The sequence below is a fragment of the Sporosarcina sp. NPDC096371 genome (genome assembly GCF_044762865.1).
In the GTDB taxonomy this organism is placed as follows: domain Bacteria; phylum Bacillota; class Bacilli; order Bacillales_A; family Planococcaceae; genus Sporosarcina.
Map to the genome: position 1 here is coordinate 1 of NZ_JBIWFE010000011.1, position 57,671 is coordinate 57,671.

Below are 57,671 nucleotides of genomic sequence, written 5' to 3' on the forward strand. Positions count from 1 at the left end.
GCTACAGGGATTCAAGGCGTTACAGGACCGACCGGAGCTACAGGGATTCAAGGCGTTACAGGACCGACTGGAGCTACAGGGATTCAAGGCGTTACTGGACCGACCGGAGCTACAGGGATTCAAGGCGTTACAGGACCGACTGGAGCTACAGGGATTCAAGGCATTACCGGGCCGACCGGAGATCAAGGTATCCAAGGCGTTACTGGACCGACCGGAGCTACAGGTATCCAAGGCGTTACTGGACCGACTGGAGCTACAGGGATTCAAGGCGTTACAGGACCGACCGGGGCTACAGGGATTCAAGGCGTTACAGGACCGACCGGAGATCAAGGTATCCAAGGCGTTACTGGACCGACCGGGGCTACAGGGATTCAAGGCATTACTGGACCGACTGGAGCTACAGGTATCCAAGGCATTACTGGACCTACTGGAGCTACAGGGATTCAAGGCGTTACAGGACCGACTGGAGCTACAGGGATTCAAGGCGTTACAGGACCGACCGGAGATCAAGGTATCCAAGGCGTCACCGGACCTACCGGGGCTACAGGTACTCAGGGCGTTACAGGACCGACTGGAGATCAAGGTATCCAAGGCGTCACCGGACCTACCGGGGCTACAGGTATTCAGGGCGTTACAGGACCGACTGGAGCTACAGGGATTCAAGGCGTTACAGGACCGACTGGAGCTACAGGGATTCAAGGTGTTACAGGACCGACCGGGGCTACAGGGATTCAGGGCGTTACAGGACCTACCGGGGATCAAGGAATTCAAGGACCTACGGGGCCTACGGGACCTACAGGTACAACCGGTATTCAAGGTATAACCGGACCGACTGGAGCTACAGGGATTCAAGGTGTTACAGGACCGACCGGAGATCAAGGTATCCAGGGCGTTACAGGACCTACCGGGGATCAAGGAATTCAAGGGCCTACGGGACCTACAGGTACAACCGGTATTCAAGGCATTACCGGTCCGACTGGAGCTACAGGGATTCAAGGCGTTACAGGACCGACTGGAGCTACAGGTATCCAAGGCGTTACAGGACCGACTGGAGCTACAGGAATTCAAGGGGTTACCGGACCGACTGGAGCTACAGGGATTCAAGGCAATACCGGGCCGACTGGAGCTACAGGGATTCAAGGCGTTACAGGACCGACCGGAGCTACAGGGATTCAAGGCGTTACCGGGCCGACTGGAGCTACAGGAATTCAAGGCGTTACGGGACCGACTGGACCGACAGGTATTCAAGGCATTACCGGTCCGACTGGAGCTACAGGGATTCAAGGCGTTACCGGGCCGACTGGAGCTACAGGTATCCAAGGCGTTACAGGACCGACTGGAGCTACAGGGATTCAAGGTATTACCGGGCCGACTGGAGCTACAGGAATTCAAGGCGTTACCGGACCGACTGGACCGACAGGTATTCAAGGGGTTACCGGACCGACCGGAGCTACAGGGATTCAAGGCAATACCGGGCCGACTGGAGCTACAGGGATTCAAGGCGTTACCGGACCGACTGGAGCTACAGGGATTCAAGGCGTTACCGGACCGACTGGAGCTACAGGGATTCAAGGCATTACCGGGCCAACTGGAGCTACAGGAATTCAAGGCGTTACAGGACCGACTGGTATCCAAGGCGTTACAGGACCTACTGGAGCTACAGGTATCCAAGGCGTTACAGGACCGACTGGAGCTACAGGAATTCAAGGCGTTACGGGACCTACTGGACCGACAGGGATTCAAGGCATTACCGGGCCGACTGGAGCTACAGGGATTCAAGGCGTTACCGGACCGACTGGAGCTACAGGGATTCAAGGCGTTACAGGACCGACCGGAGCTACAGGGATTCAAGGCGTTACAGGACCGACCGGAGCTACAGGGATTCAAGGCGTTACAGGACCGACTGGAGCTACAGGGATTCAAGGCATTACCGGGCCGACTGGAGCTACAGGGATTCAAGGCGTTACCGGACCGACTGGAGCTACAGGGATTCAAGGCGTTACCGGACCGACCGGAGCTACAGGGATTCAAGGCATTACCGGGCCGACTGGAGCTACAGGGATTCAAGGTATACCAGGTAACAACTCACTCATCCCATTTGCATCAGGAAACACAGCTATATCACTGACTGTACCACTCTTAGGTTTGCTTGGTACTACAGCTCTCATAGGGTTCGGTACTTCTATACCAGGTGTCGCAATTGCAGGTGGCTCATTTACACTTCCAGTACTTAGTAACTATGCCTTTGTCGTTCCCCGTACAGGAACACTTACAAATCTATCAGTGACCTTTATTAGTACAGTAGCATTAAGTCTTGGGGCAACAACAACGGTTCGTGCGGAAGTATTTCGCGCTGCAGTAAACAGTAATATCTTTAACTCAACCGGCGTTGCAGTAAATCTAGCATTCCCATCCCCAATTTCAATTGGTTCTATGCAAACTGGTACCATTAGTAATACTTCGGTTTCGGTAAACGTGGGAGAACGTTTAGTATTGGTGTTTGCAGCTAGCGCCCCAGGGCTTCTCACAATTAGTACCTTAGCTGGTGCTGCAAGCGGAGGTCTTACAATCAACTAATAAACAAAAATATACGTGTATTTTACAAAAACAACGCAAAAGCCCCCTTCAACAAGGGGGACTTTTTGCAGTTCAATTATGTTTGTGAATAACCTTACACCAACTGCTTCACACGACGTTCTTCATACTTCGCAATATGCTCTTCATATTGAAAAGTCAGCGAGATTTCATCCCAGCCATTTAGTAGCATCTGTTTATAGTATGGATCAATGTCAAATGAATACGTCTTGCCATCTTGCCCTGTCACCGTCTGCTTTTCTAAATTAACCTCTACAGAATAGGCTTCCTGTTGACCATTCGCCAACAACTCTTCTACTTCTGAAACGGTTAATTTAATAGGAAGTAATCCATTCTTCATACAGTTATTATAAAAAATATCAGCAAAACTCGGAGCAATGACGACATTGAATCCATAGTCCAAAATCGACCAGGGTGCATGCTCTCTAGAAGAGCCGCAACCAAAGTTTTCATGAGCAACAAGAATTTTCGATCCTTTGAATCTCTCATCATTGAGAACGAAGTCTTCTACCTCACTCCCATCCTCATGAAAGCGCCAATGATAGAACACGTACTTGCCGAATCCTGTTCGCTCAATCCGTTTAAGGAATTCTTTCGAAATAATTTGGTCTGTATCTACGTTTTTACGGTCGAGTGGCGTTACGACACTGACCACTTCATTAATCGGCTCCATCTGCTTATCTCCCTTCGTTATGCATTAGCGAGTTGTAATTCCCTGACATCGACGAAATGGCCTGCAATCGCAGAAGCCGCAGCCATCGCTGGACTCATCAGATGTGTACGAGCCCCAGCACCTTGACGCCCTTCAAAGTTACGGTTCGACGTCGAAGCACAACGTTCGCCCGCTGGAACGACATCGTCATTCATAGCCAGACACATACTGCAACCGGACTCTCGCCATTCGAACCCTGCTTCAAGGAAAATAGCATCAAGTCCCTCATCTTCGGCCTGTTTTTTAACCGTACGTGATCCAGGCACGACAATCGCCGTAACAGAAGAATGGACTTTCTTCCCTTCAATCACTTTTGCAGCAGCCCGCAAATCGCTTAGCCTCGCATTTGTGCATGAACCGATGAAAACGTGTTGGATGTCGATAGAAGTCAACGGAGCCCCTTCTTCTAGCCCCATATAAGCAAGTGCCTGTTTCAATGCATCTTTATCTGACTCTGATTCAAAATCGTTGGCAGATGGAACATGCGCTGTAATGCCAGATCCCATCGCAGGATTTGTCCCCCATGTCACGAATGGTTCGATCTCTTCTGCTTCAATTTCAACGATGGTATCATAGCTCGCTCCTTCATCTGATGCCAATGACAACCAAGTTGCCGCCGTTTCATCAAATGCTTCTCCTTCTGGAACATATCGACGATTTTTCAAATAAGCAACTGTCGTTTCGTCAGGGCTGATCAAACCAGCTTTCGCTCCCGCTTCAATCGACATATTACAAACCGTCATTCGTTCTTCCATCGTTAGATTGCGAATCGCTTCCCCTGTAAATTCAGCAATATGACCCGTACCCATATCGATACCAAATTTCGCGATAATCGCCAAAATAATGTCCTTGGCTGTCACACCAAAACCAAGTTGTCCATTCACACGAATTTCCATTGTTTTCGGTTTGGCTTGCCATAGTGTTTGCGTCGACAAGACGTGTTCCACTTCACTCGTTCCTATACCGAACGCAATGGCTCCAAATGCTCCGTGCGTCGACGTATGGCTATCTCCACAGACAATGGTTTTCCCTGGTTGAGTCAGCCCAAGTTCTGGTCCAATAATATGAACAATTCCTTGGTCTGGGTGATCCATATTCGCAAGTTCGATACCGAATTCGTCACAGTTGGATTGCAACGTGTTAATTTGCTTGCGTGCAATCGGATCCTTAATGGCATCTCTGTTACGCGTTGGCACGTTATGGTCCATTGTTGCAAAACACAAATCAGATCGTCGTACAGTCCGGTTAGCCAGTCTTAACCCTTCAAATGCTTGCGGAGAAGTTACTTCATGCAATAAATGAAGGTCAATATAAAGCAAATCCGGCTTCCCCTGTTCTTCGTATACGACATGCTGGTCCCAAATTTTCTCAATTATATTTTTCGCCATTGTACTTCTCCTTTCTATTATAAGTTGAATATATGAATAGTTGTGTAATTTGAGCGTAGGCGCCTTACAGGGGTAGCCGAAGCTATAAGACTGGCGGCGAAGCTGCCCGGCTTATGACGAAAGGCATCCCCGAGGAAGGATGTAGTTCAATCCTTCCCTATGCGCCGAAGCGGATTTGAAGACATTCGTTATTTTATAAAACTATTAGATAAAATACTAAGAGGAAAACAGGTATTATACCCGTTCCCTCTCTCATTATTAAACGTAGGAATACATAATACTATTCGAAACAAATTGCGTATCTAATTCATCTACCACTTTGTCCGTCCATTCTTTCGTCGATAAAACCCGTTGCCCTGGCGATGCAAGGTCTGCTGTGAAAAATCCTTCTTCGAATACCGTATTCACCGCTGCTTCAATCGCCGCCGCCTCCGTTTTCAGGCTAAATGAATACTTCAACATCATCGCAACCGATAGAATTGTTGCAGCCGGGTTTGCGATATCTTGACCGGCAATTTCAGGTGCAGATCCATGAACAGGCTCATACAAGCCAAAATTATCGCCATTAATGCTGGCAGATGGCAATACACCTAGAGAACCTGTAATGACAGACGCCTCATCACTTAAAATATCGCCAAACATATTCTCCGTCACAACAACGTCAAACGACGAAGGATTCGTAATCAGTTTCATCGCACAAGAGTCGACCAAAGCGTGCTCCACTTCGATATCTGGATATGCTTTTCTCATCTCTTCTACCACTTCACGCCATAATTTACTAGATTCTAGTACGTTAGCTTTATCGACAGATGTTACTTTTCCTCCGCGCAATCTAGCAAGCTCAAATGCTTTTTCTACAATACGTTCGATTTCCGCACGTGTATACACAAGCGAGTCAACCGCTGAATTCTCTGTCCGTCTGCTCGGCTGACCAAAGTAAATGCCGCCCGTTAATTCGCGAACTATCATCATATTGACGTCTTTTGCAACTTCTTCTTTTAGAGGAGATGCATGGAGCAAAGATGGCACAGCAGCCACAGGACGCAGATTGGCAAATAGATCAAAATGTTTTCGGATCGCTAGCAGTCCTTTTTCCGGCCGTAGCTCAGAAGGATTCTGATCCCATTTTGGTCCGCCTACTGCACCGAGGAGAACGGCATCACTCTCTTCGCAAAGCTTAATGGTTTCATCCGGAAGTGGATTGTTAAAGTGGTCAATCGCATTGCCGCCGATTGCCCCGTATTCAATATGAAAGGTATGATGAAAGCGTCTTCCAATCGTTTCTAGCACCTTTACCGCCGCCGCTGTCACTTCTGGACCTATTCCATCACCTGGTAATACCGCTACTCTCTTTTCCATAGGACTTCTCCTCCTTGTTTTAATTTACTTCTACTGCAACTGCCCTCACTGGCGCTGCTGTTTTGATCAAATGTCTGTTATATGCATTCAAATACGCTTTAGCTGATGCTTCCAATACGTCCTGCGCAACATCGCGTCCAATGGACACTTCGCCGTCGATACTTAAATTGACAACCGCTTCGCCAAGCGCATCGCGTCCTTTACCGATCGATGTCACTCGGTAATCGAGAATATGAACTTCTCCCGTGACCAGCTGTTCCAATGTATTGAAAATAGCTTCTACTGACCCGGCCCCCGTCGCTGCCACAGTGAGTGATTCGCCACTCGGTTCTACTGCCGATACAGTGGCTGTCGGAATATTAGCTGTCCCATACTGCACTTGGACATTCGTCAATTCATAGACAGGTGTATCTTTATATTTAATTTGTTGATCTGTGAATAAAATGAACAGATCATCTTCTGTGATTTCTTTTTTACGGTCCGCCAATTTTTTAAACTCTGCGAATGCTTTATTCAACTTCTCATCACTCAGGTCAAAGCCCATTGTAATCGCACGGTCTTTAAATGCATGCCTGCCAGAATGCTTACCAAGTGCAAGCGGTTCTGTTTTATCGCCAATAAGTTCAGGTGTAATAATTTCATACGTTTCACGGTTTTTCAGATAACCATCTTGATGGATTCCCGATTCATGCGCAAATGCGTTTTTACCAACAACCGCTTTGTTCGGCTGAATCACGACGCCCGTCAATTGGCTAACGAGCTGACTCGTACGCTTGATTTCCTGTAAGTTAATTCCTGTTTCGAAGCCATAGAAATCTTTTCGTATATGTAGCGCGACTGCGATTTCTTCAAGCGCTGCGTTTCCGGCACGTTCGCCAATCCCATTGATCGTTCCTTCGACTTGTTCCGCACCATTTTCAATAGCTGCGATTGAATTGGCTACCGCCATTCCCAGGTCATTGTGACAATGTGCAGAAAGCTTTACTTTATCGATACCTGTCACATTTTCTTTTAAGTATTTGAATAAAGCCCCGTACTCTTGCGGTGTTGCATAACCAACTGTATCTGGAATGTTGATCACTGATGCACCGGCTGCAATGACTTGATTGATAATACGGACTAGGAACTCTCGGTCTGAACGAAATGCATCTTCTGCTGACCACTGCACGCGCGGGAAAAACTTACGTGCATATTTAACAGCTTCTACTGCAATATCCACTACCTGATCAGGTGTTTTCTGCAACTTATATTCCATATGAATGGGTGATGTTGCTAAAAAGACGTGTAAATGAGGTTGTTCCGCACCACGAAGTGCTTCCCACGACGTTTCAATATCGCTTTTCATCGCCCGAGCAAGACCTGTCACTGTCGAATTTTTTACTGTATTCGCAATGCGTTGAACCGCTTCAAAATCACCCGGGGAAGAAGCAGGAAATCCTGCTTCAATGATTGTTGCCCCGAATTTTTCAAGTTGCTTTGCAATTTCTAACTTCTCAGCCGTATTTAGATTAATGCCAGCTGATTGTTCACCGTCCCGAAGAGTTGTATCAAATATGTCAATTCGTCGCACTACCCACCACTTCTTCCTCTTTTGTTTTTGCGCCTTCATTTACAAACGGCATCATCGCACGAAGTTTTTTACCGACTACTTCTATTTGGTGCTCTGCTTCTGCTTTTTCGATGGCATTGAAGTTTGGACGACCATTTTCGTTTTCTTCGATCCATTCTTTTGCAAATTTACCTGATTGAATATCTGTTAGGATGTCTTTCATACGCGCTTTTGTATCGGCATCGACAACGCGTGGACCTGATACAAAGTCGCCCCACTCAGCTGTATCGGAGATAGAATAACGCATGCCTGCCATTCCGCCTTCATACATCAAGTCAACAATCAGTTTTGTTTCATGCAATGTTTCGAAGTAAGCAAGCTCAGGCTGATAACCCGCTTCTACAAGCGTTTCAAATCCTGCTTTTACAAGTGCTGTCAAGCCACCACAAAGTACAGCTTGCTCTCCGAATAGATCCGTTTCTGTTTCTTCTTTGAATGAAGTTTCAAGAACTCCACCACGAGCAGAACCGATTGCTTTCGCGTATGCAAGTGCCACATCTTTCGCATTGCCTGATACGTCTTGATACACTGCGAATAGTGCAGGTACGCCAGCGCCAGCTTCGAATGTACGACGAACGAGATGACCAGGTCCTTTTGGTGCTACAAGGAATACGTCAACATCGGCAGGTGGTTCGATTTGATTGAAATGGACGTTGAATCCGTGTGCAAATACGAGTGACTTTCCTGCTGTGAGTGCTGGTGCGATTTCTGCATCATAGACTGCTTTCTGTCTTTCATCCGGAAGTAGGATCATGATCACATCCGCTTGTTCAGCTGCTTCGCGCACTGTTTTCACGTTCAAACCATCTTGTTCTGCTTGATCAAAAGATTTCCCTTCGCGTACACCGACAACTACGTTGAAGCCTGAATCGTTTAGGTTTTGTGCGTGTGCATGACCTTGTGAACCGTATCCGATAACTGCGATTGTTTTGCCCTGTAGAACTGCCTCGTTGATATCTTGGTTATAATACATTTTTGTCATAATAATTTCCTCCTAGTAGGTTATAAGTTTTTTAGTTTTATATGGGCTTGCTATGAATCACTTCGTTATTGCTTTAAAATAGACAGCTGTGGAGATTGGATTTTCTGCATATCACGCGTCATAGCTGTTGCACCCGTTCGCGTCAATTCCTTGATACCATAGGGCTTGAGCAACTCGATGAAGGCTTCAATTTTTTCAGGATGCCCCACCACTTGATAGGTCACAACGCTTTTACTAGAATCGAGAATTCTCGCCCGGAATGGCTCGATGATGCTGTTCATTTCACTTCTGACATGGGGCGGCGAAATGACTTTTACTAGTGCAAGCTCCCGCATGACGATGGAGTTATCCGTAATATCATTGACTTTGAGAACGTCAATCTGTTTGGACAGCTGTTTGACGAGCTGCTCAATTTTCTGTTCATCCTCCACATTGACGATGAACGTCATTTTCGATCGATCCGGCTGTTCTGTATGACCAACCGTAATACTTTCAATATTGAATTGCCTTTTCATCAGTAAGCCGGTCACCCGATTCAAAACACCGCTTTGATTAATAACCGTAACTGTAATGACTCTTCTCACTTCCGACTCACCCCAATCATTTCATGTACGCCTTTACCTGGCGCCACCATCGGATAGACGTTTTCCAACCGTTTTACACGGCAATCAATGAGGACCGGTTCATCCGATAAAAGAGCTTCTTCGAACATGGATTCAGCCTCCGCCAATGTGTGAATACGGTAGCCTTTGATATCATAGGCTTCCGCCAGTTTGACGAAATCTGGTTGAACGGGAATCAATGATTGTGAGTAGCGTTCTTCGTAAAACGTTTCTTGCCATTGACGAACCATCCCTAGTGCTTGGTTGTTCAAGATGACGACTTTGACAGGAATACGAAGTTCTTGTAGTAAGGACAATTCCTGTGCAGTCATTTGGAAGCCCGCATCCCCTACGATGGCCACAACACGTTTATCTGGCTTAGCCAGTTGTGCTCCGATTGCCGCTGGGAAGCCGAACCCCATTGTGCCAAGCCCTCCGGACGTTACCCAATGATCCGGATTGTTCAGTGGGTAGTATTGAGCCGCCCACATCTGGTGCTGCCCAACGTCTGTTGTGACAATCGCGTCTCCGTTTGTCACACGATGGATAATTTCGACTGCTTGCTGGGCAAGTAGCTCACTCTCATCACTGTTGTACCATAATGGATACTCTTGGCGTGATTCCTCCAAATACGTTAACCAGTCAGCCGTTTTCGTTACAGTGATGTCTTGGGCTAACAAGGCTTGCAATGCTTCTTTCGCATCCGCCACAATCGGGATGTCTGTGGGTACGTTTTTGCCAATTTCAGCAGGATCGATGTCGATATGAATGACTTTTGCGTTTGGTGCAAATTTGTCTAGATTACCCGTCAGTCTGTCATCGAAGCGTGCGCCGATGTTGATGAGCACGTCACATTTATAAAGGGCCATATTAGCTGTAACCGTTCCATGCATCCCCGCCATGCCAAGGAATAATTCATGATTACCGTGGATCCCACCCAACCCAAGAAGCGTGTTGGTCACTGGGATTTGGTGTTTTTCAACAAATTCTTTTAATTCGTCCATTGCTTGTGCATGGAGAATGCCGGCCCCCGCAAGGATTAATGGTTTTTCAGCCTGAGCAATCGCTTGAGCTGCTTTTTGGATTTGCAAAAAGTTTGGCGTTGTTGTGGGTTGATAGCCTGGTAAGTTGACTTCTACATCCGCTTCATCAACCGGTACAAACAACCCCGTCGCAATGTTTTTAGGGATATCGACGAGCACTGGGCCTTTGCGTCCTGTTGAAGCGATATGGAATGCTTCTTTGATAATCCGCGGAAAATCTGCTACGTCATTTACTTGGTAGTTATGCTTCGTAATCGGTTGCGTGATCCCAATAATATCCGCTTCCTGAAAGGCATCCGTTCCGATGACCGAACTGGCCACTTGACCTGTGAAGACAACGAGTGGCAGTGAATCCATCATTGCATCCGTAATCCCCGTCACAAGGTTCGTTGCTCCCGGACCAGACGTTGCAATGACAACACCCGGTTTTCCTGAAACGCGTGCATAGCCTTCTGCTGCATGAATGGCACCTTGCTCGTGCCTGGCAAGTACATGGGAAATCGGATTCTTATACAATGCATCGTAAATCGGAAGGACAGCCCCTCCAGGATAGCCGAAGACAACATCAACGCCTTGGTCTTTCAACGCTTGAATGAGAACAGCTGACCCATCTTTTGGTTGGTTCGTTTGTTGTTCTACCACTGTCTCCGGCACCATTTCCTTAGCGGGTTGCTTCACTTGAACTCCAGCATTCATTTACAAATTCCCCCTTACTTTTCTTATCGTTAATGGTTAGTAAAAGTTGCCGCTATTCGGCTTATTATTGATTGAATAATCAATCATTTGACTATATAAAAAAAGCTTTTTCACCCACGCAAAGAAATAGTATTCTTTACATAGGGATGAAAAAGCTTTTCATGGTACCACCCTTGTTCGTAGCAAAAATCGCTACCTTATGAATAGACAAGTCTATTCTTTGTTAACGAGCGCAGATTTCTCTACGCCCGAGATTGCCTACATTTTACTGCAGTTTCAGCAATCCACTCCGAGGGGATGTCGCGGTTGGTTGTATTGCCGGCTTCCAGCACGACCGGCTCTCTGGGAATACTAAATTCCAACCACTTTTACCTCATCAACGAGTTATTATATTCAATTGCGCCTTGGCGTAATTGCGTCCAGATTTTGAATTGCGCTTACGCAATTCACTCCCTTCAAAATCTGTGACATCCGCCGGAGGCTTTAACTTAATTCAGTTGGGGTTTGGCCCCCAACTGAATTAAGTTAAATTTTCATAACGCCACCAGTACTTGCAGATGTGACAAGTGCTGAATATCTAGCTAACCAACCTTTTTTGATTTTAGGTTCAAACGGTTTTAAGGTTGCTTGTCGTTTTTCAAGTTCTTCATTCGCCACTTCAAGGTCAATCGTTCGCTCTGTCAAATTAATGGTGATCATATCACCATTTTCAACGAGGGCAATTGGCCCACCATCAGCAGCTTCTGGAGAAATATGTCCGATTGAAATTCCGCGGGAAGCCCCGGAGAAACGTCCGTCCGTAATGAGGGCTACCTTCGTGCCTAAACCGCGTCCTTGAATCGCAGATGTCGGAGCAAGCATTTCCGGCATTCCAGGTCCACCTTTTGGTCCTTCGTAGCGAATAACGACTACATGACCTTCACGTACAGTGCCATTATCGATGTTCTCTTGTGCGTCATCTTGCGATTCAAACACAATCGCTTCTCCACGGAATGTTTTAATCGATGGATCTACAGCACCGACTTTAATGACACCACCATCCGGCGCAATGTTTCCGAATAATACGGATAAGCCACCGACCAAGCTATGTGGATTGTCTTTGGTACGAATCACTTTATCGTTGGTAATGTGATAGTCTGCTACGTCTTCACCAATCGTTTTGCCTGTTACCGTCAACCGATTTGGGTGAATAGCACCGGGGATTTTTGTTAGTTCATTGATAATCGAACTAACGCCACCCGCTTTAAAGATATCGTCCATCGAAACGTCTGAAGCTGGCATAATTTTCGCTAAATAAGGAACGCGCTCTGCCACTACATTAATATCTTGGACTTTATAATCAATTTCCGCTTCATGTGCAATGGCCAATGTGTGGAGTACTGTATTTGTCGAACCCCCCATTGCCATATCTAAAGCGAATGCATCGTCGATTGCTTCTTTTGTAATGATATCGCGAGGTTTAACGTCTTCTTTCACCATCCGCACCAATTGTTTGGCCGCTTCTTTAATGAGTCGATGACGTTCATTGGAAGTCGCTACAATCGTACCGTTTCCTGGTAGCGTAACGCCTAGCATTTCCATTAAGCAGTTCATGGAGTTCGCAGTGAACATTCCTGAACAAGAACCACATGTTGGACAAGCATTCGATTCAATGTCTAGCAGTTCTTCAGCTGACATCTTACCTGCCTTATAGGCGCCGACTCCTTCAAATACAGAAGTGAGTGACAGTGCCTTCCCTTCCGCAGATACGCCGGCTTCCATTGGACCACCTGACACAAAAATGGATGGTACATTGGTACGAACCGCCGCCATTAGCATACCTGGCGTAATTTTGTCACAGTTCGGTATGTAGAACACGCCGTCAAACCAGTGTGCATTGATAACCGTTTCTGCCGAATCGGCAATGAGTTCACGGCTTGGCAATGAATACCGCATTCCGATATGCCCCATCGCAATTCCATCGTCAACACCAATGGTATTGAACTCGAATGGAACCCCGCCTGCTTCCCAAATCGCCTCTTTAACAATTTCCGCAAATTTATTTAAGTGTTTATGTCCCGGGATAATATCAATATAGGAGTTACAGACGCCTATGAACGGCTTCTCTAAATCTTTCGTTTTAATGCCAGTCGCGTATAGTAAACTTCTGTGAGGTGCGCGATCCACACCTTTTTTGATCATGTCACTTCTCATAGCATTCTCTCCTACTCAATTCACTCACACATCAAGGAAGAATGTAGTTCAATTCTTCTCTATTCACTGATTCTGTCTGTTTACATGTTAGTAGTTTGTGAATTGAATCACGAACTAATATTGGATTGATGTCATCATATCTTGGAAATCTATCAGAGTCAACAGTCTTTTTTAAATTGTTTATCAATTACAAATAGTGAAATTAAATGAATGCGCTTACAAGTAGCGCCGTTATGCGATATATTGCATACGAACTTTTTGTTCACAATTTAAAAGTTTTTTTGGAATCTATTTTTGGAGGAGCTAGAGTTGAAGGACATTGTTTCGCGAAGGGCCTGCCTTTGCACAAAAAAAGACACCATCTCACAAAGTGAAATGATGCCACGCCTGTAGATTAACCAAAAACAACCAAACTCTAGGTACTCTGTGTCTCGTTCTTTTTGGACTGCTTTAGATGGAACGCTTTCTATACAGTGTTACATGATAAAAAATCAGTTAGGAAAACATTGTACAATGTACAAAAAGAGCCCGAAATTGTATCTTCGGGCTCTTCCATTCCTTATTGCAAGTCATCTTTTCTTTACTTTACCAGTAACAGTACTTTTCACTAACTCATTGTAGAAACGCGACAGGTAATAATTCACAAGAAGGGTATTGAGAAGAATAGCTAGGAATGACAGAGTCATTCCTAGCTATTCTTCCCTTCAATTCTTTTAACTATCGTGAATCACTTACCTAAAGCGGACCGCAAATGAACATGTGAAAAAGTAAATTATGATACTCTGCTTGATCATTCAAATGCCCACAGGAACGATATACATCCCCGCTTCTTCGTCTGTTTTAACTTTGACATCGACGCCATAAATCTCTTTAATCGTTTGCGCTGTCATGACTTCACTTGGTGCGCCTTTGACAATGATCTCCCCGTTTTTCATCGCTATAATGGTGTCGCTATAACGAATCGCCTGGTTAATATCGTGGAGCACCATAACGATGGACATGCCATGCTCACGATTTAAGCTCTTGATCAATTCCAATAACTCATACTGATAATAAATATCGAGATACGTCGTTGGTTCATCTAAAAACAGATAATGGGTTTTCTGGGCCAACGCCATTGCAATCCAGACGCGCTGCATTTGCCCGCCCGACAATTCGTCGATTGGTACTTTTCGCTTATCCGCCAAGTTCGTGCATTGTAACGCCCATTCAACAGCCTGCTCATCCTCTTCCGTCGTTGAAGAAAATAGCTTTTTATAAGGAATCCGCCCATAGCCCGTTAACTTTTCTACAGTCATGTCAGCAGGCGCGTTATTTTGCTGATGGACAACTGCTAATTTCTTCGCCAATTCCTTTGGCTTGAAATCAGCCAGTGCCTGGCCATCCAATAGAATTTGTCCACTCTTCGGCTGATGATTATTCGACATCACACCAAGTAATGTCGATTTCCCGCAGCCATTCGGCCCGATAATCGTTGTCACCTTTCCGCTATCAATCGTACTATTGACACCATGCAGCGTATTGACTTTTTTATCGTACGAAAAAGTAATATCCTTAATGTCCATAAATACGATCACTCTTTCTTAGTAGGAATATGAGGAATGGTCCCCCGATGACAGCCATGATGATAGAAGCCGGAATTTCATTTGGCGCAAGTATCGTTCTGCCGAGCGTGTCTGCCGTTAAAATCAACAACGCACCCGCCAACGCAGAAAATGGAATGAGCACTTTGTGATCTGTACCGACCAATGAGCGGCCAATATGCGGAACTAGCAAGCCCACAAATGCAAACAATCCCGCAACAGATGTGGCAACAGAAGCGAGTAAAACGGCGATTAGTGATATAACAAAGCGAGCTAGATTGACATTGACGCCTAAATTTTTCGCTGTCCGATCTTCTAACGCCAAATAATTACACCATGCATAGACACCGAACGATAACAGCAGGCCAATCGTTCCATATAACACGATGACATCTACATCGCTCCATTTTTTCATCGTTAACGTCGACGTCATCGTCTGGCTCATGGATTGCGTCAGTGCGCTACCACTAAACCCAATTCCCTGACTTAAGCCTGTGAACAAAGCATTAACCGCAATCCCTATTAATATCATGCGTAACGGATCCAGTCCCGATTTCCAGGATAATGAATACACAAGGAAAAACGCCAGTGCTCCGCCTACAAACGCAAACAACGGCACAAAAAAATACAACGTCGGGAATAATGATACAACCAGTATAGACATAAAACCAGCACCCGCCGAAACACCGATAATTCCTGGATCGGCTAATGGATTACGCATAACGGCCTGCAACAGAACACCCGCCACCGATAACGCTGCACCCGCAAACAAAGCAATCAGTATGCGTGGCAACCGCAAATCTTTAATAATAGCGACATCGTCATTCGTTCCCGTGAATAGCCCTTGAATCAGTTCAAATGGCGTGACTTTGATACTGCCGGTAATCGCGGACTGAATGATGACAACGATCAGCAATACGAGCACAACCACAAAACTAATTGTTTTTTTATGTTTAGCAAACATCCTTTTCCCTACCTTCACTTACGGATACAACATTTTTTGCAATTCATCCAACGCTTCGACAGCCGCTAGATTGCCCGTTGTTCCAAATAGAAGTTCGTCCAAATCATAGACGCGATCATTTTTCACCGCTTCAAAATGTTTCCACACATCATTCGTTTGGAATTCATCATCAAACATTTTGACAACCTCGTCAGGCATACCATGTGCCGCCCTTAAAATAATGTCCGGCTTTGCCTGCTGCAAATATTCCGTATTAGATGATAAAAATTCGACATCTTCCCCCGTAATGACATTTTTCCCACCACTACGCTTCACAAGGTCACCGATATAAGAATGTTCGGTTGCCACCAGATAACTTCCCGGAATCCCCAACAAAATCAGGACGGATGGCTGTTCCTTACCTTCTGACACCTGTTCAATCTCAACCACTTTCTCTTCGAACTGATCGACAATCGCTTGTGCTTGTGCCTGGCGATCATATTTTTCACCTAACTTCAAAATTTCGCTATGCATGGCGTCGATACTTTCCAAATTGACATAAGTCATTTCGATATCGCGCCCCTCAAACAACTCTTCTAAATCGTATTGTAATGTTGTAACGGAGAGTATTTCTGTCGGTTTCAAAGACAGCAACATTTCCATATCAGGACTCATCGGATTACCAACTTCTTTGGCATTTTCATACCGTTTCGGTAAATCCTTATAGCTAGATGGAATTCCGACCAAATCGATTTCAAGTGCATCCATTATTTCCGTCAAAGCAACCGTCGTCGCGACAATACGATCCTCCGATGGATCGATGGCCTCTTTAGTAGATGAAGGTCCTTCTTGCGATGAACAACCAGCCAACACGACCAGCATCACCATGCACAGTATATAAAGTGCTTTTCGCATATTGTATGAACAACTCCTAAAGATAGGACTTGCATGAGTAACAAGCCCCTGATCAAGTCTATACGTCTTCAATAGAGAACGTTATTTCTTCCGTCTTTTGTTCACGAAGAATAGAGCGCCACCAAGAAGGACAATCACAAGAATAATGATGACAATTGTGCGGCCAGTATTTGACGTTGCATCAGCTTCGACTTCTTCAACTGCCTGTTCTTCTGTTGCCTCTGGTGCTTCTTCAGGTTCTACTTCTTCTTTTACATTGTCTTCATCAGCTACAACTTCATCTTCCACTGGTTCAGTCGACTCTACAGTTTCAGTAGATACCGGTTCTTTTTCCACAACAGGTTCCTCTTCTTTCTCACTAACAACTACCTCTTTAGGCGGTACTGGCGTTTCCTCCACTTTCGCAACCGGTTCTGTCTTCTTCTCCACTTTCGTATCCGCAGGTTTCTCTGCAGGTGGAGTTGGCGTTTCAGTCGGTTTTACAACCGGTTTAGGATCCGGTTTTGGCGTTGGTTTTGGTGTAGGTGTAGGTGTAGGCGTTGGAGCCGGCTTTTCAGCGACAGGCACACGCGGAATGTTCGCACCATTAAATTTGAAACGAATATCGTATTTATTATCATAATCAAAACCAGGAATCCCCGTGACGATGATATGAATCTTCGCACTCACCATTTGGTCCAAGTCGCTTACTGCAAACTTCACAACGCGTTTATCATTCGCCTTATCTTCACTTACCACTTGAACATCAGCTGATTGCACTTTGAAATATTGCCACCAAGAGCTGTTATTCAGCGTCATAACAACATGCATCTTACCGTTTTGGACAATCAGCTTGGCAGGACTGACAACATATTCCGCTGTCGCTGAAGGTTCATTGCCCGTATCTTTTAACACGCTAAACGGCAACGTATACTCGCCATCCTGATAAGGCGTGGCAGCTAGTGCTTTGCCAGGTGCAAATAAAGGAAGCGTCATCCATACCATCAACAACATGGCGACAAGGCCAATCGTCTTTTTCTTCAACACGTTTTCTCTCCTTTAATCGGAACTGTAATCAGCTGTACGCACCACAACGCCGGCTGCCACTACAGAGAGTGACGCCGGCATTTTAGTTTATTATTAGTTGTACGAATAAAAACAGCGTAGGCGCCTTATAAGGGGCAGCCGAAGCCATAAGACAAAGGAGGGATGCAGTTCAATCCCTCCCTAGCAGCGAAGCATCTTGGCTTATGGCGGGAGGCATCCCCGAGCGCCGCAGCGGCTTCAATGTGATTCTTTATTTGATTACTTAAGTTTTTCTACCAACTGGTAAACCATCGTAGCGGCTTCTGCACGCGTCGCGTTTTTTGTAGGTTCAAATACTTTTTGACCATTCACTTCGCGTCCATTAATGATGCCAAGTCCAGCTGCCAAATCAATTACTTTTTGTGCATCTGCTTTTAGGTTTTTCGTATCTGTAAATGCAACTTTAGTTGTGACACCTTCTAATAAGCTTTCATCCTTGAATTCAATCGCTTGAATAATCATTGTCGCCATTTGTTGACGAGTAATTACTTCATTCGGAAGGAACTTCCCTTTGCCTGCACCGTTTACGATACCTGCGCGGTTTGCTGCTTCAATTTCATAGACTGCTGATTTCATGTTTGAAGATACGTCAGAGAACAGTCCTTCAAACTCTTTTTTCGGTAGATCAAGTACACGTGACAAGATCACTACAAATTGCGCTCTTGTGATTTGCTCATTTGGTGCAAATGTTGTAGCCGTTTTCCCTTTGACAATGTCTTTTGTAGCTAATGCCGCAATATATTGTTTCGCGAAAGATTTTTCGATGTCTGTAAATGGAGCTTCTGGTGTTTCAGTAGTAGCATCTGCTGCTTTAATGCTTGCTTTATCGAATGCAAGACGAACAACATGGTTACCTGTGTAGTTTTGCGCTGGCACAGATACTGTTACTTTTGTATTCATAATGACTGAGAGGTCTGCTACCTCAAATACAACAACTCTTGTGTTAGCTTTTTCATCTGTACTCACAACAGTTGCATCTACGAATTTATCGCCTTCTGCAACTTGGAATGCTGTAATTTGTTCGTTGTTTGTTAATGTAAGTGACACAAGATTTTTACCGTCTTTTACTGTAAGTGCTGCCGGTGTATCAATGTATCGAGCCATTGAAGAGGCTTTGTCTTCTTTTTCGTGTAGTGCTTTAAATGCAACTGTGTATGCGCCATCTTTCAATGCTTCAGGCTTCACTTCTGGTTTTTCCTCAGGTTTTACTTCTGGTGTTGTCGGTACTTTGCTTCCTTCAAACTTCAATCGTAGATCGTACGTGTGATCATATTTTCCGATTCCCGGTACACCCGTCACGATAATATGAGCTTTCACATTCAATACTTTCGTAGCATCTTGAATTTCAAATTTAACCACTTTCGTATCTGCTGTTGCATCTTCACTGACTACTTCTGCAGTTACGAAATTCGTATCTGTAAACGCACCCGGTTGTGTCGTTTGTACTTTTAGCGACTGCCAATACTTAGTTTGTAATAGTGTTACATACGCATAAGTCTTGTCACCTTCCACAACAACTTTCGCTGGACTCTTCATGAAATCGCCAGCTGTAGACTTCTCATCTTTATCCGCTTTTAGCACGTCAAACGTGACCTCAGCCTCTTGTTTCGTCACTTCTGCAGCTTGTGATTGAAGTGCAGGGAATACTGAAAATACAATAAGTAGTGCAGATAATAACATCATCATTTGCTTCTTCATTTGTTGATCTCCTTTGAGAATACGTTATTTTTTGGATGAATACATCTTACGAACAATAATAACAATAGCTGCTACAATCACAGCAATTAAAACATAAATAAGTGCTTTGTTACTCGTTGAATCTTCTTGCTCAGCAGGGTTTGCTGTCGACTTCTCATCAGTGGATTGCACGACAACCGCAGGCGCGTCTGTCTCTTGCATCGACTCCGTATCAAAGTCTAATCGAACAGAATACTTATGGTCATACGCCGGTTCCATCTCTTCAATCACGACATGCATTTGCATAATGACTGGCTCTGAAATATCCCCATCCACTTTAAATGCAATGACACGCTGATTATTTTCTAGATCTTCGCTGATCACTTCTACGTCATCAAACGAATCCCCATTTGATGCCTGTAGCGATTTCACCCATTCACTCCGGTTCACAGTGAATTGTACATAATGCCCGCCATCGTCAATCGTCAGCTTCGCTGGCTTTTCAAAATAATCATTCGCGATCGACACAGAATCATTGTCGGCCTGTAGCATCTCATACTCTACGAGATATGTACCATCCGCTAGAGTACTAGCGCTAACTTGCGGTAGTTGCGCAACAGCTATGACGTAAAAGAGTGTAGCAACGAAAAACGATAGGGTTAACAACTTTTTCACAAACGATACCTTCTCCTTTCCCAATAAAAGACCTTGATTCCAATATTAACTATATATTGAGAATGATTATCACTTCTTACTCTTCTATAATAACTGATAGAATACTATTGTCAAACTAGTAGATAAACCTTTCACAAACTGTTCACATTAACACGAATGAATCGTGACAGCAAGACGTCATTGCTATCAAAAGAATAACATTATCTATTCCAACAGAAAAATACACCATTCCATAATTGAAATGGTGTATTCCATGGGTAGCATCAATAATGACAGGGCTAAACTTGAACCATTAGCGAGTTTGGACTCTCACTAATTTCCTTCTGGCGAATCAAGTTAAATCTCAACTTGAATCCCGATCCCTAGATCTTTCGCTTTGCGGTACACACCTTTAGCGACTGCTAAATCGAAGTATGCGGCACCCACTGATTTGAAGAATGTGATTTCATTGTCATCCGTACGTGCTTCTACTTCTCCAACAATGACATCCATCAATTCGCCATGGATGTCATCGAATGACCAGTCCGGCTCACTAGCGGCGTGGATTAATTCTCCAGCCTCCTCTGTTACCCCTTCCAGATCGTCGACAACAATTTTACTTGCACGTTTGATAAATTCAACATCTACTTCTCGCATATGTGGTAAATACGATCCTACGCCATTCACATGCGTTCCAGGCAGCACATCGCTACCATTGAAAACGGGTTCAGTCGATCGCGTGCTACAACAAATAATATCTGCACGGCGCACCGCTACTGAAACATCTCTCACAACATCAATGCGAACTTCTTCGTTCACCCCAAATGCCCGGAGCTTTTCACCGAACTGTACGGCTTTTTCTTCAGTTGGATTGACGAGAAGTATTTCTTTAATATCACGAACTGCAAGAACACCAAGCACTTGTTCAAAGGCCATTCCGCCCGTCCCGATAACCGTCAATACAGTTGATTCCAACCGCGATAATTTCGCTGTTGCCAAACCACTTAAGGCACCCGTGCGCAATCTCGTTAAATACGATGCATTCATTAATGCAAGATGTTCACCATTCTGTGCGTCTGTGACAAGGATAACCCCTTGCGTTGTTGGTTTTCCAACGGCAGGATTGTCCGGAAAAATTGTAACCGTTTTCACAGTTGCTACTTCTTCAACTAGATCTGCACTAGGCATGTACAAAGATGATGCATGATGTTCCGGGAATTCCACAACCGTACGTGGCGGATTTTCAATCTTCCCTTCTACCTTGGAGCGCAACACTTTTTCAACGTCTTCCAATGCTTCAGTCATTCCATAGATTAATTGAATTTCTTTTTCATTCAATAAAAGCATGCTTACCCCACCTTTTTAAGTTCTTCATCTAACGCCTGACCTTTTCGATCTTTTACGGCCCAAATGGCTACTAATGACACGAGTGCAGTAAAGACAATATACAGAGCGACAGGGATATATGAGTTGTCGAATCGTAATAACAACGCAGTTGCAATCAATGGTGCAGTTCCCCCAGCTAAGGCAGCACCAATTTGATACCCGAGTGAAATTCCTGTATAGCGGACTTCAGCAGAGAATATCTCCGAGAACATTGTACCTAGCACTGCAGTAATCGGTGCCCAAATAATACCAAGGCCAATCACTGTCGCAATCACAAGAAGTACAACAGAACCTTGCTTAACCAACCAGAAATACGGGAATGCATAAAGAGCCATAGCGACTGTTCCGTAAACATACAGCGACTTTCTTCCAACACGGTCTGATAACGCACCCATCATTGGGATTAAAATCGCTGTCACAACTGTACCTACCATCACAGCATTCAGTGTTGCCGTTTTTGAAAACCCAAGATTTGTTGTTGCGTAAGATACAACAAATGTACTGAAGATATAAAATGGAGCTGTTTCAACAACTTTAGCACCAATCGCAATGAGTACTTCACGCCAATGCGTTTTCAGTGTTGTCACAAGCGGTATTTTAGGAATATCCCCTTTGGATTGTACTTCTTTAAACGATGGTGTTTCATCAATTCCCTTACGAATCCATAACCCAAATAGGACAAGTAAAGCACTCAAAATAAACGGCACACGCCATCCCCAAGTCATGAATGAATCTTCTGGAAGTAGTGTCATAATCGATAGTGCAATCGTTCCGAGTAGCATTCCAATTGGAATCCCCATTTGTGGCACACTACCATAAAATCCACGTTTTTCAGGAGGAGCATATTCAACAGCGAGCAGTAATGCTCCGCCCCATTCTCCACCAATTCCTATTCCTTGAATCAAGCGTAATGTAATCAAGAGAATAGGTGCCCAAATACCAATGGCTTGATATGTAGGTAAGAGTCCCATTCCAAATGTCGCAATCCCCATCAGGCTTAGTGTCAAAACTAATGTTTTCTTTCTTCCGATTCGGTCGCCAATATGACTGAAAACGATTCCACCGAACGGGCGGATGAAAAACGCCAGCGCAAACGATGCATACGCGAGCATCAATCCAATTGACGGGTCCTCTGTAACAAAAAATAATTGGTTAAAAGCAAGTGCTGCTACGGTCCCATATAAAAAGTAATCGAACCACTCTATGGAACTCCCAACGAGGCTCGCGATGAGTACGCGATTCATCTTTTTCTTATCCATTCGAAACTCCCCTTTGTTTGCGAATCAAATTGAAGTAGTACTTCAATTTGTATTATTCCAATCATATTGATAGTATAATATTCTGTCAACACATTTTTTTGAGGGGCGATGTAATGCAATTGAATAATTTGGGGATTAAAATAAAAGAAATACGAAAAAAACGACAAATGACACTGAAATGTCTTGCTGATCAGACAGCGTTCTCCATCAGTTTCCTATCTCAATTAGAACGTGGAAAATCGTCCGCTACACTTGAATCGCTCAAAAAAATCTCCATTGCGCTTGATGTAAATCCAAGCTATTTTTTCACCGATCCTGACGAAGAAAAACAAGCCGTCAATCGCAATATTTCAGTTTCAGAACGTATGAATGATCATAATATTTACTACAAAGACTTAAGCGGCGCCATGAGCCAACCTGCCTTCTCACCACTGCTCGTCGTATTAAAACCTGGTCAAAACGACGGTGATCTGATCACCCATGATGGGCAGGAATTCTTGTATGTGCTTGAAGGTCAATTAACTGTTCAAATCGGAGAAACCATCCATTTACTGGACGCATTCGACTCCATCATGTTTGACTCCAAAACTCTACATTATTGGTATAACTATACCGATCGTGATGTAAGATTTTTGTGTATATCATATGATGAGAAACCATTGTCTACTTTATAAAAAATAGAAGGCTGCCCAAAAACCCGGTCGAAACGGATGTTTAGGCAGCCTTCTATTTTGTCTATTTTCAAGGAATTAAATCAGTATGCTAACACTTGTATCAACCAACCAACAAATAACTTAATCAAACACCAGACGCTTCATGTATAGTTGCTTGCGGATTGCTTTGGATTGAATGACTTCTATACGATTACCGGGATATCTGGATGTGTAGGTACACGAAGTGCTGAAGCTTTTGGGGACGAAAGAATAGCTAGCTTCTTACCTGGAGAGAAGCCGCCAAAGATACAATTTTGGCGGCTGAAACTTTCTCTATAATTTTTTCTTCTTTCATATTAGAGAAGTGTCACCTTCTATAAGGCATCACATGAGGAGGAATTGAAGTGCATTCCTCCTTTGATTAGAAGCATAATCTTTGCTAAAAATAAGAAAGAGACGCATTGTACAACGTGCTGTAGTGCCCGAAATTGCATCTTCAGGCATTTACAATCCCTGTGAAAAGCCATCTATTCTTTTCTTCTAAAGCAACTGTATTTTTCACTTGAACGTTGTAGGGACGAGACAGGTGATTATTTACAAAAGGATAACCGAAAAAAGTGTGGCTAGAAATGACGGAGTCATTTCTAGCCACACCGCCCCTCGGTAAATCTGTTGTGATTAATTCGCCGAAAGCGGACCGAAAATGGTCCAGTGAAAGTAGAGTTTTTCAGCCCTTCTCACCAGTATTTTAAGCAAGAAAGTGGTTAATCAACAGACGTGGTATGCTCAACAATTATTACAACAACCCTACCATTTCCAATCCATGGGCAAGGCCATCCTCACTGACATCCTTCGTCACATATCTCGCTGCTTTTTTTACTGCGTCAGGCGCATTTCCCATTGCAACGCCATGCCCAACGTATTGCAGCATTTCGATATCATTTAGACCATCACCAAACGCATAAACCTGTTCTTTCGTAAAATCGGTTTTTTCTATGAACACCGCAATGCCATTCGCTTTGGAACCACCAAGAGGCAGGACGTCTACCGCATATTCATGCCAGCGAATAAAGTGTAGATTCGGGAACTTTTCACGATAGAGGGCTTCCTCATGCACTTTGCAATACAGCAAGGCTTGATAGATTTCTGTGTCATTATAATAATTGGCGTTCATTTCGATTGGCCCTATATTCGCCTGGAGAGTAGCAAGGGATTCTGCTATTTCGGAATGAAAGTCAATCGTAGATTTCATTAACTCCTCTCCCATAAATACAAGCGGATGCTCGTGGGGCATAGCAATATTCGCTAAATCTATCAGGAAATCTTTTTCGATTGGATTCCTGTAAATGACTTCATTGTCCTTTACAACGTACTGGCCATTGAAACAAATATAGGAGTCAATGCCCAACTCTTCCCTGATCTCTTGAATGAAGTACGGTGCGCGTCCTGTCGCAATGACCACTTCATGCCCTGCTTCTTTCAACGATTGTACAGCTTCTTTAGCTGATGCTGGCAACTTCTTATCATGATCCAACAGAGTACCATCTATATCAAACATTACTAATTTCCTCGTCATCTTCTCATCTCCACAATAGAATTTTTTCGATCAAATGCACGGTTACATGTATCACAAATCCAATAAAAGAAAGCATGAAGGCAATCTCCTAGAATCTTTGACCCGATTCTAGGATACTGCTTTTCCATGCTCACTTTTTATGATAGGTTACAAACCGCAACGAGCATTGACAGCTTGCGCTACTTCATCGGCAGTTGCCATCTGAAGCGCTTCATTTGCTAGCTCGACCATATCACTTTTCTTCAATTGTCGGATTTGACTGCGTGCTGGTAGAATCGAAGTGGCACTCATCGAGAACTCGTCCAGCCCTAGACCGATTAATAACGGTACAGCCACGTCATCTCCTGCCATTTCTCCACACATCCCAGCCCATTTACCTTCCTTATGCGCTGCGTCTATGACCATCTTCACTAAACGTAGAATAGCAGGGTTATAAGGTTGGTACAGGTACGCAACACGCTCATTCATACGGTCCGCCGCCATCGTGTACTGGATTAAATCGTTTGTGCCAATACTGAAGAAATCTACTTCTTTAGCAAATACGTCAGCTAGAACGGCAGTCGAAGGAATTTCCACCATAATACCGACTTCAATACGCTCTGCAATCGGCGTACCACTTGCAAGAAGCGCTTGTTTTTCTTCCTCCAAAATGGCTTTCGCCTGGCGGAATTCGTCAAGTGTTGCAATCATCGGGAACATAATTTTTAAATTACCGAATACACTTGCCCGTAATAATGCCCTTAATTGCGTGCGGAAAATATCTTGCTCCGTTAAACATAACCGAACGGCACGCAGACCCAAAAATGGATTCATCTCTTCAGGTAGCTGTAAATAAGGCAGCTCTTTGTCCCCACCAATATCCAGCGTACGCACAACAACCGGCTTGCCCGCCATTCCCTGAAGTACTTTTTGATAAGCTTCAAATTGCTCTTCTTCCGTTGGCAATTTGTCTTTGCCCATATATAAAAACTCAGTCCGGTAGAGTCCAACGCCTTCTCCACCATTCGCCGCAACGCCCTCCAAATCTTCTGGAGTACCAATGTTGGCAGCCAACTCCACAGCATGTCCATCTGCCGTGACTGTTTTTTCATTGACTAATTTAGCCCATTCTACTTTTTGTTGCTCAAACTTTTGCTGCTCACTTTCATATGTAGAAATCACTTCGGCACTAGGATTAATATGTATCTCTCCATTTAGTCCATCCACAATAATGAGATCTCCATCTTGAATCCGTTGGGTCGATTCTTTGGTTCCGACAACAGCCGGAATTTCCAAAGAACGAGCCATGATTGCAGAATGTGAGGTTCTTCCACCAATATTTGTAGTAAAGCCTTTGACAAATTGGCGATTTAACTGCGCTGTATCTGATGGCGTTAAATCCTCCGCAACAACAATGACTTCTTCAGAAATCAGGCTCGGATTGACAATTTTAACACCTAACAAATGCGACAACACTCGTTTGGTAACATCGCGAATGTCCGCCGCACGTTCTTGCATATATTCATTATCCATTTGCTCAAACATCGTGATAAATAGATCCGTCGTTTCTTTAAGCGCATGTTCGGCATTGACCAAATTCGTTTTAATGTTTTCTTCAATCGGTCCGATTAACTCCGGATCCGTTAAGACGAGGACATGCGCATTAAAGATTGCCGCCTCGTCTTGACCTAATTCTTTTTCAGCGATATCGCGAATCGACTCTAATTCACTTTTTGAAACGGCAAGTGCTGATTGGAAGCGCGCAACTTCTTCAGCACCATCTGTAATACTTTTTTGACTAAAAGATAAATCAGGCTCAACTAAACAGTATGCTTTTGCAATTGCAATTCCGCTCGATGCAGCGATTCCTTTTAGTAGGCTCATTATTCTGCAAGTCCTTCAGTTTTCAACGTGCTTGCCAATTCATTGATAGCTTCTTGAGCATCCGCGCCATTTGCATTCAATTTGAATGTTTCGCCATGACCAATTCCTAAAGACATAACGCCTAAAATCGATTTTAAGTTAACATTTTTCCCACTGTAATCTAAATTGACATCAGATACGAATTTGTTTGCTACACTCACTAACATCGCTGCTGGACGTGCATGAATACCCGCTTTATCAGTTACCGTAAATTGTTGTTCTACCATTTTCATCAAACTCCCTTATCTTATAATTAATTTCTCTATATTCACAATACTTTTTTAACTCTAAAAAAACAAACGTTATCACTTATCTTTTAGTCACCTTATTGATATAACCGTGCAATTCGCTTCTCAATTGTTGTTCATCGGTAATGACCGCATGTTTTTTCATGATACGAATCATCTCATCCGTATCGATTTCGGAAGGAATATAGCCGTGTAAATCAAATAAGACCCGTTTCCGTAGCCAATGTCTTTCCTCCTCTTCAAGGAACGACTTCGCTAGAAATAACTTTTTATCTGTTTCTAAAAAAAACGGTGAAAAAACAACATCCACATCTAGATCAGTATCATGGAATTCCCTCACCGATACCACATCAAGAAAAACAAATTCCGGGAACAATTCACGTAATTCATTGAACATAACCCGTGAAACCGACACATCTGTTGGACAAACCACGATGGCTTTGACCTTTTCTTGGAAGCTGTCTCCTTGTTTCCTTAACCAGCCACCTATTAACATCGTTAAATAGGCCATTTCACTGTCCGGGATATCACTGTCGATGAGCTCAGCAAGCGGCTTAGCCGATTGACTGACAAGATGATACAGCTCCTTGTATTCATTTTTCACAAGTGCATACCCGAGGTCATTGATTTCCGTCAGTTGATATTTAATGCGATAATAGGCCGGTTTTAGATGAAGGAGCATTTTATTCACTAATTGTTGGCGATCTTGCAAGTGGACAGCCGCACTTGTTTCAAACAGCCGCAACATGTCATCTAACGCCTGCGTTAAATTCGGAATGGGCTCTTCTGGCTGCACTTCAGCCCAATAGACATTTGTCGTGAGCAATCGCAAAGTGATGAACAAACGCTCCTGTACCGGAATATCTTCCACATCAAATAGCAGTTCTTCCGTTGCTTGATACTCTTTCGTATCCGATAATTCCTCATATCGAATGGAAAACGATGTTTCCATGCGATTCTCTTTCACCCTGCGTAAAACCAGTGACAGAGAGTAGGGCAATTTTTCAATTTCTGCATCTTCAAACTTCAAATTCAGTTTTCGTTCAATTTTTTCAAGCCGAACGGTTATCTCCGCCAACTCTGCTTCCGTTATATGCGCTAATTCTCGTAGGCGTTTCTGTCCATTGGGTATCTCGAGCATTTTATAAATCGTGTTGATCAACAGTCTTCGGATTGAAAACTCTTCACCTTCCAGCAAATAGCCCGCTACTCGTGAATAACGAATCACCAGGCCATATTCCTCGACCCATTTTCGTGCTTCTTTTAAATCACTTAACACGGTATTTTTACTGACATCTAATGCGCTTGTGAAATGGAAAAGGGACAGTTCCTCTTGCTTACTAAGCAGCATCAAAATAATCATTTGAACACGTTGTGATTCAGAGATAATATTCATTTCTGATGAAGGAACGGTTTTCCCATTGCCATAGTTGACAAAAAGAGAGCGGTCAATGATAAATTGCCCTTGCCGTGTTCGTTCAATCATCGAGAGGCCTTTTACTTGAAGCCATTCATTGATTTTATCGAAACTATACCCTAGCTGCCTTCGGGTTAAACCGTATTTATTTTCCAACCCTTTACTTGTGATGCTAGGATTCCTCATTAGTTCATCAAAAATCAACCGACTCCGATGATCGAGCTGCATCCTTACCCTCACCTCAATGATTATCATAACACAATTAATCCAATCATTGTACAAACTTGCATCACACTTTTCCGAGAATCCATTGTACAATACTACGCTCTAGATAATTAGCATTCAACGCCACAAGATCCTCCTGGGATGCAAGAGGATCTTGTGCGTTTATTTCAACATGATGTTTCCCATGACTGCGTCTCCAAAGATGGCTAAGCAAATGAAGCTGACAATGCCGACAACGACGACGTAGACCACTAAGCTATAGTATGGATCGATGATCGTTTTCTCTTGTGTCACCAGCTTTGTGAGTATGTATAGCGGTACGATGAAAAATGCCAATAGAAGTGCGGTTATGAGTAGTACGTTTCCGAAGGTAAATATTTTTAATAGAAGAAAGGCAAAGGCAATCAATACGAGGAATGCGGATGGGATAAGATGCGCTGCGTACATGCTAATAAGTTTTTTGATGGATTGTTCAGGTCCAAGAAACTTGGTGGTCAAATAGAGCGAACCAAGGACGATCGCCACACTACTGACGACATAGGCTGCTACGTTGCCAATCACGGAGAACGAATGCGTTTCAACCTCTTTCAGGATGGTGAACATCGATAATCCAACGAGAATCGCCAAAATACCAATGGTAACCACGCCGTTGATAAAGTCTTTTTCTTCCCGTTTAAACGCGTCCGCGGGATGCTTCAATAAATAATTCCAGTACAGATTGAGTTGCTTTTTCATCTTTTTCGTATAGTCATTCGGTTGTGACCGCGAACGAACCCCCACCATTTCTACCGGTTGCACCGTCCCATCTACAACTCCACCTAAAGCGTTCCCACAACCCGCACAAAACTTTCCTTCCCTTTGGTTATGTCCACAATGTATGCAATACAAAGTGTTCCTCCCTTCATTTTATCAACCAATTTATTGAAAAATGGATTGGTTTAGCTAGCGTTAAAGGCTTAATTTAATAGACTGTATATTGCACCTATTCCGTTAAATTAAAGGGCTGCAAGGCTTCTGCTAAAGCATTTCAAAAGAATCGTTCGACAAAATTCTCGCTTCACCACAGCTGTGGATAAGCTTACAAACATTGTACCCACCACTCTCCTTATATTTGTAGCCATTATAAACAACTTAACCACAAGTTATCCACTAGTAACTGTGGATAAAGGAACGGTTGTTCTAAAGGAATCTTTTTGGTAGATTAAGAGCATAGCAATATTACTTATCAGTATATGGGCACACATTTCATTTTATGACAGCATATATTACAAAATTGGAGGTGACATCTCGGATGAGCAAACTACCTGATGAATTACTTATTAAAACCTACGTAAAGGCGAAATCTTCAAATTTAAACCCGCACTTTATTAATTTGTTAGAAGCTGAAATTCGCAGACGTTCTTTATTGTCCCACATCCAGTGCTCTTCATGATGCATAATGTATATTTTGCAAAATGAAGCAGGCCCTCAACAAGTAGAGAACCTGCTTCCCTTATTTCACCGTTACATCTACATAAATTCCCTGTCTCATCAACTGGTGATTCGTCCCTCTCCAACGCGGATGAACAATTAGTACATAGTGTTCCCCTGACACTAATGCTTGCTGAGGTACCACCGTTACGCTTTGATCGTCTTTCACTTCGATCGCCACTTCGTTCTCTTTGCCACCTAATTGAATAAGTTGAACAGCGGATTTGTCAAAGGTGTCCCAACTCATGGTTGAATCCATTTTGACTGTAAAGGTCTTGGTGATTGGGACATGTTCCAGTTTCGGAAGTTGCCTGTAGCCCTTCAACTGACCTATCAGCTGAGCGCGATGGGATACTTCAAGCTCCGCCCCTTTCGCGGTGACGACATTCGGCTTAACACCAACTTTATCCACCGCCTGACCGCCCGGCGAATAAAATCGAGCAGTCGTCAATTTCAACACACTACCATCTTCGAACTCAAACATCGACTGCATCGTGCCTTTGCCATAGCTTGTTTGCCCATAAAGGGTAGCCAACTTCTGCTCTTTCACTGCCGCCGCAACCATTTCCGAAGCGCTCGCACTCGATGCATTAATCAACAAATGGCGAGGTCCAACAAGTTTAGTTGGTTGCGTGATGGCCTGGTAGTTCACCGGGTCACTATTCTTTTCCCTTAATTGAAAAGCACCGCCTGCGTTCGGCAAAAAGCCCATCACTTCCTGCGCGGCCGTCGTATAGCCCCCACCATTATTCCGTAAATCCACAATCCATCCCTTCGCACCTTTCAAGGAGCGAATCGCCTCATTCATTTCTTTTGCAGAATCGGTCGCAAAACTATTCAAGCCTATATACCCAATATTCCCGCCAAGCATGGTCGATTCAACACTCGCCATCGACATCAATTCCCGCGTCATTCGCATCACTAGTGACTTGGCTTGACCAGGTCGTTCAATCGTAACCTCTACCGTCGTATCGGCAGCCCCGCCAATCCAAGACGCCGCCGTCTCCATAGATTGCCCCGCCATACTCCGTTGATCTACATGCGTGATCACATCGCCTGGCTGAATACCCGCCCGCTCTGCCGGCCCTTTCGAAATGACGGATGTTACTCTTACCCCTTTCAAATCTTCTTCCAGCACAACACCGATTCCAACCACGCGTTGCTCCAGCCTGTTGATAAACCCCTGATAGTCCTTCGCACTCATATAGATGGAATGAGGATCCAGATAATCCATAATCCCATTCGCTGTAGATCTCTCTAATACCGCTTCCGGCACATCATCGATATAAAGGTCGCGGATGATTTGCCGAATATCATCCAGCGAGTCTGCCGAAGTCTCTTGCGCAAAAGGTAGTAAGACAAATAACATGGAGAATACTAATAAAATTGCTTTAACATTTCTTTTCAAAACGATAAATCCCCTCTCTTCTGCACAAACCTTTCCTATTATACTATTCCCTTTACTTCATTGAATAGTCTTGAAACATCGCAAATATATTGTTCCAGGTATCAGGAGATACAGGGAGCTATAAAGTGTCCAACCAAACTCACAAATCATCCAATGCAGACCACGGTATGTCCGACCAACCATAAAAAAACCCATATCCATTACTTCCGGATATGGGTTGAACCCCTACTTATTAATTCATAACTCTAGCAGCTGCGCCATACAACCCAGCTTCACCTTTATTCACACTAGCCTCAATACGCTGTTCTTTGCCTTGTAGCATCGGATGTTGAAGATAGCGTCCAACCTCTTTACGCACCGCCTCAACGAGTGCAGGGTGATGATTGAACACGCCGCCACCAAGGACGATGCAATGTGGATCAGACAAGATGAGAATATGATACACTTCTTTAGCCAATGACGTAACGGCTTCATTGACAATCGCTACGATTTGTTCGTTGCCAGCATAATAGTCTTCCATCATACTCTTTAATGTTAGCGTAGGATTCCCCACAACTTGTCGGCCTTTCGCCTCCAGTGCAGGACCTGAAACAAGCGATTCCAGCGTTGTATCCACTGTATCCGTCAAGCTAAATCCAATTTCGCCCGCCATTCCGGCACCACGTAAAAATGCACCTTGGTGGATTGAACAGCAAGATATGCCCGTGCTCAGTGTTACATAAGCAAACGATTCTTTGACAAATCCTCGAATCGCGTATTCTCCCCACGCCGCCATATACACATCATTGTCGATGACAATTTGCGATGCAGGAAACACGTTAGCCAGTCTTTCCACTAACGGGAACTCCCGCCACGGTAAGTTATTCTGAAAGATAGCAATTCCATTTCCTACATCTACAATTCCGGGTATCCCCACTGAAACCCCACTTATCTCACTCAGATTAACGTCAGCCTCTTCACAAAGCCTCTGAAAGGAATGAATTAGGGATTGAAACAGTTTTTCACCATCTGTCTTTTCACTCGGTATTTCGGTAGCTTTCATCACAGTTCCATCTGATTGAAACAGCGCTGTTGCAAGTTTCGTTCCCCCTACATCAGCCGCAAGTATGTATCCCATTACACTCACCCTCCAATTATGACCATTTCATAACATCTCGATAACAATTAAACAGATGAATACCTATTACACGTAATAGATTGAAAGGTATTCATTATTCCAAATTATATACCAATTACTTACTTTCCTCCACCTGAAACGTTCCATCCGACTCCCCTTTCAGTCGGAACACCTGTGAAGACATCCACGTCAAAAACAAGATCGTTACACTGACGCCGAAAAACGGGAGAAGCCCCGGTATATATAAGAAAATTCGATACAACACATACAGTCCCATCATAGACCCAATGGCCTGAACCGGGAATGATATGCTAAGTAAAAGCGAAGCCGAAAAATAACGGGAGAAAGGTAGATCATAGTGCGCAAACACTTGGAATATATTCATCACCATGACTGCATATAGAATTGATAACATGACCATCAGCGCCACCATCGCAAAGCCAGTGGTTCCTCCCATTGTCAATACAAGTCGTAAATTGAGAATAAGAAAATACCCAATAACCATGATCACCAAACCGATTTTATTGGAATTAACGAACTCCGCTTTATACGTCTTCCAATAGTCTGCCGTTAAGGAGCGCAAATCATCTTGCCCTTGCATTCTTTTGCGCATCACCACAAATAATCCGACCGTCGCCGGTGATATCCCCAATACAACCAGACCCATCAATGTTAGTCCAATCCACATTAGTTGTAGCACCGCAAGCATCGTGACAAATTCAACAAACCAATAGAGTTTTCCTTTCCAACCGTTTGCGCCCATTCTACTAACCTCCATAAAGGGTAAAACTCATACGAAGGAAACCCTTCATATGAGTCTTAGTTCACCTTATTTTTCTTTTTGCATACGCTCGTATGCACCTTGAGCTATTTCAAGATAATCAGGTAATCCCATCTTATCAAGTGTTTTCTTGTAGCTATCCCACTCGCTGAAGTCTTTTTTGCCTGTAACGAAAGCGGCAGTCATTTCATCAACGTATGTTTGAGCGTCAGTCATAATTGCACTGACTCGATCATTTTCTTCCAATGTGTAGTTCAGACCTGGAATAATGTCTGCATCATTGATACGGAAAGGTCTTGTTTGCGCAGCATTTTCAGCCGTCGCTTCTTTTCCTTCCGCTCCTTGGAAGTATTGCTGTCTAACAATCCCTGGGTAATAACCTCCAGGCCAAGTCAAGTATTCACTAATCGCTTGGTCCATATTGAGCCCATCTGGATTGTCTGTAATTTCAGGTAGATACTTGAATTTCCCTTCTGCATCTTCTTCAAATGTGACACCCTCAAAGCCCATGAAGAACATCTTATTGCCTTCTTCACCGTAGAAGTGGTCCATCCAGCGAACCATGGCTTCCGGATTCTTCGCTTTATCCGTCAGGACGAACATCCCAAGATTCCCAAGTCCAGTGGACACTGTGTTATACGAACGTTCACCTGTAGGACCTTCAAGAACTGGTACACCTACGTAGCCGTCAAGTTTTAGCAATTCTTTCGGGTCAACTTCACTTAGCATACCAAAGTTCCCTTTAGATGCTTCAGCAGCAAATACCTGTGGCTCCGTCGTGAACACATCTTGGTTGATTAAACCATCTTTATATAGCTTGTTCAAGTACGTCAGCAATTCCTTGTATTCATCCGTAGTTGGAACAAAGCGGAATTCTTCTGTACCTTCTTTAAAGTCTAGGTTCAAGTTCATAGATCCTTGTTTGTTCAAGCCAAAAGTTCCGCGTAAATAGGCGAGGTATTCATTAATACCATAGCCGCTTCCCCAGCCCATTTCATCCGCTTTGCCATTGCCATTCGGATCTTTCTCTTTGAAAGCCTTCAATACTTCATACAATTCATCCGTTGTTTCAGGTGCTTTTAAGCCTAATTTGTTAAGCCATTCTTCATTGATCCACGGTGTACCTGCACGTAAACCTTCGAATTCTGGGTCATAAATCGCAGGGAAACCATAAATGTTACCATCTGCCATTGTCACACCTTGTTTTACAGCAGGGTACTCATCAAGAAGCGCTTTGAAGTTCGGTGCATATTTATCGATATAGTCATTTAGCGGTACAAATACGCCTTGTTCACCGTATTTAATCAAGTCTGTTTTCGGTAAAGCGGAAGCAAAGTAAAACTCAGGATAATCACCAGCTGCAAGCGCCAAGTTGCGCTTCTCAGCTAATCCTTCTATTTGTACAGTCTTCCAATTGACTTCAACGTTAGACATTTTCTCATACTCTTCCCAAAGCATAAGGTTGTTCCAGTCTTGTGAAGAAAAGAACTTTGCCGCAAATCCATCGACCTGAATCTTTTCGTCCACAATTGGCATACCTGTTGCATTTACCTTATCAGCATTCGCACCTTTTTCAGCAGGCGCCTCATCCTTCGAACAAGCCCCCAAAAGTCCTGCTGTTAACAATAAAGTTACTGCAACGCTTGAAAAATATTTTCTCTTCAAACCATTCTCCCCCTTATTATCCCTTTAATGAACCAATCATAACGCCTTTTACAAAGTACCTTTGTAAAAACGGATAGAGCATAAGCATCGGTAAGTTCGCCACAATCAGTACGGCATATTTCAACCCTTCAACACTAAGTTGTTGTGCTAAAAAGCTTTCCGATGTCCCTTGAATCATATCGTCGGTCTGACCTTGAATAAGAATTTGTCTAAGAATTAATTGAAGTGGAAACTTTTCCTGATCTTGTAAATAAATCAATGCTTGGAAATACGAATTCCAGTGACCGACTGAATAGAACAACACCATGACGGCAATAACCGGAAACGATAATGGTAATACAATACTCCACAAGATTCTAAAGTTACCAGCCCCATCGATATTGGCTGACTCTTCCAACTCCTGTGGGATTGCCTGGAAGAATGTTCTCATAATAATGATGTTCCAAACCGCAACCGCATTCGGAATAATCATGACCCAAAACGTATTGAGCATGCCAAGATCACGAATCAGTAAGTACGTCGGGACAAGTCCCCCACTGAAAAAGATGGTAAAGACGATGAATGCCATAATGACTCCGCGCCCTTTTAAATCTCTACGTGACAAGGGATAAGCTGCTAAAATCGTCATAATGACGTTCAAAATCGTGCCGAATACCGTATACTTCAATGTGTTGATAAACCCATTAATAATATCCTGATTCTTGAAGACCTTTTCATAGGCATCTAGTGTAAATTCTTTAGGCCACAACCACATCTCACCCGATATGACATATTGTGGATTACTTAAAGAAGCACTGACCACAAAAATCAATGGATAGATGACAAGTAGGGCGACAATACTAAGAAACACATAGTTAAATATAGTAAACGTACGATCTGCTTTCGTTTCTCTCACTGCACCCACCTCCTACCATAGACTTGTCTCATTTACTTTTTTCGCAATCTGATTCACCATAATCAGCATGATGAAGTTAATAATGGAGTTGAACAATCCCACCGCTGCCGAGAAGCTATATTGCGCTTCCAATATCCCGCTTCGATAGACGAATGTCGAGATAACGTCAGATGACACCATATTCAACGTATTTTGCATAAGATACACTTTTTCAAATCCAACCGCCATGACAGACCCTGCATTCAAGATGAAGAGAATGACGATAGTCGGCATAATCGCCGGAATATTAATATGAATAATTCGTTGGAAACGCGAAGCTCCATCAATCATGGCTGCTTCATGTTGAGAAGGATCGACTGCCGCTAATGCCGCAATATAGATAATCGAACTCCATCCCATCGTTTGCCAAACATCAGACATGACATACAAGCTCTTAAACCAAGCTGGCTCCGTTATAAAATCAATCGGTGTGCCACCAAAAAGTTGAATTACTTGGTTGACTAACCCGTCCGTTTTCAAGAACAGAAGCATCATCCCTACAACAACAACTGTTGACAAGAAATGTGGTGCATAGATCACTGTCTGAACGAACTTTTTATAGCGTAAACTTTTTACTTCATTCAATAGCAACGCTAGAATAATCGGAACTGGGAACGATACTAACAAAGTGAAAATACCAATTCCAATTGTATTTTTAATGAGTCGCCAGAAATAGTAACTATCAAAGAATCGCTCAAAGTGCTTAAAACCTACCCACGGGCTCCCCGTAATCCCCTTTGTTGCGATGAAATCCTTAAATGCAATTTGCAACCCGTACAATGGGAAGTAGTGGAACACTAGAAAATAGATAACGACTGGTGTTAATAATGCATAAAGCTCCCAGTTTTTTCGTATTTCTTTTTTCCAATTCGTTCTTACTTTCTTTTTAGTCGTTGGACGTTTTTCCCCACTGACTTTAGCTTTTTTAACGGATCCTATGCCTTCACTCACATTCGTCACGGTCAGCCCCCCTTTCTTACGTTGACTTTTAGTTGTGTACGAGAGTAGATTCTTGTGAAATATTCACGACTTTTCCGCCTGAACGGATTGATTCTGTCGCTGCACAGCCAACTGCTACACTCATTCTTCCAGCAAACGGTGTTGTAAGTGGTTGTTTACCATGAAGAATTAACTCAATAAAGTCTTGCGCAATTTTCGGATCTGCCCCGCCATGACTTCCTTCTTCTGGTTTCAAATCGTAAGTCACATCACTTAGCTCTTTCCAAGTGTTTGTTTTACGCGTTTTCAAGTAGATCTTGTTATTGACATCATCGTTCTCGATGCGGCCTTCCGTACCGATGAACGTATAGTTACGGTTATAGTCTGGTGTGAAATGACATTGTAGATAAGAAGCCTTAATGCCGCCTTCAAGTTCCATAATAAGCATGTTGTTGTCTTCCACATCGACTTCTTCGCGGAATGCACATTCTGTAAATGTATGTGGCACGTACTCAGGGCACGTATCCTTCAAATCACAAGTTGGGCATGTTAGATCGTTAGGCTTATCCCCGCCATAGTAGTCAAGGCTACCGAATGCCGACACTTTAGTTGCATACTTCCCTGAAATCCAATGGATCACGTCAAGGTCATGTGAACCTTTCTGTAAAAGAAGGGATGTCGTATTCTCTGATTTCGCGTGCCAGTCGTGGTAGTAGAAGTAGCCACCAAAGCCAACAAAGTGACGCACCCAAATCGTTTTCAATTCACCAATCGCACCTGAGTCAATCAGTTCTTTCATCGTCTGGTACATGCTCATATAACGCATATTGAAACCTACCATCAAATGCTTACCTGATTTCTCCCACGCTTCAAGAATTCGGTCACAGCCTTCAACCGTAATCGCAAGAGGCTTTTCAGAATAGACGTGCTTACCTGCTTCAAGTGCTGCAATCACATGCTCTTCATGCAGATAATCCGGCGACAATACAGCAACCGCATCGATATCATCACGCTTCAATAATTCTTTGTAGTCATTTGTTTGGAATAACGGTTTGTCATATTTCTCTTGGAACTTCGCAATGCGCTCATCAGAAATATCTGCAATTGCAACGACTTCCGATTCACCTTCAGGCTTATGCCAGTAGTGTGCGAGTCCACCTCGTAGACCTGCTCCGATAACGCCCATTCTTACTTTCTTCATGTCTCCACCCCATCTTGTTCATTTTTTTATATTGGGTACTTTTTCCCGATGTCCGGAAAACGTTTTCCTTATAGATTGAATGAAAGAATTCCTTCGAATCCCCTTGGGTACTTCTTTCCATAAGTAAGGAAAACGTTTTCCTTGTGCTGAAAAATCGTCCGTCACGGTTAAGTTGATTGACGAACAATTAATGTAGAAGGCAATAATGTTTTCAAATCAATGGAAGGATGATCTTCGATTTGATTCATAAGCGTTTTCGCTGCCACTACACCCATTTCATACTGCGGAATGGATATCGTCGATAACGATGGATGAACGTATTGAGCCATCTCGTTATTATCAATCCCAATAAATGCAATATCTTCTGGTATCGTCAATCCCAGCTCATGTGCCGCCCGCATTGCCGCTATTGCTAGTAAGTCACCCGCACATAATAGGGCCGTTGGACGCTTGTCGATCGGTTGGTCTAGTAATTTCATGGTAGATTGATAGCTCGTATCCAAACACCAACGCGTATTCACAATCCAACTGTCTTCACATGCCAAACCGAACTCATTCATAGCCTTTTTAAACCCTTTGTAGCGTTTTTCACTTGTCAGTTCAGCACCAATTTCGCCACCCAAGAACCCGATGCGCTGATGCCCCTTTGACACAAGGTGGTCAACAGCTTTATACGCCGCCTCTTCCCGGTCATAATCCACAGTCGAAATCGCATGATCACTGTAATTAAAGTCAACACCTACAACAGGTAGTAGCTCTTTAATCTCCAGAAGAATATTTTCATCTACTGTATCAATCAGTAATACGCCTTCCACTTCTTTTTCCCGAATCATCTGATGGAAAAGTGCCTCATCTTCCAAATCCTCATTCGTCAACAGTAACAACGTATAACCAGCACGATTCAACGTGTCACTAATCCCCGAATAGATTTTAGAGAAGTACGGATTATCTTCCGCAAGACGTGGACTGGCAAGCCAGGCAATTCTTTTCGTACGCTTCTTTTGTGGCTGCGCAGATGCAACAAGATGACGCGCATACTCATTCGGCGTATAGCCTAACTCTTTAACCGCCTGCCACACTTTTTTCTTCGTTTCTGGATTCACATTTCGGCTAACATCATTTTTAATAACACGGGAAACTGTCGTCACCGACACTCCTATATGCTCTGCAATATCTTTTAATCTCACCATTTACCTTACCTCTTTCTCCTGCAACCATTTCCAAACAATCTTATTGTACTACAATCGCATGCTCGTTCGACATTTTTTACGCTGGTGGGTTGTAGGTACAGGTTAAGAGTAAAAAATAAAATCAACCACTTTCATCTATTCAGAACATTGTTATTACAAGTAATATATAGTTTAGTACCTAAACTGTCAATACAATTTTTAAAATTGTCTATTAATCACATCATGACCTGGGTCATAAAAAGCCCCATACTAAGCGACATAAACCGACAAAAAAAGGCAGCGGATTCTCAATGAGAACCTGCCGCCTTTCATACTACTTCACCATTTTAGCATGTCTGTTGATTAACCATTTTCGGTCCGCTTTCGGCGAATTTATCACAACAGATTTACCGAGGGGCGGTGTGGCTACAATGTTCAAGTGAAAAATGTAGCTGCTTTAGAAGAAAAGAATAAATGATTTTTCACAGAGATTATAAGTGCCCGAAGATGCAATTTCGGGCACTTTTGCACATTGTAGAATGTGTTTCTTAATTACTTTTTAGATAAGAGTATGGATCTAATCAAAAGAAGAATGCACTACAATTCCTCATCCTTTGATGCCTTATAGAAAGTGACGCTTCATTAATAAAACAAGAAAAAATCCATAGAGAAAGCAACAGCCGCCAAAATTGGATCTTTGGCGGCTTCTCTCCCGGTAAGAAGAATGCGATTCTTTCGTCCAAAAAAGCTTCAGCACTACGTGTATCAGCGCTTTTGGAGAGTGACGGATGAAGGAACACCATATGATTACCAGAAAGAATGTGTAGGGATGCGACAAAGTCGCATCCCTACACATCCAGACATATCGGTAATCCTATAGAAGTCATTCAATCCAAAGCGAACAGAAAGCAACTATACAGGTAGCACCCCATGTGTGAGGAAGTTGTTCACTGGTTTATTTAGCAAATCAATAGACGTGTCATTTTAGCTATTCCACTTTCTGTGATAAAAGAATATCGTTATTAACACAATGAGCTCCGATACTGGTATCGCAAGCCACACACCCGTCAATCCAAATAAGCGCGGCATAATTGCTAGTAAGATGAGCAAAATAACAATTTCCCTTGACGCTGTAATCCATGTCGCCATCCGAATTTGCCCGATGGACTGATAGTACGTCATCATGACGAAATTCGTACCCATAAAGAGGTAAGCAATGAAAAATAGCTTAATACCAGGAATCGCAAGGGCCATTACTTCCTCTGGGAAATCCCCGAACAGGCTAACAATTGGACCAGACGCGAAGAGCCCAATCAGCAGGAATAAGACACCTGCCCCAAAAGCTGTTCCAATCGCCATGCGTACCGTCTTTTTCATTCTTACTTCATCTTTGGCACCCTTATAATAACTGATCAGCGGTTGAATCGCTGAACCCATTCCTAAAAATAACAGCAGCATCACACTGTGGACATAATTTAAAATCGTGAATGCGGACACACCCGCAGTTCCCGCCATATATTCAAATGTAACATTATGCGAAACGGTAAAGACTGAGATCCCCACCTCCGCAAGAAAACTTGGAAATCCAATGATAATAATCAGCAAGAAAAGCTTGCGATTGAACGTGAAGCGGACAAAACGTAAGTTGCTTTTCTTACGGAAAAAATGGGTACTCAATATAACAAGCCCGACAAATGCACCGATAATCGTCGCCGCAGCAGCACCCGTTACCCCTAAATCAAGCACAAACAAGAAAATATAGTTCAAACCGATATTCACGATAGCCGAAGTGACCAATGCAATCATCGATAAATTGGGTCCTCCGTCATTTCTAACTAAGATACTCAATGTATTTTCAACCGTAAAAACGAATCCAAACAGAAGCAAAACGTTCATATATTCAGTAACGTATGGAAACGTGTCCGCATTTGCACCTAGTAAATAAGCAATATCCGTCCTGAAATAAAAGGCGGCAAGGCCAATCAGTGTTGTGAAGACAAATATCGCAATGATGGCATGCGAAAAGATGACGCGCGCTTCATCTGGTTTTTTAGCGCCCATGGCTGCCGAATAACGGGTCGCCGCACCAATCCCAATCCATAGTGACATCGCCACAAACAAGGTGTAAACAGGTCCTGCAATACCAACTCCAGCTAGGGCAGTAGGTCCTAACCGATTACCAACCATAATCCCATCGGCCACGATATTGATAGCCATCAGCAGCATTCCGACCATTGAAGGTATCAAATACCGCACAAATGATTTCCCTACCGTATCCGTATCTAAACGATTTAAAGTTTGTTCTTTTTGCATATCCATTTCAAATCCTCATCTTTTTATCGTTTTCAGAAAACATAAAAACGATTTTAGTTTTTATAGTTTTCATTCGTCAAAAAAATAGACTGGCAGCTAAAGTGCCAGTATGCCCATCTTTACTCTGTTTCTACCATCCCGGTCAACAAAACATCCACAATCGATTCGAATGCTTCCTGGACAGAAATACTATGTTCTAAGAAAAACTGACGATCGAGCGTTGCATTCGAAGCATCGATGATGACTTTCATGAGGACATCGATGTTGTAGTGTTTAATAACCCCGGTCCGCATTCCCTCTTCAAGAAGTCCCTTGAGTTCATCCCACTGATGCAACGAGCGATTCACACGCTCCCACTGCGCCGGATACGAGCGTTTCAATTGCTCTAAAATCCGTAGATCATAAAACTCATTATATTTCGGTAAGACAATGATTGCCTTACGAATCTTTTCCAACAATGTCAGTTCAGGATTATCCAAGATACGGCGGGTCTGCTCATCGAACTCAGCAAGCGTCACATCAATAATCGAATCCAAGATTTCGACCTTTGATGAAAAATGCTCGTACAATGTGCGCTTACTAATCCCCAGTCGCCTTGCCAAGTCATCCATCGTAAATTTAATACCATTACTTCGCGTCTCTTCGATAAACGCATTACTGATTCTCGTTTTCAACCACTGTCCCCCTTAAAACTAAAAATACGTTTATAGTTTTCTTAGTTCTATCCTACACAAAAAAAGAATGATTGTCTAGTCTAGCGACAATCATCCACTTTACTTTGCAGCATATGCGTATCGAAGTATACAGGGCGCCATGTTAGATGAATTAAAGAAAGAAAACCGAAATGGCCGGTATCAAAAAACGCAAAGAAAGGGCGTTGGTCAAATTAAGAAATTTATTCATCCTAGATCAGTTCCAGCTGTTTACATGAAAGCAGACAAAAGGTAATTAGTAAAGAATAACAAGTCTATAGAAAAGCGACTGTCATTCATTTATGAAAAAAGAGTAAAAAAAAGAAGCAAGGTTACACTTGCTTGACGATTATGATTTTTAGATTGCATTTAAAAGCCTTTTAGAGCCGTTTTTATGTACAGTTAGACTACAAACGGCTTTAAAAGGCTTACAATTAGTTCATATTGAACTGTTAATGAATATCACGTTTTTGGAAGTTACCACCCTTAACCTCAGTTACATCGTAAACCGTGATAAACGAATTAGGGTCAATTTCTTGAATGATGTCCTTCATTTTTCGTTCTTCCAGACGGTTGATAACACACGTGATTTCATAGAAGGAATCTTTTGAGTAAGCACCTTGTACCTTATTAAGTGTGGCACCACGTCCTAAACGGTCACGTATCGTTTCTACCATTGTCTCTGGCTCACTTGTAATGATTTTAAAGGTTTTAGAGCCACTTAAACCTTCTTCAACAATATGGATTACTTTAGATGCGATAAAATAAGCAATAGCAGATAATACAGCGCCCTGCAATCCAAAAACTGTTGATACAACTATAAATACGAATATGTTAAGGAATAGAATTAAATCACTTGTACCAAAAGGTAACTTTCGAGATAGTAGTACAGCAAGCATATCAATACCATCTAATGCCCCACCATTTCGCAAAGATAACCCCATACCAAGTCCTAAAATAATTCCCCCAACAACTGTGACTAACAATGTATCTCCATCTATAATCGTTGGTACATGGTGCATAACAACAGTACCTACTGCTAGAGATGCAATACCAGTGACGGATAGGATAGCAAAACTTTTTCCGATTTGTTTATAACCCAAATAAACGAATGGAATATTTAACACAGCTATAAGAACTCCTAACGGTAATCCAAATGTTTTTGACCCAACAATACTCAAACCAGTGATACCACCATCAGACACACTGTTAGGGATTAATACGGACTCTAGACCGTAAGCCGCTATAAGCCCTCCTATAATATTCATTATAACTTTTAAGCCCATTCCCAAGACTCTTTTTTTCTTTTCAATAATGAATTACCTCCTTTTTTTCACTTAATTAGTTTAGCATAAAATAAAACCACAAAAGTAGAAAAAGTATTGCCCTGCGCATAATGGGCAAAACTATTACCACACAATAAACAAAAGGTTTTATCGCATTATGCCCTTTTTTAATACATATATAATCGGCATCGGGAACGCCATCCGCAATGGCGGGGCTTTGGATGGAACAGAGATCCTTGGTATTTTATTGACAAGAAAAATCCCCTTCTCTGTTGGGGAATTCGTGATGTTCTTCAATATTTTTATTTTCGGATGGCAGGTTTTGTACTCGGCTGGGAGCATGCGATGTACTCTTTCCTGCCCTATAATATCACCTCCAAAACCATTGACGCCGTCATTTAAGGCTTGGATGAAACCAAAGCCGTCATCATCATTTCAGATGAATATGACGAACTTGGAAGTGCCATCAACAAGCGACTCGGCAGAAATAGTACCAATTTAAAAGCGAGCGGTGACTATAGCGGTAATGACAAAGATGTCATTGCCGCCCAAGAAGCACTTGGCAGCCAATTTAAATCACCGATTCATTAAAAAATCAGCCTCTCTTCTATATAAAGAAGAGAGGCTGATTTTTTGTTGTGTGCTTATCGCTCGCATGCGATGAGGTCCTTATCACGGTCACTCTTTTTATTAGCGTCATAGATGGTTTGAGACACAAAAGTCTTGTACTTTGTTTTACCACCTACATTTTTCACAGTAGAAGAGCGCGCTACACCACCTGGATAGACTTTGTTCAACTCTGTACAATTAGCGAAGGTCTGAACTTTTGGGCTAGCCGCTTCGACCTTGGGTGAATGGATAGAGAAGCTAATTGCAATCATCAACGACAAGACAATCGTAAATATACGTTTCATGGTTGTTTCCTCCTTTCCTGATATTTACATACTTCAGGTCTAGCATAGCCCTTATCGTCAATTTCTGAAAGGCTTTCTTGTGAATCATTGGAAAGTTTGTCGGGGTTGTTGGACATTCCGTTTTTCGTTGGACTCTTTCGCGGAATGGTTGGCCACCCCAACTCATCAATGCCTTCCTGCACATAAATACTTTAGCCAATACTCTTCATCCATCAATGAATTCTTTAAAAATCCCCCGCAACAAAAATAACTTTTGTCGCAAGGGATTTTGTCCATCTTATTTCCAGTTCTTTATCAGCACATCCGCACCAGCTATTAAAGCATTATAAGCCTTCTCAGAAATCAATCCACTCTCTTTCTGATAATCGAGCAACACTTTAAAACCTTTCATGTGTTTGACAACTTTGTCGCCTGCCTCTTGCTTCTCATACTGAGCAACTGCAGTCAAATGCGTTTTTAACGCCCGAGCAGTTTGAGCGTTGTCAAATGCCCCTTCTTGTTCAAAACGTTCAACAAGTGCATGAAGAATAGCTGCGCTTACTTCCGGTTCTACGACTCTTTCATAAGTCAGTTTAAAATCATCAAAATAAGCACCCGTTGTTGTAAAGAAGTTAGAAGCCCCTGCAAAAAGTTTTGCATATTTCGCACCCTCGGGAGCAACAACAGTTGCTTTAACTGTTTGCCACTCCTTATGACCACCGCGAATATGAATAATATTCACGCCATCTTTATCACTGCCTACTTGCTTGCCTGCTTCATTATAATAACGTAAAAAGAAGCTCACACTTCCATCTTCTAAAAATAGCTCCGTAGATCCTGTGTATTCAATCCCTTCCTCAATTGGAATAAGATCAGATTGCGCGAAAACCGTTTCAGTTTGAGAGGTATCCACAATCTTTAAACTGAAGTCCCCTGTTTTACTACGCCCATTACTCACTCCTAAAGAAACATTAGGCGTGATGAAAAATAAAGATGACCAACCGGCAATTTTCCCATCTACAACAGACTCTTCAAATCCTGCATTTGACATTGGAACTTGAACAACCTCTAGTTCAGGTTCCTCCGGTGGATTCACGATTGTTCCGCCTTCGATAACAGGAACCATTTTCAAAACAGTTGAGCCGTTTTCAAGGAAATAAATATTTTCATTGCCATTCGCATCTTCTGCAAGCTCAATGAAATCTACCTCCGGCGCGGTATCAATTAAAGTCACATGCTTTAAGTCGGCTGACTTTGGATCAACGACAGTTAGCTTTCCTGCAAGGTCTGTGTACAGTAATCCATCTTTCCCGAAAATAATATGAACGGGTCTCCACATACCTCTATTTTTTATATTTGGATAATAGTTTTTATACTTTACAACCTCAAACGTGTTAGGATTCATAGCAAACAGAATTCCATCTGCCGCCCCCCAAAACAGTCCCTCTTCATCAAAAATCAGACCGCTAATCATCGGTGTTTTATCTAAATCAGGTATATTCAGATCAAACTCCGTGACTTTTTGTTTACCCGCTACATCCCATACAAACATTTTTGCCTTTTCGGCTGTAGGTTGAATATCCAATCCACCTCGGATTGTAGTCGAACCATATATTTTCCCGTCTTGATAAGCAATTCCTACAACACTCTGATCTTGAACGATATTGCGATGTGTTTCTCTTTCCCCTGTTTCAGGATCATAAATCGTTAGAGCTCCGCCTAGTTTTTTATAATCTGGAATCGTACCAATCAATACTTTATTATCGGCGAATTCCATAATGTAAGGGCGATCCTGCTCATATTGATCTTTAAGATTGAAGATTGCGTTAATTTTTAAAGTGTTGGTATCCATCTTTTGAATGCTACCGCCAGGATAGATTCCGAAAAACATATCGCTTCCGTTGCCTGCAATCATTCCCTCTGCTTGACCTTGTGAATAAGAAACAAATTTTCCGGTTTTCGTATTATATTGTGCGCCTTTAGGTCCGCCTGGATAAGTAGTCGTGTATAAGTTACCATCAGGCCCCTTCCCAAGGTTATGCAATCCTATCGGTAGCGCTTCCATTACAGTAGGTAGTTCAGTGATTATGTTGTTCTCTAGATTGACCACTAATACTTGTCCAGTTCTTTTCAATGTAACTAAAGAAAGTCCAGGAAGATCCGCTCTACCGAGATCCACAAACGCGCCGCCTCTCCAACCTGCCGCATAAGGGAATCCGGTCTCTCTCGTTTCAAGCGTATGAATATCAATTTCAAGGATATGACGATTATAAATGACATACGCTTTATCGCCATTCACTGGGACTTGCTGTTGGAATCCAAATATGCCAAAATCATCAGCGGACCCATCGCCTTTTTTCCCAATTTTTTTGTCCACCCATTTTTGTTCTGTTAAATCATAAAAAAGTAATGCATTCTCTTGATCATGATCAAATTTAACATACAGATAATCCCCCACAACTGCCATATCATAAGCGAATTTCACTTGATCGATAGGCTTGCCTATAATTTCAGGCACATTTTTGGTGATGTCTTCTTTTTCTTTTGTTTCTACATTAATTTGATAAACCTTCCCATCGACACCTAAGCCAGCATACAGATAGCCATCATGGTAAGCCAAAGAACGTACATAACTACCTTCCCCATCATCGATTTTGCCATAGCTAATGAATTTCTTTGTAGATACGTCATATTTGAAAATGCTACCATTTTTCTCTTCATAAGTCCCCATATAAAGATTTCCCGCTTCGTCTGTCGTGCTACTCCATAATTGCTGGCCAGCAGCAGGAATGCCAATCTTTTCAACAGATTTCTTTGTTGGTGAATAGCTCCACAACTCACCAACATTCCCAACACCGAGACCCGAAATATACACAGTTCCATCCGGTGCAACAGCATGGGTCCATACTTGACTGATGTCTCCCAACTGAGCAGCATAAATGAGTGTATTATCCTTTAGATCAACAACGTTAAATTTCCCACCATTTGCAGTCGTATAAACGACATCCCGACCATCTTCCTTACCAAACATACCCGTTAACAAAGATACATCGGAAGCAGCCACCCCTAACTCTTCAATTTCTTTAAAACCTCTGTTATTCAACTTCTTAATTACCGTCTCCCCCGTATCAGCCAAACTAGTAATCGGTAGCAAAGACAACATCAATACAAGTGCTAGTATCGCTGAACCGATCTTCTTATAACTTTTCTTCCTCACACAAAAGCCCCCTTTCATGATTTGCTTCCTAACAATTCCATTATAGTTTTTAGGAAACTTTTAGTATATGTCCTAAAACTGTCGGGATGTAACGGAATGCACTGAAAAAGGGTGCGTAGCAATATATGATAAGTTGCATACACTAGTTCCTACGGAATGGTTGGACACTCTCTAGACTTCGTCGAACACTCCCCATACCTCATCAAATCCACCACACAACAAAAAAAGCACCCAGCCTCCCAGAACCAGGTACCCCACACAACCTATTCACACGCCCCCGCGCAAAACCGCACCAACGCCCTATGATAAATCGCATCAACCGGCGCTCCCTCACACAAAACCACTTGCTTCAAAGGGTCCATTTGCTCCACTTTCGTTTTCACCAACTGAAAAAGCCTATCAAAGTTCTCTAAAACACCCCCAGTGACATAAAGCGTACAGGGCCTATCAGTCAACTTCGCCGAATGAATAACAGCTGTCGCTAAACCAGTCAATTCATCTCCCGCTTCACACAGTATTCGCGTCGCTTCGCCATCACCCAGATCAATTGCTTCATCTAATACTGTCGATAGCCTCGCCACCGCGTCAACCGAGTACTGGTCTCCATATAACCAAGCCGTCAAATCATCAACGGTTTGCAGTCCCAATTGTGCCAAAACCTTGTCCTTTAAAACAGTAGCAGGGCCCCGACCATCTTCCATTCGAAAAATGGCCGACACGATTTGTTTCCCCATCCAATACCCACTACCCTCGTCTCCCGCGCGATGCCCCCAGCCACCGGAGCGAGCAACAATCCCTTTCCCATCGTGGGCGTAGGCAATCGAACCCGTTCCAGCTATCAATAAAATCCCTGACTGGTTCCGCGTCACGCCGACTAATGTGGCATAGGCATCGTTCTCCACCACCAAATCAATCACTGTCAAAGACAATTCATCCAATACATCTACAATCATCGCATGCACAACTGCATAATCTTCCGGCGTATCAATACCTGCCAACGCGAAAACGCCAACATCGACCATGGAAACGGGAAACGTTTCTAACAACTTCTCCAACATCCCCTGTACAACTTGTGTAAAAGCAGCCGCCCCAATGACTTGATAATTAGAGCCTGTTGAAGCCCCTTCGTACAAGATTACTCCGTTATTATCTCTAAGCGTACCAACTGTTTTGGTTCCCCCTCCATCAATTGCTAATAAGTAAGTCGTCATTTTGATCCACTCCAATACTTTTCATAACTTTGCAAGACTACTTCCGCTTTTTCAATCGCACTTTCTTTCCCATCTACCCATTCACGCATGCGCACCAATCGTTTTTGATAATTTGCTAGTGAAGCCGTCATCGTGTCGGGGGCGGGTCCGCCAAAATTCGTACGTAGTTCAATGAAGTTACGAGGGCATAGCGCTTTCTCGTACTCCGCTTCTGTCAGTGTAAGTTTTCTCTTCAATATCGTCAACGCTTCATCGTTCACCCTGTCATAGGTTAAATCCGCCAGCCTACTCTCCCCACGACCATCCAGTGCACGCACCGCGTTGCTGACAATTTGATGCGCTTGTCTAAAAGTGATTTTTTCCACACGCACTAACGTATCTGCCACCTCTGTAACGTTCGCAAAGCTTTCGCGAGCACGTTTTTCAAGCCCTACTTTATCGACATGCAAAGTAGCGATGACACTCGACACTAGCTCATAAATCCCACCGAGTTTATCCAAAGACCGCCACACATAAGGTTGCAAATCGTCCTCCGTATCCACGATATCTCCAAAAGGTGTATTGTGGATCATCGTGATGACCGTCTGCGTATCTCCAACAACCGACGACAACAAAGCCCGTGTATGTTCCAATGACACCGGGTTTCTTTTTTGCGGCATGATGGAGCTGATTTGCACATAGGGATTGGCAAGCGTAAACACGTTAAATTCTTGCGTCGACCACGTCAGGAAATCTTGTACAGCGCGCCCTAAATTCAAACTCGCTGTCTGAACCGCGTTCACCACTTCCATAAGATAGTCCGCTCCTGCCACACAATCCCAAGAATTTTCAATGATGCCGTCAAACGCTAACAGCTCTTGCATCCGCTGTCGGCTAATCGCAAATCCCGAGGTCGTCAGTGCCGCAGCCCCCATACTACTGCAATTGACCGTTTGATAAGCGGATTGCAGTCGAACGAAATCTCGATCCAACTTATCCATCACCCCTCTTATATAATGGGCCAAAGTCGTCGGTTGCGCTTGCTGCGTATGCGTATACCCCAGCATGATCGTCTCGATATGTTCATGAGCAAATTGGTGCAAGGTCTGTTGAACAGCCAACAAATTCTTCATCAGTCTCAACATCATTTTCCGCAAAGTCATTCGATAGATCGCAATTCCCATATCGTTACGACTTCTTGCAATGTGTAAATTCCCCGCAATATCGCCCGCTTTGCGAATCAAATCATCTTCCATTCTAAAAAACAAGTCTTCAAATGCTGAACTATACGTACTATTTTTATAAAACTTACGATCCATTTCACTAATGGCTTTCCCAATTTTCCCGGCCTCAGCTTCACTTACTAACCCCTGTTCCTGCAACATGACTAAATGCGCGCTATTAATCTGCATCATGGGTTCAACAAAGTGTTTTTTCGCCTCATCATATGCAGGTTCAAGTACGATTTTCTTATAGGTTAATGAAGGAAATACGGTCCCTTCCTTTTCCTCAATCGCCATTCGATACTTATTCGTCATCGTCTCTGTCCCTTCATTCTTGGCTCATCAAATCGCAGACCCCACACTGCCCTTCGACAATCGATCCGAAATTAGTAAGACAAGTAAGATTAAAACAATCTGTAAAACACCATAGGCACAAGCAGTTCCAAATTTAAACGCGTACATCTTCTGGAATATCGCAACTGATAGCGGCATGGTCGATGTACTGTAAATAAGAATCGATGCCACAAACTCTCCAATACTTTGCACAAATGCCAGCAGCGTACCTGCCAAAATACCCGCTAACGATAAGGGGAGGACAATGCGCCGAAAAGTCGTCCACCACGATGCACCCAAACTGCGCGAAGCTTCTTCAATGGACTGATCAGACTGCATTAAACTCGCCGACGTGGAACGGAAAACAAGCGGCAAATGGCGAACAAAATAAGCTAACGGTAAAATCCAAAACGTACCTATAAGCACTTGGTTGAAACTAAAGACGCTCGGCTGACTAAATGCCGCAATCAGGTTGACCGCCACAACCGTACCCGGAAGCGCCCAAGGAACCATGATTAAAATATCCAACAAGGCTTTCCCTTTGAAATTCATACGCACCATCGCATACGCCGCTGCTACGCCAAAAATAATGTTACCCACGGTTGCGACAAACCCCATCTGCAAAGAGTTCCAAATCGGTCGCCAGGTTCGTTCATCCGTAAATAACGCTTTGTAATGGTCAAACGTGTATTCCGGCGGTAACACTTGAATCGTCCAGGTCCCATCTTTCGTGAATGAAATTAACACCAACACCAAAATCGGTAACATCAAGATAATGACACCAATCACTGATAACGCCATCGATACATATTTCATCATCTTACTCTTCACTTCAGTACGGTGTACGGAAATGCCTTTACTTTGATTTTGGTAATTCCGCCGATTTTGGTACCAACGCATGATGATTAAAAAGCTGATGGAGACAAAGGACAGAATCGTCGATTGGGTGGCCGCCATATCCAAATTCCCATTGGTACGGGATAAGTAAATTTGCATCGTCATCGTCCGTTCCACCCCGAATATCAACGGTGCCGTATACGAAGCCATCGAAATCATAAACACTAACAAAGCAGCCGCAACGAGCGAAGGGGTCAACATCGGTAAAATCACTTTACGCCACGTCATCCATCTACCCGCACCTAGAATGGTTGAGGCTTCTTCCAGAGAAGGATCCAACCCCTTAATCGCCGCAGATGCCGTCAAATAAAAGTACGTATACATAGTAAATGTATGGACAACAATCACGCCCCATACCCCCTTCAATGAAAAAGGGACTTGGTCAAGACTCAACAAATGTTGGATGCCCCGAGGAATGATGCCACTTTCTCCATACAAAAAAGTGAACGACAACACACCGACTAAAGGCGGGAGCGCCATCGGAACTAATACTAAAATCGATAGAATCTTACGCCCTGGAAATTCATAGCGTTCCAATAAAAAAGCCATTGCCACACCGACAAACGCACAACACACTACACTGATCACCGATATATAAACGCTTGTCCACAAAGCTTGCAAATTGGCCTTACTTTCCAAACTAAAAAAACGTTGATAGTTGCCGAGTGTGTTTCCTTCTACAAAACTTTGGATGAATGTTTGATAGAAAGGGAAAATCACATAGGCCAATAAAACGAGAAAAAGTGGTGAAATAAGTACATATATAAAATAGCGAGAACGGGTCAACCGTGCCCACTTACTATCTTGCGTCGTCGTTGCTTGTTTCATTTTTCACCCTCCTATTCCCCCAAGAAATAGACATTGCGCAAGGGTACGTGAACAACAATCATATCCCCAATCGCCAGTAGTTCATTTCCATCATTGATCATCATCAATGTAAAATGGAATCCTTTTACATCGATTACATACTGAATACTGACACCCGTAAACTCGACAAATTGGACTCTCCCCAGCATTTCATTCGGTCCAGGTCCAATCCCGAAAGCCTCAGGACGAATCGATAAGTATACCGTACTTCCTTGGCGTAAATCAGCACTCGCAGCAGCATTCGCAGGCATGCCAACTAGCCGAATCCCCTCTTCACTTTCCACCTCTACCTCGTCCCGCGTCACCTGCCGGACCGTCGTCTTTATTAAATTCGTTTCCCCAATAAACGAAGCCACAAACCGATTTTCGGGACGATTATAAATAGCCTGCGGCGTGCCAATTTGTTTGACATAGCCATTTTCCATCACCATAATCCGATCAGACATCGCCATGGCTTCGGTTTGATCATGTGTCACATAAACCGTCGTCACACCTAGTTCGGATTGTAATCGCTTGATTTCCACACGCGTTTCTTCCCGTAACTTTGCATCCAAATTGGACAGCGGTTCATCCAGCAGTAAAATATCGGGTTCAATCACAAGGGCCCTTGCCAATGCGACACGTTGCTGTTGCCCGCCCGATAGCTCATTAATTTTTCTGGATCCATACTGCTCAAGTCGGACAAGCGATCGGGTCCTGTCCACTTTTTCTTTAATCGTAGCTTTCGATAGTTTACGTACTTGAAGCCCAAATGCAATATTTTCATCGACCGTCATATGTGGAAATAAGGCGTAGTTTTGAAAGACCATCCCGATTTCACGCTTATTTGGTTGCAGCGTGGACACATTCCGATCATCAAAATAGATATCCCCTTCAGTCGGAAAGTAAAATCCAGCAATCATCCGTAAAGTCGTGGTTTTGCCACAGCCACTCGGTCCAAGAAATGTAAAGAACTCTCCGGGTTGAATCGCAATATTTAAATCCGCCACACCATGCGCTTTCCCAAACTTCTTTGTGATGTTTTCCAATGTTACGCCTTTCATGTGAGCACCTCTTTTCACGTCTATTGATTAACCACAAATTAACTTAAGCAAACACTAGGCGCTCTGTGTACAGTCGCTTTTGGATCACTTTGGATAGAACAATTTCTATACCATTATCGAGATGTCTTTTATCTGTAGGGCTGCGACGATGTCGCATCCCTACAGACTTTTTCGGTAATTGTATGGTGTTTGTTCATCCGTCGCGCTCTAAAGACACAGATACACGAAGTGCGAATGCTTTTTGAGAACTAAGGAATAAAGAGCTTTTTACCTGGAGAGAAGCGGCCAAAGATACAATTTTGACCGCTGAATCTTTCATCAAGGTCTATTCTTTTTTTATTTATTAGGAAGCAGCACTTTCTATAAGGTTTTACAGTAGTAGGAATTGTAGTGCATTCCTACTTTGATCGAATACCTAAGCCTTGCTAATAGGAAACAAGGAACACATTGTACAAAGTTCTAGAATGCCCGAAATTGCATCTTCGGGCACTTACATTCTCTATAATCTCCAGCGAAGGCGCCTTACTGGGGTAGCCGAAGCAATAAGACAAAGGAGGGATGCAGTTCAATCCCTCCCTCGACAGTGGTCTTCTGTCTGGCTTATTGCGGGAGGCATCCCCAAGCGCCAAGCGTTGTTAGTAGGATTCTTTATATCAACATATATATATACTGAGTAATCACCACCATTGACCTCTTTTCTTGATAGAAGAACAACTCGAATGGATAGTTCAAAGTCTCCGTAAGATTAGGTCATACCGTTAATTGGATTTAATTCTTTCATCCCAGTATTGCATCCATTCTGCTTCTTTCTCAGCCAATAACGTCCAATCCATATCCAGCGGTTTTAAATCTAGATCCTTATACCACGCTGGCATATCACCCGCTGAAATATCCGTACGTGTAGGAATTTGGAACAAGTCTTCCGCAAGTGTTACACGAACCTCTTTATCAAATAAAAATTCATAGAACAACTTGGCGTTATCTTGGTTTTTACTCCCCTTAATCATCGCTACGCCATCCACTAAAATAGGCGCACCACTTGTCGGGTAGATGTAATCGAACGGTTGGTTGTTCAACTCTTTTTGCAGCAAGATATCTTGTAAGTTCCACAAAGAAACCGTTCCTTCTTGACGCGCCAGTTTTAAATAGAGATTGGTAGGGTCTTGTGCATAGTCCTTCGTGTTGGCATTCAATTTTTCCAACCACGCGTACCCTTTGTCCGGGCTCGTCGCATCTTGACGATAAATCATCGACGAGTAAATCGTACGCATTGTACCCGATGCTAATACACCACGAATAATGATTTTGTCTTTCCACTCTGCATCCAGTAATTCGTCCCAATCTTGTGGTCCAGTTTCTTTCGTCAGGACATCGCTATTAATCATAATGACTTCTGGTAGCAGCATTTCCCCATACCAACGGCCTTCCGCATCTTTGTGATCCGCCGCAATGGACGCATCAAAAGACGGTTTATAGGACTCGAGTAAATCTTCGTTCGCCGCAACCATTAATGCCGACTGCGTGCCTCCCCACCAGAAATCAGCCTGTGGATTCGCTTTTTCTCCGCGTGTCCGCTCTAAGATTTGTTGCGCTCCCATCGTTAACACATCCACCTGCACATCGGGGTACTTATCATTGAACATGCCAACGACTTGTTCCACAACGCTCTCATCACGCGCCGTGTAAATCACTAGATTGCCTGAAGCTTCTTTCTCTTCAGTACCCGTTTCTCCAGCATCTGGACTTTTCTCGTCAGATGGACCACTAACCGGAGTCTTATCCTTTCCACAAGCCGCCACCACCACCGTAACCAACACAAACACTAGTAAAAACAGCAACAAACTTTTCTTCTTCAAATGAATACCCCCTTATCGTAATAGCCATTCTCCCTTAACAATAAAAATAGAATTAATCACCATCTTTGCCAATAGGTTGTACTTTCTTTGCACTTCAACCAATATACTCTCTAGAAAGCAAAATAAGACCAGTTGTGAGCAAGCCAATTTCCGCTTCACAAATGCTCTACAAAATGGTAAGGAGGAAATGCTTTGAAGAAACTCATGGTACTCGTTGTTTCACTCGTTTTGCTGCTGTCCGTCATGGGGAGTTTTCCCCAACACTCGTCTGCCGAACAACAGGATGTGGATCTCTGGAATTCATTGAAACCACTTGGTACGACCGTTACGTTTTTAAATACTGGCGCACATCCTGATGATGAAAGAAGCGACCTACTCGCTTACCTTTCGCGTGGACTAGGGGTCAAAACAGCTAGCTTAATCGCCAATCGTGGGGAGGGTGGCCAAAACGAAATTGGCAATGAGCTCGGCAATGGCCTTGGGATTATCCGTTCACAAGAAATGATTGAAGCCGCAAAAATCACAGGCGTCAAAGCCTATCATTTAAGTGAAACGACATCTGATTCCATCTTCGATTTTGGCTTTTCAAAAACAGCTGAAGAAACGTTAGCGACATGGGGAGAGGACCTAACGTATGAAAGGTTAATCCGCTTTATCCGTAGCTATCAACCCGATATCATCATGCCATCCTTCAGAGATGTCGATTCGCAACATGGACATCACAGAACGATGACCGTGTTAACGGACAAGGCTTTCCTAGATGCTGCAGATCCAACCGTATTCCCAGAACAATTGAAACAAGGACTCCAACCTTGGCAAACGACTAAACACTACTTGCCAGCCGATTCAGCAGCAAAAGCAACACTTTCTTTAGAAATCGGCATGTATGACCGCGTGTATGGGATGAGTTATCCACAGCTAGGCGAAGCATCACGCTATCTGCATAAGAGCCAAGGGATGGGCAATGACATTCTGGTTGCACCAAGAGCCGTTCATTTCGAATTAAAAAATAGCGCTGTCCCATCAAAAACAGATGATTCCTTATTTGCAGGCATTCCCTACGACCTGTCAGATTGGGGCATTGAACTACTCGATGCCGATAAAAAAATCGCTAAACAATTGATTGCCCTACAATATGAACTAGAAAAAACACAACAAGCCTACCCGAATCGTTCAGACGTGTTTGACCTATCTCAAAAAAGTTTACAAGAAGTTCGGAAAGCCATCAAAAGTGTCAACGCCTCTAAACTTCCAGAAGCCACAAAAGTAAAATTACGTAGCAAACTACATGTAAAAGATGAACAATTACAAGAAGTGTCCTATGTTTCATCAGGTGTTGAATTGATCGCAACCTTACCGGATAATGTCCTTTCTCAAGGAGAGAAAACCGTCGCTACACTGATGATCAAAAACACAGGGACAAAGGTATTAACAAATTTCAAGCCTTCTATTAAAGCCGACAAAGACTGGAAGTTTGAACAGCTAGCTAAACTAACCGTGCTAAAGCCAGGCCAAACTGCAAAAGTAGACTTTAAGGTAACGGTCCCGCAAAAGGCCAGCTACTATCACGCCTACAAAGAACCCGCTTTGCAAGCCGCAATCGAGTTTAAGGATCAAGGTGAAACGGTCAACCATACGCAAAACTTCGAAGGAACCGTTGCCGTTCTACCTGAATTCAGTCTGACGACAGAACCTGCCAACATCGTCATCAATACAAAAGGCGCACAAAAAGCAGTGCCTGTCACAGTCAAGGTGAAAAACTACCAACATGCGAAAGCGAAAGCAACTGTCAAAATCCACGTTCCTAAAGGGTGGACGACATCTGCTGACAAGCAAGTCGTTACATTCGCCAAAAAGCATGAATCCCAAGAAGTGACGTTCAACTTAACGCCGCCTGCCAACATGGAAGAAGGCTCACTTGAACTCGACATCACAGCCGAATGGAACGGCAAAAAATTCACATCCACCATTCAAGAAATCGAATACGAGCATATCGGCAAACGCTATTTGGAGTACCCAGCGACGGTCCACGCTGTCGCATTTGAATTAAACATTCCAGAAAAACTGAAAGTCGGCTATATCGACAGCGGATTCGATACGGTTGCCGATGCGCTCACGAATGCAGGCATGGACATCACGCTATTAACCGACAAAGACATCGAAAGTGGCGACCTGTCGCAATTCGATACCATCGTTGTCGGCATCCGCGCATACCTGTCGCGTGAAGCCTTACTCAAGAACAATAATCGCCTGTTAAAATATGTAGAAGATGGTGGCCATGTCGTCATGCAGTATCATAAACCTGGCGACAAATGGGATGCCGAAAAATCCGCTCCTTACAAACTCGTCATCGGCAATCCATCCATTCGCTGGCGTGTAACCGATGAAAATGCAACAGTGAAAATCACCAAACCAGATTCCACACTCTTGTCATTCCCGAACAACATCAATGACTCGGATTGGGAAAACTGGGTTCAAGAGCGCGGTCTCTATTA

43 protein-coding genes, 1 pseudogene and 1 other annotated feature (1 of these 45 running past the window's edge) are annotated in these 57,671 nt (G+C 43.3%); of the genes and pseudogenes, 5 read left to right on the forward strand and 39 right to left on the reverse strand.

Features of this window, described 5'->3' with window-relative positions:
- The coding region (locus tag ACIQ0H_RS20055; RefSeq protein ID WP_403418819.1) for a beta strand repeat-containing protein at positions 1 to 2,577 on the forward strand (2,577 nt) is incomplete at its 5' end.
- 94 nt (positions 2,578 to 2,671) lie between these two features.
- Here the strand turns inward: ACIQ0H_RS20055 and leuD are convergent.
- The 16 genes from leuD to ACIQ0H_RS20135 all read right to left on the reverse strand — a co-directional run bounded on the left by leuD (position 2,672) and on the right by ACIQ0H_RS20135 (position 22,661).
- Positions 2,672 to 3,268 (reverse strand): 3-isopropylmalate dehydratase small subunit, encoded by a 597-nt coding sequence (gene leuD / locus ACIQ0H_RS20060; RefSeq protein ID WP_403418821.1) that lies wholly within the window; start codon positions 3,266 to 3,268, stop codon positions 2,672 to 2,674.
- A gap of 17 nt (positions 3,269 to 3,285) precedes the next feature.
- On the reverse strand, positions 3,286 to 4,695 hold the full coding sequence (gene leuC, locus ACIQ0H_RS20065) for a 3-isopropylmalate dehydratase large subunit (RefSeq protein ID WP_403418823.1): 1,410 nt from the start codon (positions 4,693 to 4,695) through the stop codon (positions 3,286 to 3,288).
- A 258-nt stretch (positions 4,696 to 4,953) separates the two neighbouring features.
- The gene (leuB, locus tag ACIQ0H_RS20070) at positions 4,954 to 6,054 is read right to left on the reverse strand and encodes a 3-isopropylmalate dehydrogenase (protein ID WP_403418825.1); all 1,101 of its coding nucleotides are present in this window, start codon (positions 6,052 to 6,054) and stop codon (positions 4,954 to 4,956) included.
- A gap of 19 nt (positions 6,055 to 6,073) precedes the next feature.
- Complete coding sequence (locus ACIQ0H_RS20075; RefSeq protein WP_403418827.1) at positions 6,074 to 7,624, reverse strand: 2-isopropylmalate synthase; 1,551 nt, start codon at positions 7,622 to 7,624, stop codon at positions 6,074 to 6,076.
- On the reverse strand, positions 7,611 to 8,645 hold the full coding sequence (ilvC, locus tag ACIQ0H_RS20080; RefSeq protein ID WP_403418829.1) for a ketol-acid reductoisomerase: 1,035 nt from the start codon (positions 8,643 to 8,645) through the stop codon (positions 7,611 to 7,613). The genes ACIQ0H_RS20075 and ilvC overlap by 14 nt, the downstream gene beginning before the upstream one ends.
- Positions 8,646 to 8,710: 65 nt before the next feature.
- Positions 8,711 to 9,229, reverse strand: a complete 519-nt coding sequence (ilvN, locus tag ACIQ0H_RS20085) for an acetolactate synthase small subunit (protein ID WP_403418831.1) — start codon at positions 9,227 to 9,229, stop codon at positions 8,711 to 8,713.
- Positions 9,226 to 10,986, reverse strand: a complete 1,761-nt coding sequence (gene ilvB, locus ACIQ0H_RS20090) for an acetolactate synthase large subunit (protein WP_403418833.1) — start codon at positions 10,984 to 10,986, stop codon at positions 9,226 to 9,228. The genes ilvN and ilvB overlap by 4 nt, the downstream gene beginning before the upstream one ends.
- 139 nt (positions 10,987 to 11,125) lie before the next feature.
- Positions 11,126 to 11,375 (reverse strand) — a binding site (T-box leader).
- A gap of 136 nt (positions 11,376 to 11,511) precedes the next feature.
- Positions 11,512 to 13,179 carry a dihydroxy-acid dehydratase gene (gene ilvD / locus ACIQ0H_RS20095; protein WP_403418835.1) on the reverse strand — a complete coding sequence of 556 codons (1,668 nt, stop codon included), beginning with the start codon at positions 13,177 to 13,179 and terminating at the stop codon, positions 11,512 to 11,514.
- Between the two features lie 794 nt (positions 13,180 to 13,973).
- Complete coding sequence (locus tag ACIQ0H_RS20100; RefSeq protein WP_403418837.1) at positions 13,974 to 14,744, reverse strand: ABC transporter ATP-binding protein; 771 nt, start codon at positions 14,742 to 14,744, stop codon at positions 13,974 to 13,976.
- A complete protein-coding gene (locus tag ACIQ0H_RS20105; protein WP_403418839.1) occupies positions 14,734 to 15,726 on the reverse strand; it encodes a FecCD family ABC transporter permease in 993 nt (330 codons plus the stop codon). The genes ACIQ0H_RS20100 and ACIQ0H_RS20105 overlap by 11 nt, the downstream gene beginning before the upstream one ends.
- Before the next feature lie 18 nt (positions 15,727 to 15,744).
- A complete protein-coding gene (gene isdE, locus ACIQ0H_RS20110; RefSeq protein ID WP_403418841.1) occupies positions 15,745 to 16,620 on the reverse strand; it encodes a heme ABC transporter substrate-binding protein IsdE in 876 nt (291 codons plus the stop codon).
- Positions 16,621 to 16,701: 81 nt separating this feature from the next.
- On the reverse strand, positions 16,702 to 17,646 hold the full coding sequence (locus tag ACIQ0H_RS20115) for an NEAT domain-containing protein (RefSeq protein WP_403418843.1): 945 nt from the start codon (positions 17,644 to 17,646) through the stop codon (positions 16,702 to 16,704).
- Positions 17,647 to 17,904: 258 nt separating this feature from the next.
- Positions 17,905 to 19,383: an NEAT domain-containing protein gene (locus tag ACIQ0H_RS20120; protein ID WP_403418845.1), complete on the reverse strand. Its 1,479-nt coding sequence runs from the start codon at positions 19,381 to 19,383 to the stop codon at positions 17,905 to 17,907.
- Between the two features lie 24 nt (positions 19,384 to 19,407).
- On the reverse strand, positions 19,408 to 20,037 hold the full coding sequence (locus tag ACIQ0H_RS20125; RefSeq protein ID WP_403418847.1) for an NEAT domain-containing protein: 630 nt from the start codon (positions 20,035 to 20,037) through the stop codon (positions 19,408 to 19,410).
- Positions 20,038 to 20,373: 336 nt separating this feature from the next.
- Positions 20,374 to 21,363 (reverse strand): ornithine cyclodeaminase family protein, encoded by a 990-nt coding sequence (locus tag ACIQ0H_RS20130; RefSeq protein WP_403418849.1) that lies wholly within the window; start codon positions 21,361 to 21,363, stop codon positions 20,374 to 20,376.
- A 2-nt stretch (positions 21,364 to 21,365) separates the two neighbouring features.
- Positions 21,366 to 22,661 (reverse strand): MFS transporter, encoded by a 1,296-nt coding sequence (locus ACIQ0H_RS20135; RefSeq protein WP_403418851.1) that lies wholly within the window; start codon positions 22,659 to 22,661, stop codon positions 21,366 to 21,368.
- A gap of 113 nt (positions 22,662 to 22,774) precedes the next feature.
- Between ACIQ0H_RS20135 and ACIQ0H_RS20140 the strand changes: the two genes are divergently transcribed.
- The gene (locus ACIQ0H_RS20140; RefSeq protein ID WP_403418853.1) at positions 22,775 to 23,335 is read left to right on the forward strand and encodes a helix-turn-helix domain-containing protein; all 561 of its coding nucleotides are present in this window, start codon (positions 22,775 to 22,777) and stop codon (positions 23,333 to 23,335) included.
- 775 nt (positions 23,336 to 24,110) lie between these two features.
- Here the strand turns inward: ACIQ0H_RS20140 and ACIQ0H_RS20145 are convergent.
- The 5 genes from ACIQ0H_RS20145 to ACIQ0H_RS20165 form a co-directional block, all read right to left on the reverse strand.
- A complete protein-coding gene (locus tag ACIQ0H_RS20145; RefSeq protein WP_403418855.1) occupies positions 24,111 to 24,890 on the reverse strand; it encodes a Cof-type HAD-IIB family hydrolase in 780 nt (259 codons plus the stop codon).
- A gap of 147 nt (positions 24,891 to 25,037) precedes the next feature.
- Positions 25,038 to 26,753 carry a phosphoenolpyruvate--protein phosphotransferase gene (gene ptsP / locus ACIQ0H_RS20150; protein ID WP_403418857.1) on the reverse strand — a complete coding sequence of 572 codons (1,716 nt, stop codon included), beginning with the start codon at positions 26,751 to 26,753 and terminating at the stop codon, positions 25,038 to 25,040.
- Positions 26,753 to 27,019 carry a phosphocarrier protein HPr gene (locus ACIQ0H_RS20155; RefSeq protein WP_403418859.1) on the reverse strand — a complete coding sequence of 89 codons (267 nt, stop codon included), beginning with the start codon at positions 27,017 to 27,019 and terminating at the stop codon, positions 26,753 to 26,755. Before ACIQ0H_RS20155 ends, ptsP begins: the two co-directional genes overlap by 1 nt.
- An 82-nt stretch (positions 27,020 to 27,101) precedes the next feature.
- On the reverse strand, positions 27,102 to 28,712 hold the full coding sequence (locus tag ACIQ0H_RS20160; RefSeq protein ID WP_403418861.1) for a BglG family transcription antiterminator: 1,611 nt from the start codon (positions 28,710 to 28,712) through the stop codon (positions 27,102 to 27,104).
- A gap of 132 nt (positions 28,713 to 28,844) precedes the next feature.
- Positions 28,845 to 29,570, reverse strand: coding sequence for a hypothetical protein (locus ACIQ0H_RS20165; RefSeq protein ID WP_403418863.1), 726 nt, complete (start codon positions 29,568 to 29,570; stop codon positions 28,845 to 28,847).
- Positions 29,571 to 29,973: 403 nt separating this feature from the next.
- Here ACIQ0H_RS20165 and sda point away from each other — a divergent pair, with 403 nt between their 5' ends.
- Positions 29,974 to 30,114 carry a sporulation histidine kinase inhibitor Sda gene (sda, locus tag ACIQ0H_RS20170; RefSeq protein WP_403418865.1) on the forward strand — a complete coding sequence of 47 codons (141 nt, stop codon included), beginning with the start codon at positions 29,974 to 29,976 and terminating at the stop codon, positions 30,112 to 30,114.
- A 60-nt stretch (positions 30,115 to 30,174) separates the two neighbouring features.
- Here sda and ACIQ0H_RS20175 read toward each other — a convergent pair whose 3' ends face one another.
- The 11 genes from ACIQ0H_RS20175 to ACIQ0H_RS20225 all read right to left on the reverse strand — a co-directional run bounded on the left by ACIQ0H_RS20175 (position 30,175) and on the right by ACIQ0H_RS20225 (position 43,657).
- Positions 30,175 to 31,560, reverse strand: a complete 1,386-nt coding sequence (locus ACIQ0H_RS20175; protein ID WP_403418867.1) for a S41 family peptidase — start codon at positions 31,558 to 31,560, stop codon at positions 30,175 to 30,177.
- Between the two features lie 232 nt (positions 31,561 to 31,792).
- Complete coding sequence (locus ACIQ0H_RS20180) at positions 31,793 to 32,677, reverse strand: ROK family protein (RefSeq protein WP_403418869.1); 885 nt, start codon at positions 32,675 to 32,677, stop codon at positions 31,793 to 31,795.
- A gap of 115 nt (positions 32,678 to 32,792) precedes the next feature.
- Positions 32,793 to 33,440: a YesL family protein gene (locus ACIQ0H_RS20185; RefSeq protein WP_403418871.1), complete on the reverse strand. Its 648-nt coding sequence runs from the start codon at positions 33,438 to 33,440 to the stop codon at positions 32,793 to 32,795.
- Between the two features lie 66 nt (positions 33,441 to 33,506).
- Positions 33,507 to 35,123: an extracellular solute-binding protein gene (locus ACIQ0H_RS20190; RefSeq protein ID WP_403418873.1), complete on the reverse strand. Its 1,617-nt coding sequence runs from the start codon at positions 35,121 to 35,123 to the stop codon at positions 33,507 to 33,509.
- 16 nt (positions 35,124 to 35,139) lie between these two features.
- Positions 35,140 to 36,018 (reverse strand): carbohydrate ABC transporter permease, encoded by an 879-nt coding sequence (locus ACIQ0H_RS20195; protein WP_403418875.1) that lies wholly within the window; start codon positions 36,016 to 36,018, stop codon positions 35,140 to 35,142.
- A 12-nt stretch (positions 36,019 to 36,030) separates the two neighbouring features.
- On the reverse strand, positions 36,031 to 36,912 hold the full coding sequence (locus tag ACIQ0H_RS20200; protein WP_403418959.1) for an ABC transporter permease: 882 nt from the start codon (positions 36,910 to 36,912) through the stop codon (positions 36,031 to 36,033).
- Between the two features lie 133 nt (positions 36,913 to 37,045).
- Positions 37,046 to 38,197, reverse strand: coding sequence for a Gfo/Idh/MocA family protein (locus ACIQ0H_RS20205; RefSeq protein ID WP_403418877.1), 1,152 nt, complete (start codon positions 38,195 to 38,197; stop codon positions 37,046 to 37,048).
- Between the two features lie 167 nt (positions 38,198 to 38,364).
- Complete coding sequence (locus ACIQ0H_RS20210; protein ID WP_403418879.1) at positions 38,365 to 39,387, reverse strand: LacI family DNA-binding transcriptional regulator; 1,023 nt, start codon at positions 39,385 to 39,387, stop codon at positions 38,365 to 38,367.
- A 963-nt stretch (positions 39,388 to 40,350) separates the two neighbouring features.
- On the reverse strand, positions 40,351 to 41,679 hold the full coding sequence (locus tag ACIQ0H_RS20215; RefSeq protein WP_403418961.1) for an MATE family efflux transporter: 1,329 nt from the start codon (positions 41,677 to 41,679) through the stop codon (positions 40,351 to 40,353).
- A 119-nt stretch (positions 41,680 to 41,798) separates the two neighbouring features.
- Positions 41,799 to 42,353, reverse strand: coding sequence for a TetR/AcrR family transcriptional regulator (locus ACIQ0H_RS20220; RefSeq protein WP_403418881.1), 555 nt, complete (start codon positions 42,351 to 42,353; stop codon positions 41,799 to 41,801).
- 470 nt (positions 42,354 to 42,823) lie between these two features.
- A complete protein-coding gene (locus ACIQ0H_RS20225; protein WP_403418883.1) occupies positions 42,824 to 43,657 on the reverse strand; it encodes a YitT family protein in 834 nt (277 codons plus the stop codon).
- Between the two features lie 184 nt (positions 43,658 to 43,841).
- Here ACIQ0H_RS20225 and ACIQ0H_RS20230 point away from each other — a divergent pair.
- A pseudogene (locus ACIQ0H_RS20230) lies at positions 43,842 to 44,248 on the forward strand (YitT family protein); the annotation flags it as partial.
- A gap of 53 nt (positions 44,249 to 44,301) precedes the next feature.
- Here the strand turns inward: ACIQ0H_RS20230 and ACIQ0H_RS20235 are convergent.
- From ACIQ0H_RS20235 to ACIQ0H_RS20265, 7 genes are all read right to left on the reverse strand, one after another.
- Complete coding sequence (locus tag ACIQ0H_RS20235; RefSeq protein ID WP_403418885.1) at positions 44,302 to 44,571, reverse strand: excalibur calcium-binding domain-containing protein; 270 nt, start codon at positions 44,569 to 44,571, stop codon at positions 44,302 to 44,304.
- 277 nt (positions 44,572 to 44,848) lie between these two features.
- Positions 44,849 to 47,767 carry an FIMAH domain-containing protein gene (locus ACIQ0H_RS20240; protein WP_403418887.1) on the reverse strand — a complete coding sequence of 973 codons (2,919 nt, stop codon included), beginning with the start codon at positions 47,765 to 47,767 and terminating at the stop codon, positions 44,849 to 44,851.
- 263 nt (positions 47,768 to 48,030) lie between these two features.
- A complete protein-coding gene (locus ACIQ0H_RS20245) occupies positions 48,031 to 48,978 on the reverse strand; it encodes an N-acetylglucosamine kinase (protein ID WP_403418889.1) in 948 nt (315 codons plus the stop codon).
- A complete protein-coding gene (gene argH, locus ACIQ0H_RS20250; protein WP_403418891.1) occupies positions 48,975 to 50,495 on the reverse strand; it encodes an argininosuccinate lyase in 1,521 nt (506 codons plus the stop codon). Before argH ends, ACIQ0H_RS20245 begins: the two co-directional genes overlap by 4 nt.
- A 27-nt stretch (positions 50,496 to 50,522) precedes the next feature.
- The gene (locus ACIQ0H_RS20255; RefSeq protein WP_403418893.1) at positions 50,523 to 52,238 is read right to left on the reverse strand and encodes an ABC transporter permease; all 1,716 of its coding nucleotides are present in this window, start codon (positions 52,236 to 52,238) and stop codon (positions 50,523 to 50,525) included.
- Positions 52,239 to 52,249: 11 nt separating this feature from the next.
- Entirely contained in the window at positions 52,250 to 53,320 is a 1,071-nt protein-coding gene (locus tag ACIQ0H_RS20260; protein WP_403418895.1) for an ABC transporter ATP-binding protein, read from the reverse strand.
- Positions 53,321 to 54,078: 758 nt separating this feature from the next.
- Entirely contained in the window at positions 54,079 to 55,176 is a 1,098-nt protein-coding gene (locus tag ACIQ0H_RS20265; protein ID WP_403418897.1) for an extracellular solute-binding protein, read from the reverse strand.
- A 192-nt stretch (positions 55,177 to 55,368) separates the two neighbouring features.
- On the opposite strand from ACIQ0H_RS20265, the gene ACIQ0H_RS20270 reads away from it, so the two are divergent.
- Positions 55,369 to 57,671 carry the 5' portion of an NEW3 domain-containing protein gene (locus ACIQ0H_RS20270; RefSeq protein WP_403418899.1) on the forward strand. 208 nt of this gene lie beyond the right edge of the window, so the window shows 2,303 of its 2,511 coding nt (coding positions 1-2,303); the start codon lies at positions 55,369 to 55,371; its stop codon lies off the right edge, out of view.

Bases quoted from the DNA above. Each gene is read 5' to 3' on its own strand.
- ACIQ0H_RS20155 (WP_403418859.1), bottom strand. From the start codon at position 27,019: ATGGTAGAACAACAATTTACGGTAACTGATAAAGCGGGTATTCATGCA.
- ACIQ0H_RS20225 (WP_403418883.1), bottom strand. From the start codon at position 43,657: ATGGGCTTAAAAGTTATAATGAATATTATAGGAGGGCTTATAGCGGCT.
- ACIQ0H_RS20160 (WP_403418861.1), bottom strand. From the start codon at position 28,712: ATGATAATCATTGAGGTGAGGGTAAGGATGCAGCTCGATCATCGGAGT.
- ACIQ0H_RS20245 (WP_403418889.1), bottom strand. From the start codon at position 48,978: ATGACGACTTACTTATTAGCAATTGATGGAGGGGGAACCAAAACAGTT.
- argH (WP_403418891.1), bottom strand. From the start codon at position 50,495: ATGACGAATAAGTATCGAATGGCGATTGAGGAAAAGGAAGGGACCGTA.
- ACIQ0H_RS20145 (WP_403418855.1), bottom strand. From the start codon at position 24,890: ATGACGAGGAAATTAGTAATGTTTGATATAGATGGTACTCTGTTGGAT.
- ACIQ0H_RS20180 (WP_403418869.1), bottom strand. From the start codon at position 32,677: ATGGGATACATACTTGCGGCTGATGTAGGGGGAACGAAACTTGCAACA.
- ACIQ0H_RS20215 (WP_403418961.1), bottom strand. From the start codon at position 41,679: ATGCAAAAAGAACAAACTTTAAATCGTTTAGATACGGATACGGTAGGG.
- ACIQ0H_RS20140 (WP_403418853.1), top strand. From the start codon at position 22,775: ATGCAATTGAATAATTTGGGGATTAAAATAAAAGAAATACGAAAAAAA.
- leuD (WP_403418821.1), bottom strand. From the start codon at position 3,268: ATGGAGCCGATTAATGAAGTGGTCAGTGTCGTAACGCCACTCGACCGT.
- ilvC (WP_403418829.1), bottom strand. From the start codon at position 8,645: ATGACAAAAATGTATTATAACCAAGATATCAACGAGGCAGTTCTACAG.
- isdE (WP_403418841.1), bottom strand. From the start codon at position 16,620: ATGCGAAAAGCACTTTATATACTGTGCATGGTGATGCTGGTCGTGTTG.
- ACIQ0H_RS20210 (WP_403418879.1), bottom strand. From the start codon at position 39,387: ATGGTGAGATTAAAAGATATTGCAGAGCATATAGGAGTGTCGGTGACG.
- sda (WP_403418865.1), top strand. From the start codon at position 29,974: ATGAGCAAACTACCTGATGAATTACTTATTAAAACCTACGTAAAGGCG.
- ACIQ0H_RS20205 (WP_403418877.1), bottom strand. From the start codon at position 38,197: ATGAAGAAAGTAAGAATGGGCGTTATCGGAGCAGGTCTACGAGGTGGA.
- ACIQ0H_RS20130 (WP_403418849.1), bottom strand. From the start codon at position 21,363: ATGCTTTTATTGAATGAAAAAGAAATTCAATTAATCTATGGAATGACT.
- ACIQ0H_RS20120 (WP_403418845.1), bottom strand. From the start codon at position 19,383: ATGAAGAAGCAAATGATGATGTTATTATCTGCACTACTTATTGTATTT.
- ACIQ0H_RS20105 (WP_403418839.1), bottom strand. From the start codon at position 15,726: ATGTTTGCTAAACATAAAAAAACAATTAGTTTTGTGGTTGTGCTCGTA.
- ACIQ0H_RS20100 (WP_403418837.1), bottom strand. From the start codon at position 14,744: ATGGACATTAAGGATATTACTTTTTCGTACGATAAAAAAGTCAATACG.
- ACIQ0H_RS20255 (WP_403418893.1), bottom strand. From the start codon at position 52,238: ATGAAACAAGCAACGACGACGCAAGATAGTAAGTGGGCACGGTTGACC.
- ACIQ0H_RS20185 (WP_403418871.1), bottom strand. From the start codon at position 33,440: ATGGGCGCAAACGGTTGGAAAGGAAAACTCTATTGGTTTGTTGAATTT.
- ilvD (WP_403418835.1), bottom strand. From the start codon at position 13,179: ATGAGAAGTGACATGATCAAAAAAGGTGTGGATCGCGCACCTCACAGA.
- ACIQ0H_RS20235 (WP_403418885.1), bottom strand. From the start codon at position 44,571: ATGAAACGTATATTTACGATTGTCTTGTCGTTGATGATTGCAATTAGC.
- leuC (WP_403418823.1), bottom strand. From the start codon at position 4,695: ATGGCGAAAAATATAATTGAGAAAATTTGGGACCAGCATGTCGTATAC.
- leuB (WP_403418825.1), bottom strand. From the start codon at position 6,054: ATGGAAAAGAGAGTAGCGGTATTACCAGGTGATGGAATAGGTCCAGAA.
- ilvB (WP_403418833.1), bottom strand. From the start codon at position 10,986: ATGAATGCTGGAGTTCAAGTGAAGCAACCCGCTAAGGAAATGGTGCCG.
- ACIQ0H_RS20260 (WP_403418895.1), bottom strand. From the start codon at position 53,320: ATGAAAGGCGTAACATTGGAAAACATCACAAAGAAGTTTGGGAAAGCG.
- ptsP (WP_403418857.1), bottom strand. From the start codon at position 26,753: ATGAGCCTACTAAAAGGAATCGCTGCATCGAGCGGAATTGCAATTGCA.
- ACIQ0H_RS20135 (WP_403418851.1), bottom strand. From the start codon at position 22,661: ATGGATAAGAAAAAGATGAATCGCGTACTCATCGCGAGCCTCGTTGGG.